Annotated in this window: 47 protein-coding genes and 6 pseudogenes; 32 read left to right on the top strand and 21 right to left on the bottom strand. The window is 48.5% G+C overall.

Going from position 1 to position 57,671, the window contains the following annotated elements:
* Nucleotides 1-2 precede the first annotated feature (2 nt).
* From PsAD13_RS11955 to PsAD13_RS11935, 4 genes are all read left to right on the top strand, one after another.
* Nucleotides 3-992, top strand: a complete 990-nt coding sequence (locus PsAD13_RS11955) for an iron ABC transporter permease (protein ID WP_084404706.1) — start codon at nucleotides 3-5, stop codon at nucleotides 990-992.
* Nucleotides 992-2,044, top strand: coding sequence for an iron ABC transporter permease (locus PsAD13_RS11950; RefSeq protein ID WP_063318311.1), 1,053 nt, complete (start codon nucleotides 992-994; stop codon nucleotides 2,042-2,044). The genes PsAD13_RS11955 and PsAD13_RS11950 overlap by 1 nt, the downstream gene beginning before the upstream one ends.
* Nucleotides 2,041-2,805 carry an ATP-binding cassette domain-containing protein gene (locus PsAD13_RS11945; protein ID WP_063318310.1) on the top strand — a complete coding sequence of 255 codons (765 nt, stop codon included), beginning with the start codon at nucleotides 2,041-2,043 and terminating at the stop codon, nucleotides 2,803-2,805. Before PsAD13_RS11950 ends, PsAD13_RS11945 begins: the two co-directional genes overlap by 4 nt.
* Nucleotides 2,806-3,535: 730 nt before the next feature.
* Nucleotides 3,536-4,258 carry a helix-turn-helix domain-containing protein gene (locus PsAD13_RS11935; protein ID WP_193777045.1) on the top strand — a complete coding sequence of 241 codons (723 nt, stop codon included), beginning with the start codon at nucleotides 3,536-3,538 and terminating at the stop codon, nucleotides 4,256-4,258.
* Nucleotides 4,259-4,372: 114 nt separating this feature from the next.
* Here PsAD13_RS11935 and PsAD13_RS11930 read toward each other — a convergent pair whose 3' ends face one another.
* A complete protein-coding gene (locus PsAD13_RS11930; protein WP_208609264.1) occupies nucleotides 4,373-4,642 on the bottom strand; it encodes a hypothetical protein in 270 nt (89 codons plus the stop codon).
* Between the two features lie 935 nt (nucleotides 4,643-5,577).
* Here PsAD13_RS11930 and PsAD13_RS11925 point away from each other — a divergent pair.
* Entirely contained in the window at nucleotides 5,578-6,069 is a 492-nt protein-coding gene (locus PsAD13_RS11925) for a transposase (RefSeq protein WP_063318307.1), read from the top strand.
* Between the two features lie 362 nt (nucleotides 6,070-6,431).
* On the opposite strand, the gene PsAD13_RS11920 is transcribed toward PsAD13_RS11925, so the two are convergent.
* Nucleotides 6,432-6,623, bottom strand: a complete 192-nt coding sequence (locus tag PsAD13_RS11920) for a transposase (protein WP_063292182.1) — start codon at nucleotides 6,621-6,623, stop codon at nucleotides 6,432-6,434.
* A gap of 54 nt (nucleotides 6,624-6,677) precedes the next feature.
* A complete protein-coding gene (locus PsAD13_RS11915) occupies nucleotides 6,678-7,883 on the bottom strand; it encodes a multidrug effflux MFS transporter (RefSeq protein WP_063318306.1) in 1,206 nt (401 codons plus the stop codon).
* Nucleotides 7,884-7,984: 101 nt separating this feature from the next.
* On the opposite strand from PsAD13_RS11915, the gene PsAD13_RS11910 reads away from it, so the two are divergent.
* The 8 genes from PsAD13_RS11910 (at nucleotide 7,985) to PsAD13_RS11875 (ending at nucleotide 18,849) form a co-directional block, all read left to right on the top strand.
* Nucleotides 7,985-8,887 carry a LysR family transcriptional regulator gene (locus PsAD13_RS11910; RefSeq protein ID WP_063318305.1) on the top strand — a complete coding sequence of 301 codons (903 nt, stop codon included), beginning with the start codon at nucleotides 7,985-7,987 and terminating at the stop codon, nucleotides 8,885-8,887.
* 199 nt (nucleotides 8,888-9,086) lie between these two features.
* Entirely contained in the window at nucleotides 9,087-10,013 is a 927-nt protein-coding gene (locus tag PsAD13_RS11905) for an aldo/keto reductase (RefSeq protein WP_206599769.1), read from the top strand.
* Between the two features lie 63 nt (nucleotides 10,014-10,076).
* Nucleotides 10,077-10,553, top strand: coding sequence for a (2Fe-2S)-binding protein (locus tag PsAD13_RS11900; RefSeq protein ID WP_063318304.1), 477 nt, complete (start codon nucleotides 10,077-10,079; stop codon nucleotides 10,551-10,553).
* A gap of 2 nt (nucleotides 10,554-10,555) precedes the next feature.
* A complete protein-coding gene (locus tag PsAD13_RS11895; RefSeq protein WP_063318303.1) occupies nucleotides 10,556-12,784 on the top strand; it encodes a molybdopterin cofactor-binding domain-containing protein in 2,229 nt (742 codons plus the stop codon).
* 1,176 nt (nucleotides 12,785-13,960) lie between these two features.
* Nucleotides 13,961-15,016, top strand: a complete 1,056-nt coding sequence (locus tag PsAD13_RS11890; RefSeq protein WP_063287392.1) for an MBL fold metallo-hydrolase — start codon at nucleotides 13,961-13,963, stop codon at nucleotides 15,014-15,016.
* Between the two features lie 256 nt (nucleotides 15,017-15,272).
* Nucleotides 15,273-15,728 (top strand): (2Fe-2S)-binding protein, encoded by a 456-nt coding sequence (locus PsAD13_RS11885; protein WP_063318302.1) that lies wholly within the window; start codon nucleotides 15,273-15,275, stop codon nucleotides 15,726-15,728.
* 12 nt (nucleotides 15,729-15,740) lie between these two features.
* Nucleotides 15,741-17,960, top strand: coding sequence for a molybdopterin cofactor-binding domain-containing protein (locus PsAD13_RS11880; RefSeq protein WP_063318301.1), 2,220 nt, complete (start codon nucleotides 15,741-15,743; stop codon nucleotides 17,958-17,960).
* A 304-nt stretch (nucleotides 17,961-18,264) separates the two neighbouring features.
* Nucleotides 18,265-18,849, top strand: coding sequence for an RICIN domain-containing protein (locus tag PsAD13_RS11875; RefSeq protein WP_153040884.1), 585 nt, complete (start codon nucleotides 18,265-18,267; stop codon nucleotides 18,847-18,849).
* 700 nt (nucleotides 18,850-19,549) lie between these two features.
* Here the strand turns inward: PsAD13_RS11875 and PsAD13_RS28335 are convergent.
* The 3 genes and pseudogenes from PsAD13_RS28335 to PsAD13_RS28585 all read right to left on the bottom strand — a co-directional run.
* A pseudogene (locus PsAD13_RS28335) lies at nucleotides 19,550-19,843 on the bottom strand (transposase); the annotation flags it as partial.
* A gap of 47 nt (nucleotides 19,844-19,890) precedes the next feature.
* Entirely contained in the window at nucleotides 19,891-20,055 is a 165-nt protein-coding gene (locus tag PsAD13_RS11865) for a transposase domain-containing protein (protein ID WP_343228957.1), read from the bottom strand.
* A pseudogene (locus PsAD13_RS28585) lies at nucleotides 20,044-20,130 on the bottom strand (transposase); the annotation flags it as partial. The gene PsAD13_RS11865 and the pseudogene PsAD13_RS28585, both read right to left, overlap by 12 nt.
* 277 nt (nucleotides 20,131-20,407) lie before the next feature.
* On the opposite strand from PsAD13_RS28585, the gene PsAD13_RS27295 reads away from it, so the two are divergent.
* The 4 genes and pseudogenes from PsAD13_RS27295 (at nucleotide 20,408) to PsAD13_RS27290 (ending at nucleotide 23,250) form a co-directional block, all read left to right on the top strand.
* A complete protein-coding gene (locus tag PsAD13_RS27295; RefSeq protein WP_208981706.1) occupies nucleotides 20,408-20,713 on the top strand; it encodes a hypothetical protein in 306 nt (101 codons plus the stop codon).
* Between the two features lie 192 nt (nucleotides 20,714-20,905).
* Nucleotides 20,906-21,076, top strand: a complete 171-nt coding sequence (locus PsAD13_RS27800; RefSeq protein ID WP_161831179.1) for a hypothetical protein — start codon at nucleotides 20,906-20,908, stop codon at nucleotides 21,074-21,076.
* A 173-nt stretch (nucleotides 21,077-21,249) separates the two neighbouring features.
* Nucleotides 21,250-21,879 carry a hypothetical protein gene (locus PsAD13_RS11850; protein ID WP_208986564.1) on the top strand — a complete coding sequence of 210 codons (630 nt, stop codon included), beginning with the start codon at nucleotides 21,250-21,252 and terminating at the stop codon, nucleotides 21,877-21,879.
* 603 nt (nucleotides 21,880-22,482) lie between these two features.
* Nucleotides 22,483-23,250 (top strand): annotated as a pseudogene (locus tag PsAD13_RS27290) (IS6 family transposase).
* An 82-nt stretch (nucleotides 23,251-23,332) separates the two neighbouring features.
* Here the strand turns inward: PsAD13_RS27290 and PsAD13_RS11840 are convergent.
* The 5 genes from PsAD13_RS11840 to PsAD13_RS11820 all read right to left on the bottom strand — a co-directional run bounded on the left by PsAD13_RS11840 (nucleotide 23,333) and on the right by PsAD13_RS11820 (nucleotide 27,378).
* Nucleotides 23,333-24,064, bottom strand: a complete 732-nt coding sequence (locus PsAD13_RS11840; RefSeq protein ID WP_084404705.1) for a TetR family transcriptional regulator — start codon at nucleotides 24,062-24,064, stop codon at nucleotides 23,333-23,335.
* A 197-nt stretch (nucleotides 24,065-24,261) separates the two neighbouring features.
* The gene (locus tag PsAD13_RS11835) at nucleotides 24,262-25,035 is read right to left on the bottom strand and encodes an ABC transporter permease subunit (protein ID WP_063318298.1); all 774 of its coding nucleotides are present in this window, start codon (nucleotides 25,033-25,035) and stop codon (nucleotides 24,262-24,264) included.
* Nucleotides 25,028-25,756: an ABC transporter permease gene (locus PsAD13_RS11830; protein ID WP_063318297.1), complete on the bottom strand. Its 729-nt coding sequence runs from the start codon at nucleotides 25,754-25,756 to the stop codon at nucleotides 25,028-25,030. Before PsAD13_RS11830 ends, PsAD13_RS11835 begins: the two co-directional genes overlap by 8 nt.
* Before the next feature lie 51 nt (nucleotides 25,757-25,807).
* Entirely contained in the window at nucleotides 25,808-26,587 is a 780-nt protein-coding gene (locus tag PsAD13_RS11825) for a transporter substrate-binding domain-containing protein (RefSeq protein ID WP_193777048.1), read from the bottom strand.
* Between the two features lie 2 nt (nucleotides 26,588-26,589).
* Entirely contained in the window at nucleotides 26,590-27,378 is a 789-nt protein-coding gene (locus PsAD13_RS11820) for an ATP-binding cassette domain-containing protein (protein ID WP_063318295.1), read from the bottom strand.
* Nucleotides 27,379-27,487: 109 nt separating this feature from the next.
* Here PsAD13_RS11820 and PsAD13_RS11815 point away from each other — a divergent pair, with 109 nt between their 5' ends.
* Complete coding sequence (locus PsAD13_RS11815) at nucleotides 27,488-28,285, top strand: dimethylarginine dimethylaminohydrolase (protein ID WP_063318294.1); 798 nt, start codon at nucleotides 27,488-27,490, stop codon at nucleotides 28,283-28,285.
* Nucleotides 28,286-28,872: 587 nt separating this feature from the next.
* Here the strand turns inward: PsAD13_RS11815 and PsAD13_RS11810 are convergent.
* The 3 genes from PsAD13_RS11810 to PsAD13_RS11795 all read right to left on the bottom strand — a co-directional run bounded on the left by PsAD13_RS11810 (nucleotide 28,873) and on the right by PsAD13_RS11795 (nucleotide 31,519).
* Nucleotides 28,873-29,463 carry a hypothetical protein gene (locus PsAD13_RS11810; protein ID WP_063318293.1) on the bottom strand — a complete coding sequence of 197 codons (591 nt, stop codon included), beginning with the start codon at nucleotides 29,461-29,463 and terminating at the stop codon, nucleotides 28,873-28,875.
* Nucleotides 29,460-29,972 carry a J domain-containing protein gene (locus PsAD13_RS28500; RefSeq protein ID WP_063318292.1) on the bottom strand — a complete coding sequence of 171 codons (513 nt, stop codon included), beginning with the start codon at nucleotides 29,970-29,972 and terminating at the stop codon, nucleotides 29,460-29,462. The genes PsAD13_RS11810 and PsAD13_RS28500 overlap by 4 nt, the downstream gene beginning before the upstream one ends.
* A 269-nt stretch (nucleotides 29,973-30,241) precedes the next feature.
* Nucleotides 30,242-31,519: an IS4 family transposase gene (locus PsAD13_RS11795; RefSeq protein ID WP_208986562.1), complete on the bottom strand. Its 1,278-nt coding sequence runs from the start codon at nucleotides 31,517-31,519 to the stop codon at nucleotides 30,242-30,244.
* Nucleotides 31,520-31,771: 252 nt separating this feature from the next.
* On the opposite strand from PsAD13_RS11795, the gene PsAD13_RS11790 reads away from it, so the two are divergent.
* The 4 genes from PsAD13_RS11790 to PsAD13_RS11775 all read left to right on the top strand — a co-directional run bounded on the left by PsAD13_RS11790 (nucleotide 31,772) and on the right by PsAD13_RS11775 (nucleotide 40,566).
* Nucleotides 31,772-32,143: a toxin-activating lysine-acyltransferase gene (locus PsAD13_RS11790; RefSeq protein ID WP_063318289.1), complete on the top strand. Its 372-nt coding sequence runs from the start codon at nucleotides 31,772-31,774 to the stop codon at nucleotides 32,141-32,143.
* 98 nt (nucleotides 32,144-32,241) lie between these two features.
* The gene (locus tag PsAD13_RS11785) at nucleotides 32,242-32,835 is read left to right on the top strand and encodes a hypothetical protein (RefSeq protein ID WP_153040883.1); all 594 of its coding nucleotides are present in this window, start codon (nucleotides 32,242-32,244) and stop codon (nucleotides 32,833-32,835) included.
* A gap of 336 nt (nucleotides 32,836-33,171) precedes the next feature.
* Nucleotides 33,172-39,183, top strand: coding sequence for a calcium-binding protein (locus PsAD13_RS11780; RefSeq protein ID WP_244275158.1), 6,012 nt, complete (start codon nucleotides 33,172-33,174; stop codon nucleotides 39,181-39,183).
* A gap of 282 nt (nucleotides 39,184-39,465) precedes the next feature.
* A complete protein-coding gene (locus PsAD13_RS11775; RefSeq protein WP_153040882.1) occupies nucleotides 39,466-40,566 on the top strand; it encodes a hypothetical protein in 1,101 nt (366 codons plus the stop codon).
* A 198-nt stretch (nucleotides 40,567-40,764) separates the two neighbouring features.
* Here PsAD13_RS11775 and ltrA read toward each other — a convergent pair whose 3' ends face one another.
* From ltrA to PsAD13_RS28580, 6 genes are all read right to left on the bottom strand, one after another.
* The gene (ltrA, locus tag PsAD13_RS11770; RefSeq protein ID WP_206599768.1) at nucleotides 40,765-42,003 is read right to left on the bottom strand and encodes a group II intron reverse transcriptase/maturase; all 1,239 of its coding nucleotides are present in this window, start codon (nucleotides 42,001-42,003) and stop codon (nucleotides 40,765-40,767) included.
* A gap of 1,075 nt (nucleotides 42,004-43,078) precedes the next feature.
* Entirely contained in the window at nucleotides 43,079-44,200 is a 1,122-nt protein-coding gene (locus PsAD13_RS11765) for a hypothetical protein (RefSeq protein WP_063287384.1), read from the bottom strand.
* A gap of 82 nt (nucleotides 44,201-44,282) precedes the next feature.
* Nucleotides 44,283-45,143 carry a formate/nitrite transporter family protein gene (locus tag PsAD13_RS11760; protein WP_063318284.1) on the bottom strand — a complete coding sequence of 287 codons (861 nt, stop codon included), beginning with the start codon at nucleotides 45,141-45,143 and terminating at the stop codon, nucleotides 44,283-44,285.
* Nucleotides 45,144-45,245: 102 nt separating this feature from the next.
* The gene (locus PsAD13_RS11755; protein WP_063287382.1) at nucleotides 45,246-46,190 is read right to left on the bottom strand and encodes a DMT family transporter; all 945 of its coding nucleotides are present in this window, start codon (nucleotides 46,188-46,190) and stop codon (nucleotides 45,246-45,248) included.
* Between the two features lie 40 nt (nucleotides 46,191-46,230).
* Entirely contained in the window at nucleotides 46,231-46,719 is a 489-nt protein-coding gene (locus PsAD13_RS11750; RefSeq protein ID WP_063303262.1) for a thioesterase family protein, read from the bottom strand.
* Between the two features lie 12 nt (nucleotides 46,720-46,731).
* A complete protein-coding gene (locus PsAD13_RS28580) occupies nucleotides 46,732-49,932 on the bottom strand; it encodes an AMP-binding protein (protein ID WP_153042353.1) in 3,201 nt (1,066 codons plus the stop codon).
* Between the two features lie 226 nt (nucleotides 49,933-50,158).
* Between PsAD13_RS28580 and PsAD13_RS11740 the strand changes: the two genes are divergently transcribed.
* The 6 genes from PsAD13_RS11740 to PsAD13_RS11715 all read left to right on the top strand — a co-directional run bounded on the left by PsAD13_RS11740 (nucleotide 50,159) and on the right by PsAD13_RS11715 (nucleotide 53,834).
* Nucleotides 50,159-50,815: a short chain dehydrogenase gene (locus tag PsAD13_RS11740; RefSeq protein WP_208980642.1), complete on the top strand. Its 657-nt coding sequence runs from the start codon at nucleotides 50,159-50,161 to the stop codon at nucleotides 50,813-50,815.
* Nucleotides 50,816-50,854: 39 nt separating this feature from the next.
* Nucleotides 50,855-51,556 carry a glutathione S-transferase family protein gene (locus tag PsAD13_RS11735; protein WP_193757767.1) on the top strand — a complete coding sequence of 234 codons (702 nt, stop codon included), beginning with the start codon at nucleotides 50,855-50,857 and terminating at the stop codon, nucleotides 51,554-51,556.
* A gap of 100 nt (nucleotides 51,557-51,656) precedes the next feature.
* Nucleotides 51,657-52,370, top strand: coding sequence for a pyridoxamine 5'-phosphate oxidase family protein (locus PsAD13_RS11730; RefSeq protein WP_082830612.1), 714 nt, complete (start codon nucleotides 51,657-51,659; stop codon nucleotides 52,368-52,370).
* Nucleotides 52,371-52,410: 40 nt separating this feature from the next.
* Nucleotides 52,411-53,010: a short chain dehydrogenase gene (locus tag PsAD13_RS11725; RefSeq protein ID WP_063287378.1), complete on the top strand. Its 600-nt coding sequence runs from the start codon at nucleotides 52,411-52,413 to the stop codon at nucleotides 53,008-53,010.
* A gap of 83 nt (nucleotides 53,011-53,093) precedes the next feature.
* On the top strand, nucleotides 53,094-53,330 hold the full coding sequence (locus tag PsAD13_RS11720) for an Lrp/AsnC ligand binding domain-containing protein (RefSeq protein WP_057462486.1): 237 nt from the start codon (nucleotides 53,094-53,096) through the stop codon (nucleotides 53,328-53,330).
* A gap of 39 nt (nucleotides 53,331-53,369) precedes the next feature.
* A complete protein-coding gene (locus PsAD13_RS11715) occupies nucleotides 53,370-53,834 on the top strand; it encodes a carboxymuconolactone decarboxylase family protein (RefSeq protein WP_208986560.1) in 465 nt (154 codons plus the stop codon).
* A 269-nt stretch (nucleotides 53,835-54,103) separates the two neighbouring features.
* Here the strand turns inward: PsAD13_RS11715 and PsAD13_RS11710 are convergent.
* A pseudogene (locus PsAD13_RS11710) lies at nucleotides 54,104-54,453 on the bottom strand (DDE-type integrase/transposase/recombinase); the annotation flags it as partial.
* Between the two features lie 69 nt (nucleotides 54,454-54,522).
* Between PsAD13_RS11710 and PsAD13_RS28315 the strand changes: the two are divergent.
* The 4 genes and pseudogenes from PsAD13_RS28315 to PsAD13_RS11690 form a co-directional block, all read left to right on the top strand.
* Nucleotides 54,523-54,669: pseudogene (locus tag PsAD13_RS28315) on the top strand (transposase); the annotation flags it as partial.
* A gap of 46 nt (nucleotides 54,670-54,715) precedes the next feature.
* Nucleotides 54,716-55,462, top strand: a pseudogene (locus PsAD13_RS11700) (IS30 family transposase); the annotation flags it as partial.
* Nucleotides 55,463-55,825: 363 nt separating this feature from the next.
* Nucleotides 55,826-56,722 carry an alpha/beta hydrolase-fold protein gene (locus PsAD13_RS11695; RefSeq protein ID WP_193777044.1) on the top strand — a complete coding sequence of 299 codons (897 nt, stop codon included), beginning with the start codon at nucleotides 55,826-55,828 and terminating at the stop codon, nucleotides 56,720-56,722.
* A gap of 519 nt (nucleotides 56,723-57,241) precedes the next feature.
* On the top strand, nucleotides 57,242-57,671 hold a 430-nt coding region (locus tag PsAD13_RS11690), incomplete at its 3' end, for a MerR family transcriptional regulator (protein ID WP_063318281.1).

Raw genomic sequence — 57,671 nt, 5'->3', positions numbered from 1 at the left:
ACATGCCACTCACTGCCATGTACTGGAGCCTTATGGGGATGGCGCTGCTCGGTGGAGCGGCGCTGTCCCTTGCCACAGGTGGCCGACAAGATATCGGGTTTCTCCAAATCCTGAACTCGGTCTTTGCTCAACTTGATGAGCAGAGCCTTTCCATTGTGCGCGATATCCGCGCTCCGCGCACTCTCATTGCCGCATTGATTGGCGCAAACCTCGGCCTTGCCGGGCTTTTGCTGCAAGCGACAACGCGCAATCCGCTCTCCTCTCCATCTATTCTTGGCATCAATCAAGGGGCTGCTCTGGGCATTGCCATCGGGTTGGTGTTCCCGTCGCTCGTCCTTTTCAACATCGACACCATGGCCGTGCTGGGTGCTGCCTTTGCCGGTGGCCTGACCCTGACGCTTGCGGGTGGCCTGAAAGGCACATTGAGCGCACTTCGGTTGATCCTTTCTGGTGTGGCAGTCAGCGCTTTTGCGTTTGCATTGGTGCGGTTCACTTTTACGCTGGATGACGAGCTGGCCCTCTCCGTGATCCAGTGGACCACTGGCGACATTGCAGATGTGCGCTGGAGGCAGGCAACGCCGCTGCTTATCTGGTGTCTGACAGGTGGCCTCCTGACGTTCTTCATGTCGCATAAGCTTAACTTGATGGCGCTTGGTGAAGCAGCCTCAAAAGGGCTTGGCTCTGATCCACGGTTTACGTTGCTTTTCGGCATTTTGCTCGCGGCAATCCTGACCGGTGTTTCCGTTTCCGTTGCCGGGCCTGTGATGTTTGTTGGCCTGATCATTCCGCATGTGTGCCGCGCTGCCTTTGGCACAGACCATCGTGTACTGGTGCCTGCGGTTATGCTGTGTGGTGCCACCTTGATGCTTGTTGCTGATGGCGCTTCAAAACTGATCAACTTCCCGGAGGAAACTGCGGTGGGTGTGGTTTCAGCCCTGATTGGCGCGCCCTACTTTTTGTACCTGACCATCACGGCCAAGGAGATTGACTGATGAGCGTGCTCTCTGAGGCCTCCGGCGCACAGTGGCGTACAGATTTTAAAAGCCACCGAAGCACCAAAGCCTTTCGCGTCCAAATGCTGCTGTTGTTTGCCTGCGTCTTTGTCAGCATGCTCAGTCTGGGTGTGGGCGCGGTTAACATCCCGCTGGATGTGATCCTGAACAGCCTGTTTGATCTGGATGGCCAAAAGCAGACCTATATTATCTGGAAGTCACGGCTTCCCCGTGTGTTGATTGCCTTGCTGGCCGGGGCAAGCCTTGCTGTTTCCGGTGTTATTGTCCAGGCTATCATTCGCAATCCGCTGGCCAGCCCCAAGATCATGGGCATCAACTCAGGCGCTGCACTGGCTGCTTTGGGCACAATTATGTTCCTGCCCAATGTGCCCGTCACTTATCTTCCTTTTGCTGCGGCCCTTGGCGGCATTGTTGCTGCGGTGGTGGTGTTGTTTGCAGCTCATCTGCGCCAAGTCTCCCCTGCCCGTCTGGCTCTGGTTGGCATTGCCGTTGGCATGGTGTGCGATGCAGGTGTTGATTATCTGCTGGTGACAGCCGCAACGCTGGAAATCTCAAACCCACTTGTCTGGCTCACCGGCTCCCTATGGGCTCGTACATGGGTGCATGTGCAATCGATATGGATGCCACTTGTGAGCCTTTTGGGTCTGACTATGGTGCTCTCCTATCAACTGGACCTGCAACAACTGGGAGACCAGACCGCCCGCGGACTAGGCCAAAGCACGACTAAGATGCGCCTTTTATTGCTGGGCGTTGCAACCCTGCTTGCCAGTATCTCCGTTGGTGTGGTTGGTGTGATTGGCTTTATTGGCTTGATGTCACCGCATATCAGTCGCTCTCTTGTGGGGGGACGACATCGCCTGTTGCTGCCAACTGCTGCACTGGTGGGGGCACTTCTGGTTGTTCTGGCAGACGCGGTTGGACGGGCTATTGCGCCGCCGCTTGAAGTCTCCGCAGGCATTTTGAGTGCGATGCTGGGCGCTCCTTACTTCATCTGGATCATGAGCCGCTCACAAAAAGGACAAAGCACATGAGCATCGTTCTTTCAAACGTCACCTCCGGTTACGAAGAGTTCATGCTCAAGGGCATCAATCTCACCATTCAAAAGGGCAGCTATGCCGCTTTGATCGGCCCCAACGGCTGCGGTAAGTCAACACTGCTGAAAACCATCGGCCAGATCAACAAGTTAAAGAGCGGCACTATCACCGTTGATGGTGAAGCAATCCATCGCCTGCCTGCCAAAACGGTTGCACGGCAAATTGCATTTTTGCCGCAAAGCCCTGTGGTTCCAACTGGCATCAGTGTTGAGCAACTTGTCGGGTATGGCCGTGCGCCTCATCAATCACTCCTTGGTATTCGCAGCCGGCAGGATGTTGAGATTGTTGAGGAGGCCTTGCACACCTCAGGTCTCTACACGTTCAAGGACCGGGCGTTAAAAGACCTTTCCGGCGGTCAGCGCCAACGTGCCTTCATCGCCATGTGTCTGGCTCAGGATACGCCCTACATCATGCTGGATGAGCCAACCAGCTATCTGGATATCCGCTATCAGTATGAGACACTGGATCTCCTCCAACACCTCAACAGCCAGGGCCGCACCGTTGTCGTCGTCCTCCACGACATCGCCCAGGCCTCCCGCTACGCAGACCACCTCATCGTCATGCGCGATGGATCGATCTTCGCAGAGGGAACACCACACGAGGTGGTCAGCCCGTCTCTGGTAAGCTCAGTCTACGAAATTGACACAAGTGTTTACGCAGATCCGGTGTCTCAGACACCGGTGGTAACGCCTGTTTGAGATGAAGGCCAGCGTGCGTTCTGGTGAGAGCTACACATTAAGTGTTAGGGACAAAACTTGTTTGGACAGACCTAATGTTATTCGGATTTTGATGCCTGTAACGATGACTTTCTGGAAAATCCTCAGTGTGAATATTCATCTCATGGACAATGGCTGAGACATCGAACCACTTCTATTGGAGACAATCCCTCTTTAATTTGGCGGAGAGGGCCAAGACTTAGAGCTAGTAAAACTCACTTTAAGTCGCAAAGCTGGCCAGAAGCTCGACCGCAGATAATTTAGCTCCAAAGAGCGTGTCTTAAACCGTCGATAAACTGAGCGTTAAAAACGTACGCTTTGAGACTTCTCTAACGTTCAAAGCTTGTAGGGAAAGAGAAAAGGCCGCTGTGCACGTCATATCACCCACCTATGCAAAACCTCACGCCGCGCCACACCTACGAGGGGAAGAATTCTGCAAGCAGTTAGAGCAAAAGTGTCAAACCATGCCGAAAAAAGTGTCAAACCTTGAGAAAACTGAGCGAATGCTCAGTTTATTATCTAGTAATTTCAAGAAGATAAGTGGTTTCCGGAGGCGAATTCGAACCATTGACACGCGGATTTTCAATCCTGAACTCTTGGCTAAATTTCAATGGTTTAGAAGCGTAAAAAACGTCAAACTGCTATTTAAACGTCAAATAACTGGGCGAATTTTGTCAAAGGTTTCTCGCCTGCTGAAGTGGGGGAGGAAATGATGGGTGACTCAACTGGTAAGATACAGCTTTGTAACAGTCTAGCCATCCAATACAGCGACAAAGCTGTTTGGATTAGCAAGCTGTGCCGGGATCATGACTTCTCTGCATCAGAAAAGGTCGTGGGGATCGCTCTGTGTGACTACTTCAACACTAAGACCGGAGATGCGTGGCCAAGCATCTCTCGCCTTGAAGAAGACGCAGGCACCAGCAGAAGAACGGTGATCCGAGCTTTGAAGAAGCTAGAGCAAGCTGGATATTTTAAAGCTCAACGCGCACGTGGTCGTGGGCAAAGCAATCATTATGCCTTTTGCCATGTAGGGGACGAAAAGCGTGACAGCAGAGCACCTATGGTCGCACCAAACTCGCTGTCCAAACACAGTTGCAGTGACAAAAAAGACCAACAAGCGTGCCAAAATGAGCAGCTAAAGGGTGACGTGAGAGCACCACGAAATAAATATAAATATACAAATAATAATACAGGTGAACTTCAATCAGCGTCATCTAGCGCAAAAGCAGCAGCAATACAGATACTCAATCAAACATCCAAGTTTATCTCAGTATCAGACCCACTCTTTGAGGTTCTTTGTAAGACCTCAAAGAGAAAGGTCTTGTCTCAGAAACTCTCAAAGCATGACGGCGAGACAGGCCATTGGTTCTTGAAAGAGGAAATTGCAAAAGAAAGGCAACGATTAGGGCGTAGCCAAGCAGCGCTCCATCATTGAATGCCCTTCTCAGTGCTTTGGTTACCTCTGCAGACACATACCAAAAAGGCCTGAGAAGCTCACGCTTCCCAAGCCAGAATATTCCATAAGAGGCAAGCCTCTCATCATTCCAACTTACTTGCTTTTAGAGATTTCCAGTGCACAGGGATCAAGCAGCTCTGAGATCTTCTCACCGCTTTCCTGCACATCATTGATGTGAGTGCGCACAGTATCAAACAGCGTCAGCAACGCTTCATATTCCTGAGTGTGTTCCATACGTTCACTCATCACCACGCTCATGGAATAAACTAGATTTTTGAGGTGATTGCTTGATAAGCGAAGCTGATCCACTTCATTGCGAAGGGACGTATGGGCACATTTCTCTTTACCAGTATCAGTCATCATTAAGCCCTCTCTGTTGGCTTGTTGAACAAACCACTCAGCAGAAGGCTTTCGACAACCCACTGGCGAGCGGGAGGTTCGAAACCTGACAGAGACAGGCGGGTTTATTCCCCCGCAAAGGGTATTGTATTCACCGCCCTCCCGCCCATAAGCGAGAGTTTGCGTTTGAAGACCTAACTCCAGACACAAAAAGACCGCCTGTAAACGGCAGCGGTAACCGCTCTGTGAGAGGTTTCGACGCCTCGCGCAAACCATGCGATGTATTGTTTAAACTGTCAATGAGATGAAAGTGAAAAATCCTATAAACCCATAGGATTAGCGGGCTAAGAACATGACAACAACATGAACATAAACACCAAGCCTCCGCAAACCCCACACAAGCGCAAGCCCTGCCCTGCAGAACTCCTCGCAGGACGAAAAAGGCTGGGAAGGACCCACAGTTGTTCAGATCGGTTTTGAAGGAAAAGTAGGTTCGCTCACGAGAGCACACAGAGAACCATCAGCAAGCAAGCCGACGTTAATGCTTTATCCTTAACCACAACTCCCTCCCAACCTCTAGTGGCTCCCGCCTAACAGAATTGTGAGGGCTTCAGGAACCGCTTCTTAGAAGAGTAAGAAGCCTCTGTGCAGACCAAAGCCGCCATTCGCTGCAGCGCGAAAAATTGATAACTAGAATGACTACTTTAGGATGCCTAACTCAAGGCACATCTGCGAAGGATCGGCGCCCGCTCGTTCACCGATGTCTTCACCGCCATTGGTCAAGTCTGTGACCTCTACGATCCTAAAGAGTGCTGGAACTACTTCAAACATGCTGGATACGTATCAAACTAAAATCGAAAAGCTTTAGGGCCATTAGCATGCTTAATCGGGTTCGTCCTTCATGAGAGGTCAGCTCCTGTTAAGATTGCAGCATATTGCTGCGAGGATGGGAGAGCACCATGGAATACTATGCTGGTTTGGATGTGCCTTTACGGTCTGTTTCGATCTGTGTGATTGACTTCGAAGGCAAGATTATATTTGAACGCTCGGTTGCCTGCGAAGTTGATGTTATCGCCAATACCTTAGCTCAGACGTCGTTGCTTATCACCCGCATTGGCTTTGAAGCTGGAACAATGAGCCAGCCTCTGTTTTACGGCTTGAAGGAACAACACGGCTTTGACGTTGTCTGCATGGAGGCAAGGCAAGTGAATGCGGCTCTGTCTGCTATGCGTAACAAGACCGATAAGAATGATGCACGCGGCATAGCGCAGGTTCTGCGCTCCGGCTGGTATAGCCCAGTGCATATGAAAAGCCGCCGTTCGCATGCAATGCGTACGCTCCTGAGCAGTCGCAAGGCCTGCTTGCGTACCAGAAAGCTGGCAGTTGTCATGCACCGCATGTGGGTCAATGACACATCATTCTGTCGTGATGGCTTGGAGGTTGTTGCATGATATAGCCTGACCTAAGTATCACGGCAGGATCGTCCTCTCTGGACGAGGTTTGTAGATGAAGCCGAAAATGTCTGCTGCGCCATGAAAGCGCGTCCAATAGCGGGGCTCTCTACAACCATTCCGGCACATGCATGCAGCCGCTCACAATGAAGAGCGATCCAGACTGCGAAGAGAAGCGTGACCCGGAGATGGATATGATCCGAATGAAAAGGAAAAAGAGCTTGACCTCAACGCCCGATTAGAGAAGCGGTCATTCGCGTGTTTTCATCATGGGTTGAACTTATTCAACCAGTTGCGATTGGTCTCATACGATAGGATAATACCGCGCTCCAGCTCACTCTCTCTGCTTCGCTCCTGGCGTTCTAGCAGACGTTTCTTGGGGTTTTGCCCCGGATCGTCTTTTCGATCTGATGTAGCTCACCAATCTGGCGCAGGTCTTTTGGGGCTACAGGCGGTGTTTTGTTGCGTGCGACTTCATAGAGTTTGCGCCTTGCGTGGCTCCAGAGCAATAAGCGAGCATCACCGGGTTCTTTTGTCGTTTCAGCAGCCGACATCTTTACATGCGGAGCACCAATCCACTGACTGTTAGAGATCGATCAGGATGCGGGCTATGCGCCCGTTACCATTTGTTGGCGATCCGCCAACATTAAGATAAGCTGAGACAACAGGCTGGTTGCAAATATCCCGAAGAACAGGGGGGCTACCGTCATATTGAAAGTGCCAGCAATGACTGACCCAATCGCCATGGCAATGCATCCGGACAGAAAACTGATGGCCGAGTTGGCCAACCCGGCAATATGTCCAAGCGGTTGCAGGGCGATTGCGTTCATATTGCCCATCGTAAGTCCGAAGCAAAAGAAAACGATCGAGATTAAGACAAGAAATCCGTATAAAGATAATGGGGCAATGTGGTTGATGACATATGCCAAACCGCTAACCAGGATCACGCCAAACAGGGCGGCCCGACAGATCAATTCTGGGCTATAGCTTTCAACCAGACGGGCGTTGGCTAAACTGGCAATACCGATAAAGCCTGCACCTACCCCAAAGTAGAGCGCGAACAGATCACCTGATTCAAAGATATCGCGGTAGATCTGCTCGGCCGACATGACATAGGCCATAAAAGTCCCCATCATCAGCCCGCTGGCGATTGTATAGGCACGTGTTTTCCGGTTCAACAGGGTCGCGACAAGTCCGTCGCGGACCGAGACAAGACTGCCCGCGCTGCGCCGCTCAACTGGAAGAGTTTCCAGCTGGCGCGTCCAAACCCAAAACCCCGAGGCGCATGTCAGCACCAGCATGAACCAGAAGATCGACTGCCATCCCGCCAGCATCAGAATCCCCTGTCCAAGCATTGGAGCGATGCAAGGTACAATGATGAACACCGCCATCGTCAGGGACATGATGCGAGCCATGGCGGCTCCATCATATCGGTCACGAATAACGGACATAGGCACTATCCTGAGCGCAGCAGCTCCCACGCCTTGAAAGAACCGGCCTACAAACATCACTACGAGGCTGTCCGCCAGAATGCAAACCAGGCTGCTCAATACGAAAACCGCCATGCCGAGGAATAGGATTGGCCTGCGTCCAAAGCGATCGGACAACGGCCCATAGGCGAGTTGTCCGATGGTCAGTCCCAAAAACAGAACGCCGACGATCTGCTGCAATGCATTTCCATCGGCCATTCCAAAGCTCTCGCCGATGTCAGGCAGTGCGGGCAGTACAGCATCAATCGACAATGCTCCTAGCGATGTAGTCAGCGCGACGAGCGCAACAAATTCAACTTCACTCTGTTTGTTCGTTGCGGACATATCCGAGCATCCTCATTGCATGACCTCCAATCGGGCCGATGTTGCGAGGAGTATCTTTTTCGTTCATAATATAAACAAGACGCATCTCATTGAGGTCATATATGAAAAAAACTGATCTAATGAAGGTCGATGTCAAGCTGCTGACGATTTTCTGCGCAGTTGCGAAAGAAGGGTCTATCTCGCGTGCGGCTGCACGGATGGACGTCAGTCAACCTCTGATCAGTCATGCTTTGGATCGGCTGCGTTTAGTGTTTGGAGATCCTCTGTTCGTGCGAGCTGGACGTGGCATTGCCCCAACCGAGCGTGCCCTTGTCCTCGCACCTGAGGTTTCGGAAATACTAGATCGACTTGAGGCACTCGTTTCGCCAGAACCGCTGGAATTGGAGAAAATGACGACCCGATTTTGCCTTGAAGCGCAAGACTACGAGCGTCAGTTGATTTCTCCCAGACTGCTGGACAGATTTTTAATCGAAGCGCCGCAAGCCAAACTTCGCTTGATCCCGTCTGGCCGGAATTACGTGGATCGGCTGCGTATGCGAGAGAGCGATGTTGTCGTCACACCTCTCCCGCCGTCAGATCAGCTTGATATCTACAGCACTACGCTGTTTGAGGATTGCTCAAAGTGCTTCTTTGATCCCAAGGTCGTTTCGGAAGATGAAGTGCGTGAGAATTTCGGTACACTGCCTCACGCGACAGTCCGTTTCTCTCTGTCTGGAACGCCCTTCGAAGAACGCATCTTTGAACAACATGGTATAGAGCGTCAGTTGAGGGTCGAAGTTCCTAGTTTCGAAGCCCTTCCCCCATTGATGCGTGGGTCACAGCTCATAGCGATCTTACCGTCGCGCATGGCGCATGGGCTGTTCAGGGAATTCGCGCACATTGAGCCGCCTTGCCCGTTTCCAACTGTTCAATTCAAAATGATCTGGCACAAGGCCACGCACCATTCCCCAGCGCAAAGATGGTTTCGTGGTGCAGTTCGGCAGGCGGTAGAGCAGATTGTGTAAACGGTAGGTTCCAATCTCCTACCGATCTGGTCATTTTTAACTATTGCTTGGAAAAACGCCAAACTCGACGAGAATTATCGCCATATATCAATTTTCGACATATATCACCTCAATGAAATGCGCCTTGTTGATGTAATTGCTGATGAGTACTTTCCGGGTAGCCAGCGAAAGTAGCTGGAAATCTGAGAAAGCGTTTCAAATGGATATGAAAACCTACCGGAATGACAGTGTTGCAGTCTCCAGACTTGGCTTGGGATGCATGCGCATGTCGATGATGCCGAACCAGCAGCGTTCCGAAAGCATTGCCACCATTCACGCCGCGCTGGAGGCAGGCATCAACCTCCTGAACACAGGGGATTTTTACGGCCAGGATGGTCATAATGAATTTCTTATCGGTGAGGCACTGAAAAGCGTTGACCGGGACAAGGTATTCATTTCCCTGAAGTATGGAACTTTTCAGAATGCTTTTACGGGCAGCAACAAGGTCGATGTTGGCCCAAAGAATGTGAAAACTTACATCACCTCCTCTCTGAAACGCTTGGGTCTGGATTATGTGGACCTGTATCAACCCGCTCGTGTGGATATCGGTATCCCTGTTGAAGATACCATCGGTGCGATCGCTGACCTGGTCGAAGCCGGATATGTGCGCAATATCGGCCTGTCGGAAACCGATGCAGAGACCATTCGCAAAGCGCATGCCACCCACCCGCTGAGCTTGGTGGAGTTCGCTTACTCCGTAACCGATACCTCCATCGAAAAAAGCATCCTGCCCACGGCACGTGAATTGGGTATCGGTATTGTGGCCTTTGGCGCCATGGGTTTTGGTAAATTACCCGATGCAGAAGGCGATCCTTTGATGGTTACGCTACGCCATATGGCCGCCGACAAAGGCATTTCGATTGCCCAACTGTTGCACGGCTGGCTGTTGGCCAAGGGCGAAGACATTATCCCACTGGCTGGCTCTCGCACCACAGCCCAACTAGAGGATACGCTGCAAAGCTTGGATCTAAGTCTAAGCGACGAAGATCTAAACAGAATTGAAGCCGCTCGAAGTGCAAGTGAGCTGGTTGGCCGTTCAATGCCAAACATGGTCATCAAGAATGGTGTTCTTCTGGAGCAAGACTAGCCGGACACCGCGCGTTCCTACGAAACTCTCAGAATTATGTCTGCCAATTGGAGGAATTGATCCATGCGTCTAATCGTCAACGGCTCTAAATTTGATGTACCAGACTCATGGCAAGATGAAACGCTGCTTATGGTGCTGCGTGAACAGTTGGGTTTTGTTGGTCCAAAACTTGGCTGCGGCCAAGGGGAGTGTGGTGCATGCACAGTTCACATCAACGGTGAGGCTGCCCGCAGCTGTTCCATTTATGCGATTGATGTCCAGTCTGACAGCATTGCCACAATTGAAGGTCTTGCCAGCGCCGATGGTGTTTTACATCCTGTTCAACAGGCTTGGTTGGACGAGCGCGTCGCCCAATGTGGTTACTGTCAGGCAGGGCAGATCATGCAAGCCGCGGCATTGCTGAATGAAGAACCGGACCCTGACGACCAAACAATCATAGATCGTATGAGCAACAATCTTTGTCGTTGCGGAACTTATAAAAGGATCAACCTCGCAATCAAGAACGCTTCCCAAGTGATGCAAACAAGAAAGGGAGGCTAGAAATGAAACCAACTACACAAAAAAAGCGGCACTTCACACGACGTGGTTTCTTGAAAGCTGCTGGTTGGACAGCAGCGGGTCTAACCGTCACCTATTTTGTGGGCAGAGAGTTCGCGCCAGTAATGGCGTCGATGCGCGCACCAGACTTTGAGGAGGGCACAGCGTGGATCAAAGTTGACCTGGATGGCACTGTAAGAATGCTAAGCCCCGTGCACGAAATGGGACAAGGGTCATCCCTCGGCCTAGCCCAGATCGTAGCTGAAGAGCTAAATGTTGATGTTGAGGATATCCAAGTCTCGCTTCCCTCAACAAACGACGTAGCGAGACTTCAGGTCACCGTAGGAAGCTCGGGAACCAGTAACAACGCCCGTCCTCTGGCTGAAGCTGCTGCTGGTCTTCGTGAAGAGCTGAGACAACGTGCGGCCAAGCAAGTTGGCCTTGATGCCCATGCTCTTGGCGATGCTAAAGGCGGCTTTACTACCCCGGAAGATCAAATCGTGACCTTCGCTGATATTGTCACAGGAACAAACGAAGTGATCGATCTTGGGGACCTCCCGGATGCGACCTCTTACACGTTTGATCCAGGCAGGGAGAAGGTGCAGGTTGGCAAAACTGCTTTGCAGGTTCAAGGGCGCGATATTGTAACCGGCAAAGAGGTGTATGCACTCGACGTTCGTTTGCCGAACATGACATATGGGCGCGGCGTTCCAGCCCCCATGGCAGGTGCCCAGATCGTTGATGTTGATGATGGTGGCGTCAGTAGTATGCCCGGTGTCATCAAGGTCGTGGTCGATAAAGAGCGTAATTTTGCCGGCATTGTCGCGGAAACGCCAAGCGTTCTTGACGCTGCACTCGAGCAGATGACTGTACAGTGGGACAGCCCATCAAGTTATACTCAAGAAGATATCGACGCGATGATTGATGTTGATATCGCTCTTTCAGCTGGGGAACTTGAGAGCATCCTCGAAAACGATGATGTCGCTCAGGATCAGGTTTGGACAGTTGACCGACGTCAGGATTTGCCAATTGTCGAACATGCGACGATTGAACGGCGTTCTGCGGTTATTCAATTTAGTGAGCGGGACGGGCGAGAAGTAGTCGAGATCTGGGCGGGCACACAGGACATGTTCGTCAATCAAAAGAAGGCAGCAGCGGAACTTGGGTGGTCAACAGACCGCGTAACGGTTCACCTCATGCGTGTGGGGGGCGGCTTTGGTGGGCGCGCAACATATGATGTTGTCCGCGATGCCGTGCTCCTTGGACGAGAGGTTGATCGACCGGTCAAGGTGGTGTGGTCGCTGCGTGACGAGTTCCTCGCAGACCGTACGCGTCCGCCATCGTCTCATCGGGTTCGGATCAAAGCAGACGACGATGGGAAAATCACCGAATGGTGGCACGCTTTCGTCAGCGGACACGTCATGTTCAACGATTTTTTATTACCTGAAGGGGGCTTGTCGCTCGTTCGGAAACTGTTTCACGACATAGGCGCCACTATAGGTTCAAATCCATTCTATACCGTTGATCGCCGCCGCATCGAATTCACTGACGTCAAACTTCCTTTCCATGTTGGCCAGTGGCGCTCACTTGGCGCGACGCCCAATTCGCTTGCAGTCGAGGCGGCGATTGAGGAACTCGCGCGAACACTCAATCTGGATCCAATTTTGCTACGGATACAAAATCTTGGCCCGGAACAAGACCGTCTCAAGACGTGTTTGACAAAGCTGAAAACCATGTGCGCCGCTCGCCCGCTTCCTGAAGACGCAGAGGTTGGCCGCGGTTACGCCGCTGCAATCTTTGCCGAGGAAACCCATGTCGCAATGGCTTTTGACGTATCTTATGAGAAAGAGAGCGAACAAGTCCGCATCGATCGTTGTTACTGTGTGCTTGATCCCGGATTTGTTTTCAGCCCTGATCAAGTCAAGGCGCAGATCGAAGGGTGTACCATGATGGCCATCGGGCAAGTCTTGGTCGAAGGGGCGCCTATCGATGATGGTTCGATTTCTGCTTATGGTTTCTTCGACTATCCGATTGCGACGATTGACCACGCGCCAGAATTTGAAATTGAACTCATCAGTGACCCTTCTGTGGCGCCATCTGGTGTAGGTGAAGCCGCGTTGATTGCTGCACTTCCCGCTCTCGTAAATGCCATCCGCGCAGCAACAGGATATCGCGCGAGTAAACTGCCAATAGATGAGGATGATCTTGTTGCCACAATAAACACGAAGGGTTGATCAGAGTGAATAATAGAGTGAAGCTAGGCCCAGGACCCGTTGATTTACAATATCTTGCCTGACTTACTTCGTGAGCGTTCGGTGAAGTCGACCTGACGCGATAGGATTTGATCTTCTATTCTTCCTCCAGTTTTGTCAGCAGGCGCTGGAAGGAAGTTTGCCCGTCGCTCAGGTTGCCAGGCGCCATGGCACAAGAAAAACACGGCTATATTATTGGCTGAATGATCACCGTTACAATCCCATGCTTGAAGGGAGATCAATGCATACAACAGAAACAGGGTTTGTTTCTAGCAGTGTCGACGAGGAGAGCCTTTCGTGTTCATGCTGCGAGGAAGTTGTTCAGGCACCGCTGCCCTCCGGGCCAATCGAGCGCGGGTGCCCGGGATCAGGGCTGCTGGCTCAAATTGCTGATCATAAAATCAATCGCATCAACGATCTCATACCATGGTGTTACGCTGCTAAATCAGCGTAACTGAAGCCTTAATTGATAAAAAGGCTGGGGTCATCGGACGCACACAGTCATGACAGCTTCCGTGATGTTGATAAGCACCACTTGCTTACCGTTGCTTGAGCGTTGTCGTGTAACAAGGCCGCGCTTTCTAAACGACCAATGACCTTGATCGCGCCTCCTTCGGTGAGCAGCAAGGCGTGTGAAACTTCACTCATCGTCACAGGTGCTCCAGACTGGCAAACACGCCCAAGCATTTCTTTTCTGAAAGTGTCAGTTTACATTCTTCCATAACAGCAGCCTGCAACATTTGCCGAAGGCGTTCTGCTTTAAGCGGTAACAGATAGGCCATCCTTATGTTTAGACGCTCTTTCTCGGGTGGTAGATCTAGTTTTGCCTTCGCAATCCCTATCTTTGAATAGATTACTTGACAAGAAAAGTATTCCAGACAAGTATATCCAAACTTATGCGGTAATAAGTTAGACAACCTGTAGCAGCCGTATGACCATGTAAAAAAGGATACGCGGATGTCCGTACCTCTGCTGCTCACCCTTTCGTTGTTCTGTGAAGTTTTGCAGGTGCATCCAATGGCAGCAACGTTGCAGGATCAAATGGAATATTTTCTAGAGAACTTGCCATCATGAATCGCGCACGCTCACAGCGCTAAATAGGCCGGACCAGATGTCGCCTATGTTTGGCTGGGTATCTTTTGAACGGGGAACTTATGGATGCGACCCATTGAATTTACGGCAGTAATTTTCGTATTGGTAGGTGTTTTCATGACAGCTTGTGCGGCTACTCAAAAAGATCACAAGCAAGGGTCTTTGAATTTCAAAGATGGAGCATTTAGGAATAACAGTCTGGTCGAAACTCACTCCTTCTGGGAAGTAGCCTGGGCAGGGCTGACCTCTGACACGGAAAGAGCTAAATGGCCGAAATGGGTGGAAACGATTACAGATCCGTCCCCGCAAGACAGAGTCAATAGCAAGGACGCACGCGTCACCTTCATCAACCATTCAACTTTTCTTATCCAGATAAATGGGTTCAATATTCTCACTGACCCAGTGTTTTCAGAACGAACCAGCCCGATCTCCTTTGCTGGCCCAAAGAGGGTTCATAAACCGGGCATAGCTCTGGAGGATCTACCAGAAATCGACGTAATTATCGTAAGTCATGATCACTATGATCATCTGGACTTGAAATCCATAAATCAGTTGATTAAGCGCGACAACCCCAAAATATATACCGGACTTGGGGTGGGAAGTCGCTTGGCATCCTCTGACAACATCAATGAACTAGATTGGCTGGATAGCGCGCAAGTGTCAGATGATTTTAAGCTTTGGTTTCTTGAAGTGCAGCATTTCTCAGGTCGTACATTGACTGATAGAAACTCCACTCTCTGGGGCGGGTTTCTTATGCAGATTGGTGGCAAGAATATCTACTTTGGCGGTGATAGTGGTTACGCCAATCACTACAAGAGAACATATGAACAATTTGGACCTGTTGACTTGGCCTTTCTGCCAATAGGTGCCTATGCACCTAGGCATTTATTCAAGCCAGTGCACCTTGATCCATTTGAGGCTGTTAAAGCACACATGGATTTAAGAGCAAAACAGTCAATCGGAATGCATTATGGAACCTTCCAACTGAGTGCAGAAGCGCGCGTTGAGCCGGTTGAACTTCTGGAACAAGCCAAGCGTGAGGCTCAACTGTCCCCTTCTAGCTTTATCACGCTCAATGTAGGCCAGCCGCTGGACATGATCGGTGTTGGCTCCTCTGATTAGTACCGGTCATCCTCTCTGACAAAGCACGTAGAAATATAGAGAAACATGATCAACTACGTTAGGTCGTCTTCACCGAGCACCTACGCTTTACCGTTGATGGGAGCGATTTTACAACCTCTATCAATCGCATCATAGCTATCAAGGAAGACTGCCTTATGGGCCCTCCGGTTAGTGCTGAAATTGTTAGATAGGCTGTTTTGGAATCTCATCGAAATTGTAGGAGCCAGCCTTTGGCGTTTCAGACAGGAGAAACACAATGATAAGATTCCAGCTCAACGGAAATTCAGTTACTACTGGCGTGAATGAGGATGCCCCTCTTCTTTACGTTTTACGAAATGATTTTTCTCTGAACGGCCCTAAATTTGGCTGTGGTGCCAGCGCATGTGGTGCATGTACTGTGCTTGTTAATAGTCAGGCCGTACGGTCCTGTATCGCACCGGTCTCGCTTGTTGCCGACACCGAGGTGGTGTCGCTCGAAGATCAGACGCCCGACAGCGTTCTTTCAGTGCTTCAACAAGCATTCCTGGTTGAGCAGGCTGTACAATGTGGCTACTGCAGTAATGGGATGATCCTGACGGCTACCGAACTGCTATCGAACAATCCTGCCGCAAGTGATGCAGAAATCCGTGAGGGCATGGATGGTATTTTGTGTCGCTGCGGGGCACAGGCGCGTGTGCTAAAAGCAATCAAGCGTGCTCAAGTGCAGATTTGAGGAGGGCTAATCATGATTAAGCCTGACACAGCATCACTTTCTCGACGTTCCATTCTACACGGCATTGGGGGGCTCACCGCCTATTTCGCATTGCCGGTTTCCATCCGTACTGCTCAGGGAGAAATGCGACGCCCAAATGAATCGACAGTTGATGCCTGGATTCGTATAGATCCCAAAGGCAGCGTTTATGTGTCCTCTGGCAAGGCTGAACTTGGCCAGGGAATTCAGACTGCATTTGGGCAAATCGTTGCAGAGGAACTGGATGTCGATCTTGCGCGCATAAAGGTGATCAATCCAGACACTGACCGGTCACCAGATGAATCGTATACGGCAGGCAGCGCATCGATACAGTCGAGTGGTATGACATTACGCTACGCAAGTGCCGAAATCCGCCGTCATCTTGTCAAGATGGCAGCGGGCAGGCTCCACGCCGATTTGGTGGACATCCGTGTCGAAGATGGAGAGGTGATCGCTCCGGACGGCGGTCACATAACCTATTGGGCTTTGGTCGGTGGTTTGGAAATAAATATCCCGATCTCTGGCAATGCTCAACCAAAGCGTCCAGCAGACCATAAGTTTGTGGGTACGCCCCAGCAACGGGCTGATCTACCGGCCAAACTATACGGTGAAGCCTCTTACATCGTCGATATTCGCCTAGAGGGCATGGTTCATGGCCGCATCGTACGCCCCCCAGCACCGAAGTTCACACTCGTGGATGTATCCATCGACACCGTCAGTGCAATGGACGGTGTGATCTCAGTTGTACGGGATGGTAGTTTTCTCGGCGTGATTGCGGAACGTGAAGAACAAGCTGTGGCTGCAGCTGAAGTATTGGCCGAAGGTGCAAGCTGGGACATCCCGCCCATTGAACCACCGCTGGAGGAGTTGCCTGAACGGATTAAAACGCTGCCGTCATTCGACAGTGTTTTTCTGGAGGTTGGCGATGTTAACTCTGCCGGTGGCGAGCGTTTCGAAGCATCTTACTATCGTCCTTTTCATGCCCATGGTTCGATCGGACCATCTTGTGCGATTGCTCAGCTTGATGGCGACATCCTAACGGTGTGGTCGCATACGCAAGGTGTCTACCCAGCCCGGCGTGACATGGCAAACGTACTAGGGATGGCTGAGAGTAACCTGCGTTTCATTCATGCCCATGGAGCCGGATGTTATGGCCATAATGGTGCAGATGATGTAGCGATGGATGCAGCGCTCTTAGCCCGCGCAACCGATTTACCAGTACGTGTGATGTGGTCGCGTCAAGATGAGCTGGCTCATTCACCATTTGGCACGGCAATGCGTATTGAAATTGCTGCCGAACTTGATTCCAACAACAGGTTGCGCTCCTATGAGCACACGCTCTGGTCAGGTGCTCATATTGCGCGTCCAGGTTTGCAATCCCAAATGAGCAGCGGTAATCGTAGTGGCCTCATGCCCGCTTGGTCTACTAACAGCGATCTGCAACCCTATGCATTTCAAAGCGCAGCGTCTATGTTCGGGGCGGATCGTAACAGTGATCCGATCTATGATATCGCGAACAAGAGGCTGACAAAGCACCTTCTGCCCGAGATGCCTTTACGTGTCTCAGCGATGCGCAGTCTGGGAGCTTATTCCAATCACTACGCTATGGAAAGCTTTATGGACGAAGTTGCCTTTAATGCTGATGTGGACCCGATTGAGTTCCGGTTGCAGCACCTCAGCAATCCGCGCTATCGGGCGATTGTCGAAAAAGTTGCAGAAGAAGCTAATTGGTCTGGTCGTTCGAACAAAAAGGGCACTGGACGTGGTTTCGCATTTGGACGCTATCGGAATACATCGGGCATTTTCGCAATTGTCGTCGACGTACACGTAGATTTAGAGAATGGCGAGGTAGCCATATCGAAGGTCGTTGGAGCCATAGATGTCGGTCAGGTAATCAATCCGGACGGCGTGCTTAATCAGATCGAAGGCGGAATCATCCAATCCCTGAGCTGGACCTTGATGGAAGAGGTGACTTACGATCACACCGGCGTCACCAGCACCGAATGGTGGGATTACCCAATCATGAGTGTCGCGCAGTCCCCGGTCATTGAGCTTCATTTGATTGACCGCCCAGACTTGCCCTCTGTTGGAGCAGGTGAGGCTTCACAGGGGCCTACTGCTGCAGCACTTGCCAATGCCATCTTTGACGCAACTGGCGCTCGCGTTCGTGATTTGCCACTGCGGCCTGAAAAGATCCTGAAGCAAATGACTTAACTGAGTTCTTTTGACGGAGTTAAGCCAATAGGTTTTAGAGATTGTCGAACTGTGGCTCGAAGTAAAATGCAACGCGCATTTAATTTTGGGTATTTTCACATACCCAGACCAACCTATGCCTTCATTAGTTGAATAGCGGAGAGCTTTGGCCAGAACACGTCCAAACTGTAATCCGTACTGATGAGGAAAACTCGACAGATCGCAACATTTATTGGTGAAACTTGAAGGGCACGTGTGATGCACATCCATTTGAGCATTGCATAACAGATGCCCGAAATAAAGTTTCGCCTATAGGAGACACCTGATGAGAACACTTGCAGTGATGCCTTGGACACTAGCCTTTATTTTACTTTTGCCAATAACGGTGCACGCTCAGGATTGGCGTGATGAAGCAGGTTATCTTTATTTAGCTGATCGTCTTGATCGACCGCAGGACGGTTATTGTATTGACGTGGCCGGGTCGGGCAACTGGGTAGACTTTACCATGCCGTTAAATGTGCATAATTGCAAACGGCCGGGCTTCTATGCAGACGAGGCCGTTACCTTTTCCTCTCCTGGTGCCATTCGTTTTCCTGCTTATCGGGGGTGCGTGACAGCGGTTGGTTTGAATGGGAGAACATTGCCTGGTGCCCCGCTGATGATCAAACATTGTGCTGATGAAGTTGATATCGCGCAATATCCTTTTGTGCGGGCATCTTTACAAGATTTCACACATCGTACAGATGGGCGTATTGAATTAACTGGCACGGGGCTTTGCTTCGAGGTTGGCGCAGATTCTGACAGCACCTTTTCAGAAGATCATCGCTGGCGTACCCTAAATCTGAATACCTGCGAAGATATTCCCGAAAGTCGATCAGTCTGGTTAGAATTTGAGCAAGAAACAGAATAATACCTATGTCGCAGCCAATACTTCGAAGGGTACTGTCGCAAACATCGCTGGAATGCCCTTTTGGCTCAGTTGGCCCTTCCTGATCTTGTAGTCAGCAATTTGGCGCTATCAACTTAATCCGAAGTTTGCCGCAATAGTTTTCTCCAGACGCATTTTAATGCTTCAAGCTCAGCAGCTTGTTTCCATTGTGAAAAAGCGTTGATACGGTAGAGGTGAGTGTCGATTGCAGATCGTTGGTGGTGAGGTGGAACGAAGAGATTGCGCAGGCCGGAGAATGTTTCCAGAAATCTTTGAAGCTGGCCTGGCGACTTGAACTTTTGCATGGCTCGTTTTCGCGAGGGCAAACGCAAGTTCTCGGAGCGGTTGTTTAAGTCCTTATGGCTGAGGTGCTCAACAGCTGGCATCACTTTGTGTTTTGCCGCACCATAAGAGCCGAGTTTGTTGGTAACAATTCGTTTTGGAGCAAATCCCTACCTTGGTAACAGACATGTCATTAAACGTTTAGCAGCCATGGTATTGCGTCGTTTTTGAAGGGTCTCATCCAGTATGTAACCATCTAGAGCAAGGGCCCGCCACAGATAGCATCGCTGGCCCTTGAACTTGATCACAACATCATTAAGATATCTGAGCTTTGTGCTCTTTTGCGTCGCAACCGATGACTGTAAGCTGGGCCAAACTTGATGCCCCACTGGCAGATGGTTCATATGATAAGGTTATGTCGTGCTCCGACAACATTTCTGCGACTGAGCAGCCCCATTGGAGTGATCCGAGTTGAAAGTGAGTGCATTGTTGGCCTTTGATCCATCTGAATGGTGGCTTCCGGGACTGGCGGGTGATAGCTCAGAGCACTGTGGGGTCGTTTGGTGTTGTAGTGTTTTCTCCAGCATTCGATGATGATTTGAGATTCAAGGAGGGAATAGAAGATTTCACCGTTCAGTAGCTCGTCGCGCATACGCCCGTTGAAGCTCTCGCATTACCCGTTTTCCCAAAGTGTGCGTCCGGTGACCCCGGCCTTTTTATTGATTAGGACTTCAGTTATGCTTATTTAGCAGCGTAACACCATGGTATGAGATCGTTAATGCAATTGATTTTATGATCAGCAATATAGGCCAGCACCCATGTGAGCCAGGCTTGCAGGTCGACATCATTGAGTTTCAATGAGGTTGAGGCGATGGCAGCAGCTTTTCCTCCGCCCTCTAATCCCATGAAGAGATAAATTTTCCTTCTCAGAGCCAAAGGCTTCAATGCGCGCTCAGCAGAATTATTGTCCAGTTCCAGCTGGCCATTATCAAGCTAGGGCCATGAGCAAAGTAGCCTTTTGTGATCCGTTGGGCACTACAGGCACTATACTCATGTGACCGCAAAGATCCATCAACGCCTCCTAACCAAGACATTAAAAACAATTATTTTGACAGCAGCAACCCTTGAGGGAAACACCCGAATGTCCAGTGTTCGCCCTCATCTCTGGCAACAGGCTCTCGCTTACCTCAGTTCTCGCGGTGCTGCGAACGGTAGCAAAGTTCGCATCTTACTAGTTCAAAATCACCAAAGCGGGTGAATGCGATTCAATGTTCCCTTGTTGTTCTTCGTAACGCCCAAAATACACGCTGGGTCCAGTTGGGACTATCTGGTCGATGAAGCTCAAGAAGTTGGCAGCACCTATAATGCAGTTTGTACGCCAGATTTCTTCGGTTTCAACGACAAGGGTGAGCTGCAATACTGTGGCAGCTTGGATGATGCTGGCTTCACCGACCCAACCAACCGCACACCAGAACTTCTCAATGCCATGCGTCAGGTTGCCAAAACCGGCTGCGGACTGAAGCATCAGATCCCGAGCATGGGTTGTTCAATAAAGTGGAAGTAGATCTGTTTGCGCGAAGGCTAGTCAAATTGAAGGCAATGATAAAGCAGGACGCAGTAGCCGCTAGCAGAGGGCCAGCAGCTGCCATTCGACAGATTCCATCAAGGGTTGTTGCTGTCTACATAACGGGCCTTCTGAGTACCTTAACGGGTAGTCCTTCATGGGTCTGTATGATCACTAGATTAGGAGTGAACAATGGAGCAAAAGTTGAAATCGTCAGGCCAGCTTCAAAGATTTCTGGTAGTCTTCTCCGGCCTGCGCAATCTCATCGTTCCACCTCATCATCAACGTTCCGAAATCGACACTCAACTCCACCGTATCAACGCTTTACCACAATGGAAACAAGCCGCGATGCTTCACACTTAAAGTGCGGCTGGAGAAAACTAGCGCGGACAAATTCAGGCTGGCCTTTGATAGCGCCATCAAAGGCCAGCCTGCTGGGAGCAAATTGAACCGCTTTGTATTAATTGCTTTTGCTGAAAGTTCGCGTTTTAAGGCTAGATACCAGTATCTTGAGGCAACCGACAATCAGCAGGACAATGACACAACGAAGCTCCTTACAGGGTAAGATAACACCCGAAGTTCTGGAAAAAGTCTTTACCGCCTCCTTTGAGTTGATCTTTGAAAACGGCCGCTCCAATCTCACTTTAGAAGCTATTAGCGAGCGGTCCGGCGTATGCCTTGAAGCGCTTCAAATGCAGTTTAAGGGTGATCAAGACCCTGTCGCTCCTGCAATGCGATGGTATATTATGCGGTTTAGCCAAGAAGTTCGTTCCAGTTCCGCATTGTTCTCAGACCTGTTTTCACGCATGCATTCCATGTTGATGGATTTTGCCGAACTGTGTGCTGCTCAATACAAAATGGAGGGCAATCTGTTCTGGTCTACCGTTGGAGATATCGCCCGATATGATCCAGAATTGCGTGAAGAATATCTTGAGCTGCGATCCATGTGGGCAGAAGACATTCGAAGCAGATTAAAAAACCATCGCCGGGAATTGAATGACGATGTTGACATCGAAGCTCTCACTCAGTTTTTTATGATGGTGTTTGAGGGCATTATCGAAATGGTCAAGTTTGACACGCCGTTGGAAGACGTACGCAAAGCAATCGACACAGCCATGATAATCCTCAGTAAGCACATGAAAAAAAATGATCTCGAACGAGATTAGGCCTTTGAGTGCCCGCCTCCATCAAAAGGTTTGCTCGTAAGGTCCCGTTAAGACGGATTTGAATTTCGCCTGCCTTTCATCAGCTACTATGGAACAGGCTTGCAGATTTGAATAAAGGAGTGTTTTGCCTCATCGTTGACTCTTAATCTAGTGATCAGGGCCAATACCTATGATTATCGATCAGCTGCTACGGGCCAACACCGGACATTGGAGCGTTTCCATCAACGGTTGAGATCTCTCGCAACGGGAGATTACGAGCACCGTTGAGAGATACTAGAGATTGGTTTTGAGAAGCCACCAGCACCTTGGGACTATTCTCGGAGAGCGAATAAGTCTCACACCGATAAGCTACTCGATTCTCGTGCGGCAACGATTAACGATGTTAGCTGTTTAAACTCGCGTCGCGAGATAAAGCGATGCTCGATGCAATACTCGGTTTCACGGGTAGCTGCTTCGCGACATGAAAGAATAGGCTGCTCGATAGCCTCTTCACCAGTCATTTTTTCACTGTGGATCAATGATATGAACCGCTTTAAGAGGCTCTGTTGCAAAAATTGTCGGTGGCTGCGATGAGACATCATTCAATGTTGGTTTGGTGATATTATGAGTGCTTTCAAAGGCCGTCATTTCAGTGGTGAAGTGGTATTATGGGCGGTTCGCTGATATTGCAGATACGGCATCAGTTATCGTGACCTTGAACAGATGATGGTTGAGCGCGGCGTTCGCGTTGATCATGCTACAATTTACAGATGGGTCCAGAGATATTCCCCGGAGATGGAAAAGCGACTGCGTTGGTAATGGCGGCGTCTATCCTCCTGCAGTTGGCGGGTCGACGAAACCTACATAAAGGTTCGTGGGAAATGGGCCTATCTCTACCGAGCCGTAGACAAGTTCGGCAATACTATCGACTTTTATCTCTCTCCCACTCGCAATGCCAAAGCTGCCAAGAGGTTTCTAGGTAAAGCTTTGAGTGGCTTTAAAGACTGGGAAAAGCCCAATATTATCAACACCGACAAAGCCCCAACATATGGCCTTGCTATATCCGAGTTGAAAGCAGAAGGAAAATGCCCCACGGACACTGAACATCGCCAAGTGAAGTATCTGAACAATATCATCGAAGCTGATCACGGCAAGCTGAAACAGCTCATCAAACCTGTACGCGGGTTCAAAACCATGAAGACCGCCTATGCGACGATCAAAGGCTTTGAAGTAATGCGGGCTCTGCGCAAAGGTCAGGCTGGTGCCTTCAATTTCTCAAATGATGCTCTGGGTGAAGCCCGCCTCGTTGAGCGGGCCTTCGGAATTGGCTCAAGTGCTCTATCTGAAGCCATGATCATGCTCGAAAACCATCTTCAGAGCGATAAAATCTAATAAGATAGCCCTGAAGTCACACAAATTGCGCTCTAAGACATGTTTGCAACAGAACCCTTGTTTCGTTTTTAGGAGCCTAATCTCAGGACACCAGAAGGTCGGTCCGCAATAATGAGCTGAAGCACTCCAAGCCGACTTGCACCAGCTCACCCTCTTCAAAAACGTGAGGTAAAGCGCCGCCTTCCAGCCACAGACCGTCCAGGATCGCATTTCCAGCTATGCTAAGGCGTCTGAGTTCTTGTTCACTCACTATCCTGCCTGCTTCAAACAAAACATCAGAAATCAATTTTTTCAGGTGCAAGCGAAGCAGGTTGTAGCTTCGTTCGTGGCTCTCTGTCATATCCTTGTTGTGAAGTAAGGTTTCGAAGAAGCCAGCCCATATAGCAATGGAGTCATGGCTTGTAACTGGCTCTTCCAGAGAGACCTTAATAAAGTTGGACATTCGCTCGGCGGCAGTCTCTTCACCGCGAGATGCTTCATCTGCAATGTGGACCAGATTGCCCATGTACGCTTCATAGGCAGCTGCAATGAGCTCATCTTTCTTTGCAAAGTAGTACCTGATAAGCCCTTGAGTGACGTTTGCTTCTCTAGCTATTTCTCGCACGGTGGCCGACTGGACACCTCCACGGGCAATAACACGCAAAGTCGCGGCGATAAGATCAGCTCGCCTCGTATCTGTGTTTTCCTGACGGATTTTTCCAGATTTATCCTGCATTTCTGTAAGCATACCCAAGAGTAAAAACCAGCAACTTGTACTCATGGGAAAGAGACAAGTGGCCGTGAAGTTAATTTTATTACCAGGCCGTGCACCCATCAGACGTATCTATCATGACTGACTAAGCCTTGATGAAAACTTGGCTCATATGAAACCGCAATAAGTTCAAAGATATCAAAATGATCTTTTGCTTTCAACTTATCCTAGTAAAGAGGCGTGGCACCAAATCCTTAGATTTCAACTTTTCTTTGGTGAATTTAGTTGTGGTCATCCATGTTTGAGCACATTTTCCATTATCACCCTCTTGCAGGAAGCTTGTTTTCCAAAAGTCGGAATGCAAATGCAATGCCGCCGGCAAGTATGAGGTAGATCAGCGCGAGCATCAGCAGCGGTTCATAGATGATGAACGTCTCTTGGCGAATACGCCCAAAGATCGCATAAACGTCCACAACAGCAATGGTTGCAACCAACGGCGTCGCTTTGAGTTGCAATATAAGTTCCCCACCCAAGGTTGGTAGTACACGTTGAACTGCCCTTGGCAACCAGATGCGACGTAAAATTGTAAATGGATGCATTCCGATGGCATGCGCTGCTTCTAGCTCTCCGCGAGGGACGCCTTTAAAAGCACCTCGCATTACTTCACCTTCGTAGCCTGCAAACGACAATGTAAGAGCGACAAACGCATAAGGCCACGCCTCAATCAGGTAAGGCCAGAGCCAGCTTTGTCGTAATCCGGGCATGTAGGGGAATAAAGATCCCAAACCGTAATAGAGAACCCACATCTGCAACAAGATTGGCGTTCCGCGGATCAGTGTACAAAAGCTCATCGCGACCCAAGCCAGCGGGCGAGGTCCAGTGACTTGCACAAGCCCAATCGGCACCGCAAGCAAAAAGCCAGCAACGATCGAGCTCACCAGCAACGCAATGGTGATCCAAAGCGCATCCAAGATCTCAGAACTATATTTAGGCAGCCAAGCCCAATCCATCATAAATGCGAAGGTCAACACAAGCACTCCAGCGACGAGAACCATAATCAAGCGATGAGGCTTCATAAGAGTTTGCTCAGGCATAACGCGTTCCCCGGCTCACGCGATTTTCCAACCATTTAAAAAGCTGTGCGGAGACCAATGTCACCATAAGGTACAATCCACCAGCTGCGAGCAGGAACAGGAAATAATGCTTTGTTGCACCAGATGCCTGACGCGCCGCCAAGGTCAATTCTGTAAAGCCAACAACCGCTAGCAATGCAGTGTCTTTGGTTGCGATCAGCCATAAATTTGAGAGGCCCGGAGTTGCAGCAGGAAGCATTTCAGGAATTGTAATTCGGTGGAATATGCGTAGCGGATGCATACCAAAGCTGTGCGCAGCTTCGATGTGCCCAACCGGTACAGAGGCTATGGCACCACGAAAAACCTCGGTTGCATAAGCGCCTTGAACAAACCCTATAACAAGCACACCTGCAGCAAAACCGTTGATTTCGATCCTGCCAAATCCAACGACTGAGAGCACATTGTTGAGCAATTCAGGTAGTGCGAAGTAGGCCAACAAGATTAAGACCAGCTCAGGGATGGCACGAACAAAGGTAGTGTAAACGGACATGAGATCCCGAGCGACTGGACCTCCAGACCGCTTCAGTGTTGCACCCCCAAGACCGATCACGATACCAATCGCATACCCAAGCAAGGCAACTTGCAAAGATACGACAAGTCCATCCAACAAAACTCCCCCCCAACCCGGAGGTTCCAAAGAGAGCAGTTCGGCAGCACTCATTTCCCGATAGTTAGTTGCCATACAGTTCTCCCAAGCCAGCAGAGGGAGGCCCCTCTACTGGCAATCCGATACTTATTCACCGAAGATATTGAAGTTGAAGTAGTTGGCAGTGATTTTATCGTAGGTGCCATTTGCGCGGATTGCATCAATGGCATCATTGAGATGAGATCTCAGCTCGTCATTGCCTTTGCGAAGACCAAAACCAACTCCCTGGCCATGAATGGAAACGTCTGCTGCAACCAAGCCAGCGTCACCGCAGCAGATCTCACCTTCAGACGATTTCAGGAACTCGTCGAGAACTAAAACATCGGCTAACGTGCCATCAATCCGACCTGCAAAAAGGTCTTGATTAGCTTCGTCCTGAGTTTGATATTCACGGATCTTGGCATCTGGGAAATGTTTTAAAGCGTATGCTTGGTGGACAGACCCAGACTGTACACCGATGATTTTGCCTGAAACCCCCTCGGGATTTGGAGTAACACCACTGCCTTTACCAATCGCGATAGATGCGCCGGTCTGATAATACTTATTGGAGAAATCAATGACCTTAAGGCGTTCTTCATTAATGCTCAAAGATGCGCCAATAATGTCAATAGTTTCAGCAGTTAAAGATGGAATGATACTATCCCACGCGGATGCAACGATTTTACAATCCAGTTTGGCCTCTTCACAAACTGCATTGATGATATCAATCTCCCAACCGGTGTAGTTCCCGGTTGCATCCGGCGTGGAGAATGGCGGGTAAGCCTCTGTTGCGATGCCAACGCGAACAGGCTCTGCATCTGCCGCTGTTGCATACCCAGCAACAGCAAGCGCGAATAGAGTAGATTTGATCTTCATTTTCCCTCCCAGTATTAATTGATAGATTGAATAAACTGCTTTAAACGCTCGGACTTTGGGGCCTGAAAGATCTCTTCAGGTGTTCCCTGTTCTTCAATTTGCCCCTGATTGAGGAAAATCACTTTATCGGCAACTTCTGCAGCAAACTTCATTTCGTGCGTGACGATGATCATGGTTCGGCCTTCCTCAGCGAGGCCTTGCATTACTGTTAAAACTTCACCCACCAGCTCAGGATCAAGGGCGGATGTTGGTTCATCAAAGAGCATGACCTCCGGATCGACGGCCAACGCACGTGCAATAGCGCCGCGTTGTTGCTGACCACCTGACAGATACGCGGGATACATCTCACGGCGTTCAGTGAGGCCAACACGCTCAAGTAAGTGATGTGCAATTTCGCGTGCTTCATTTTTGGGCCGTCCCAGCACCTGCACCTGAGCTTCCATTACATTTTGCTCAAGTGTCATATGCGGCCACAGATTAAAGCTCTGAAACACCATCCCTAAGCGACTGCGTAACCGGCGCAGCTGGCGTCTATCGGAAACTTCTGGGTTTCCTTGCTTGTCAAATTTTAAGTGGACTTCTTCGCCAAGCAATTTGAGTAGTTCAGCACTGCTTGGTGTCTCAAGCAGGTTGAGGCAACGTAGAGTAGTCGATTTACCTGAGCCACTCCCCCCAATCAGCGAAATCACTTCACCAGGTCGGGCGACGAGATCAATTCCCCGCAGGACTTCGAGCTGCCCGAAGGATTTATGCAGATCATTCACTTCAATGACTGGTGATGGTTGTTTATCGCGGCCCGGCAAAGCGCCTCTCCCAATTTATACGATTGAATAAATTTATGCATGCGCATAAACTAGGTGTCAATACTAATATTGATTCAGTCTGAAATTGGCGCAAAACAGGGAGAAAATCTTGACTAAGCGTTCTTACACATTCACCCACGCGATCACTCGCACACCGGGTCAGTCCATCACACAGGGCCTTCGTGCGGTGGATGTTGGCGCACCCGATCACGAAGTTTTCCTCAAGCATCACGATGACTATGTGGCCGCATTAGAATCCACCGGAGCGACAATCATCACGCTTGATGCAATGGAAGAATTTCCTGATTCTGTCTTTGTTGAAGATGCTGCGCTTTGCCTGCCAGAGGTTGCTATCGCAATGCGCCCCGGTGCTTCAAGCCGTCTAGGAGAAGCTGCAGCTATGATCCCAAACCTTGAAAAACTGTATGGTACAGTGCTCACCATTCAAGGCGAAGGGTTTATTGATGGCGGGGACATCCTCATTACCGAACGTGAAATTCTCATCGGCACATCGGCACGAACCGACACGGCAGGGATCGAAGAACTGCGCAAAATGGTTGCCCCGTGGAACTACCAGGTTCGTGAGTTACAAACTCCAGAAGGTGTTCTCCACTTCAAAACCGATTGTTCTTTGCTAGATGAGGAAACCATCCTTTCCACGAAGCGTCTGGATGCATCTGGATGTTTTGAAGGTTATCGTGTCCTGCATACCGCAGATGGTGAAGAAGCCTGCGCTAACTCCATCAGATTTAACGATCTTGTGCTGATGCCGGATGGCTTCCCTAAAACCGTAGAACTTCTGGTAAAAGAAGGCTACAACATCCGCAAGATTGGCAATACCGAAGCTGCAAAACTAGACGGCGGCATGTCATGCCTATCACTACGTTTCTCACCACCAATGATGTAAACTAAAGTATTGCTTCGCTGTGTCGCCTATGATGGAGACACAGTGTTTCTTCAACTTCTACGCCTTAGGCAAATCTAATCTATGTTTCCGTTAACCGGCCAACGGATTCCATTCAACACATTATCTTCGAAGTCTTTGAATTATGCTGAGGCACGCTCATTTGAAAGTTGCAACAGTATTGGGACACGCTCCCTCCAATGACGGCGCTAATGTCTGTCTTGATCACTCAGCAACAAGTTGACTAAAATCGACCTGTGGTTGAAGTCATGTACTGGCAGTAAGCAGCTATATTTAGTTCAAATGTCAGCTTATGGTCACAAGCGATTTGCTGCACCCGCGAAGGCAAATCGTGTGGCGTATAATTGCAATGGGGCTCTTCGGTATGAATCTTTATTACTAAAAAAACAGTTGCCGGGAGAGCCTGCACTGCGGCCAGTATGTAACTCTATTTTTTGAAAGGTAATTTGTATCGGCAGTTTTCTGCTGCTTGGAGTACTCGTCAGTATGATAGTTTATTACTCTCCCACAACTAGCTCAAGTCGTTTCACGGGTTACAAGAAGGCGAGGGCTCCCCTCGCCTTCTCTTTTCAATCCTCATTGAGAAACGCTACGAGCTTTTCCATTTTATGAAGTGACAAGCTCCGGATTTCGACTTCGCAATATTCGCTGTCTGCCCTGACTTCAATCGACCCACTAGCTTGAGGATCAAACTTGCGAATGGCTTTTGTCAGCTTGTATCTGCCAAACATGTTGATTTCAGCTTCATTGGGCGCAGCTCGGTTTATTGTCTCTGCATTCTTCCGTTTTTTTCGCTCGTGCTCTGCGACTTCGGCCAACGCTTTATAAGCTCGGGGAAGTGCGGGTGTGACGATATCGCGGTTGATTTGAGAAAGGACTTGCTGAGTTTGTGTCGTAAATCGTCCTGGCGCAAAGGTTCGCCGCAACTCAACATTCTCATCAGGCGTGGCATGCGGTTTCAAGTCTCGCCAATAATGGCTCTCTCCCAAATCCTGACGCAAGTGGGCCGTCACAACTATCCGTCTTTTGCTTGAAAAAAACCTGATAACCAAAGCTCCCACCTGAGATTCAACGGTGACGAGGTGATCTTGGGAGAGGATCTTACCCTCTCCCTCGAAAAGCAGCTTTGCAACTGGCATGACTGTATCAGAAAGGGTCACGCTGCAGCCTCAAGAGACGCATAACCAAAATGCGCTTTGGATGGGCGAACGCTGCCGTGACGTTCGCGGATCTGGTCCATTGAATACCGGCCACGGCTGCTAGAACGCCAAGCTGCAGGGCGGTAGTTCCACTTTTTCTTTTTGGATGCATATTTGAAACCGGCTGCTTTCAGGGCGTCTTTGTGTTGCTTGGTGTTACCGCTCACCCAGATCCACGAACCGCAAATTTCAATCTCCAATCCATCCAGATTGATGATCGCGTTCAGTGCCGCGTTGAGTTCTTCCCCATAGTTGCTGTTTGTGGCCTCTTCAGTTTCGGTGCAGGTGGCATTCTTTAGAGCATCATAAGCAGCGTTTACGAGTTTCATCATCTCGTCACCAGCAGCACTGGCGTCTGGGTTCAGATCTGGATGGTATTTTTTGGCCGCTGCTTTGTAGGCCGCTTTGATTTCGTCCTGGCTGGCACCTGAAGACAAGCCGAGGATTGAAAGGGCGTCTGAGATTATCATGTGTTTTGCTCCCGCTTGAGGTCCGTTTCTTTCTTCTTGTCGAAGACAGCGGGGGGAGCGGTGCAAGGATCGGAAGGCCGGAGGGGTATCACCCACTTGAGCGTATGAGCGCGAAAGCCGACCTGCAGTTGCAGGTCGAGTCCTGCACGCAGGTTTGCGGTGCCGGTCAGCCGGCACTAGCAAAACTAAGGAAGGATGGGGAGACCGGTCTGGAGACCGCGAAGCGGCTTTAGTCCTTGCTCCAGCGATGGGGCGAAGCCCCATAGGCGCTAACTTAAGGATGGAAGTCTTGGAACTTGTTGGCGTTTTCGTCTCCTTGGAGGCTCCCGTATGGTTCTCCAGAACGTGTAGCCATGAAGTGTAATGCTGCTCAAGTCCCAAACAACCTGAATAGCTGAGATCAATGATTGGCGCAGCAGTTTGTATATGCGCCAGGTGGAAGGGTTGCGGCTCTGTTTACTCTCTTCATCGGGCGCGTTTGCCAGCAGGTCCTCGCTTTTACGCTCGATCAGGAGGGCGAGGATGAGGTGGGCCAGAAGCCAGGACTTTGCTAGCGCCGGGTCTTTTGCAGGCAAGCAGTCGATGTGGAGGATGCTTTTCAGGCGCTTGAATGCAAGTTCAATCTGCCATCGCAACCGATAGAGGTCCGCAATACTTGCCGTGTTGAAGTCTTCTTTCGGGAGGGACGTGACCAGCAACATGTTCTCGGCGGCAATCAGAGATTTTGATGTTAGCTTTGATCCTTTTTTGCTGGAGATACGGCGCAGGCGCTTTTTCTCTTGTTCTAACGCTGCTGGTGGTTTGCGGATCGCAATCAGACGAGCGGGTACGTCATAGGCTTTTGGGCGACCTTGAATGATAACCTGACGATCAATGGGTACAGCATTTGTGGCCTCTGACAAAACTGAGAACAGATCTAACCGCGAGCCATCCGGATGAAATAAGCGGAACTTTCGCCAACCGGCACGGACTATGAAATCACCACCATTACTGATGATGGGATGCAAGCCTTTCGCAAAGGCATACCCTCGGTCTGCAATGTGGATTTCACCCGGATTAACCGGGTTTCGGGTCAGGCATTCTGCTCCACGACCATCTGAGATTTCAAGATGAGCAAAGCGTGCAGTGGCGGGATCATAGCTGGCATGGATTTTAAAGTCTGTCCCTTTGCTCCCCGGCGCAGACACGGTGGTTCCATCAATCAGGCGCAGACGATACCCGCTCGGGAAATCTGCGTGGCTGGTATCTGCCAGCAGCTGAGCTGCGATGTACTCCAGCCATTGTGTTGCTCCCTTGAGGCGATTGAGCACCGCGACATCAGAGAGTTTACCCAGTCCAGACATGCAAGCCCAGGCAGCAGTACTGCGAAGGGACATGCCGCAAGGCCCGTAAGCAAAAGCGAGGCGCAGCAGATCTTTACCGCTTGAGATTTCTCGTCGCCGCTTGAGTGCGCCACACTTGATGGCAGTTTGGTCCAAGTCGAGGCTAACGGGAAGAGAAGTCAGGGCCACTTCCCATTCAGATGACAAAAGAGGAGCAGAGGTCATCACCTCGTGAATCACACAATGATTCCAAAGGTCCACAATGACTTTTTTGATTCCACAAGAAGATGGAGCTTTCTGTCTGCCGCCTTTAGTTGCGTCTTGGTACAGCCATTCTCAAAACTGGTTTGCGCAAGGTAAGCTTTGTAAACACGATCATTGGATTTCTGGTTTTGGTCGCAGCAAGTGTAGGTTGCAGTTGTGCTTTTTATTGACTAATCAAAGGCTGGAAATGTTTACTCAACTCAAGGCAGTTCGATGTCTGAAAAAAAAGCTGACTTAAGCGCAGTGGATGCGCAAACCTTTGCCTCAACCATGGGGCAGGCTGTGTGGTTGATGACCATGTCAGAAGCACACAAAGATCTGCCTATTCGCATTGTCGAAGAACGGATTGCGCCTGCGCTCTTGCTGCGCCAGTTCAAGCTTTACTCCAAAGGCAATCAGCCAGTTGCTTTTCTGGTTTGGGCGTCGGTGAGTGACGAAGTTAAAGAACGCATTGAAAACGGTGAAAAGAAACTGGACGTCAAAGAATGGCGTTCAGGTAACAACATTGTCATCCTCGACTGCGTGTCTCCTTTTAATCCTGCCACCGTCTTTGAGCAGAAGTTCCTCAGTGAGTTGAAGAAGTAGGTGCTGTGATGAAGTGTTTTATTCTAGAACCCAACTATGGGTGTGACACTCACTCTGGTTTTGCCTGGTCGCTTGCGAAAGATCGTGATCCGTCTTGCATGCGCGATGCCCTCTGGGATCCTCGAGAAGAAACCCAATACAAAGTTGGAGGCAATACTTGGTCGGCAGCTGGACCAATTACTGCTGATAGCAAAGCTAAGATAGCCTCTCTTTGGATCCATGCCAGTGGGAGTCGTAAACCTTTGAGCAAATCACACGTAATTGGTGATTTTATTAGCACTCCAATGCCTCATGTAGTTGTTGATACGACCTTTGTCGAAGCCATCAGTAAGGTAGATGATAACCTCTTCGATTTCACACCCCATAAGCAAGTCATAGATTCTAAACGTCAGGTGAAACCTTGGGATGGCGAGCACTTTATTGCAACGTTGCTGCCTATGAAGCCGAGCTATGACTTGGAGCTTTCAGATTTAAAATTAGCTTCGGCGGTACGCGAGAAGTACCTAGGTAAACATGCATCAATAGGTGCCCGGCGTGTGGTTGCTACTTCAAAAATGATCGATGGCTTTATGTGGCGTGATTCATACACCAGAGATGTTTTATGTACTCAGTACGCTCTAGATTTTTTGAAAGCCTTAGGAGTGCAGGAATGGAAGGGGCGGGAGGTAGAGGTCATTGATGATCGAAACTAATTTATAATCATATTATTATCAATACATTGAATTACTTGAAGTGTACTCGCTATGTCTGACAAAAAGCCATCTCCATTAGAAAATCATCACATCATTCCTCAGGAATTATTTGATAAGAATTTCTCATTTCTACCACAAATATCAGATCTGTTCCCCAGGGATGATAAAAAATACAATATTATGGGGCTGCCTAATCAGTTAAATGAAGTATTTACTCGACATAAAGGGTCGCACCCAGAGTACACGGACTGGATACGTAAGCAAATTAGTGACATTGATGAGTTTGGTGGCACTATAGAGCAAAAAAAATCTATGCTTATAGGTTTGACAAATGTCTTGAAAGTCAAGTTTGCAGAGCCAGGGTTTCTTAATCAACTCAACAAACAAGCCGATGGTAAGATTTTTGGGGAGCTTTCGGACGCACTTAGTTTTGAGGACTACAAAGAAACATCTTTCTTCAAGTTTGGTGAACTTGTTGATGGTGCTCTGGCGGTCGGCGCCAATGGTGATTGGAAGTACGTTCACGGCCATTCCGCTCTGAATGCATGGCAGTTTGATAAAGTCAGTGTTGCAGAGCAAAAGCAGCGTCTTGAGAACCTTAAGTCAGCATATGACAGTGTTTATACAGAGCTCAAGGATCAACTAGCGGACGCAAGTTCGAGTGAAAATGCAAAAATTTCGGCGAAGCAGGCTCTCGATAGCGCTGCAAATGGAGTTCCTTTAGACGACGTATTAGAAACACTTCGCGGTGACAAGAACTTTAGCCTTTATAAAAATGCAGAAGGCAAAGCCTCGATTCTGTTTAGCCCTACTCTGGCAACTGGCTTGAGCGCCAGATTACTGGACCTGGGAGACGGTTCAGCAGTCATTGATGCGGTCTCACTTGCGCTGATTGGGCATGGTCTTGTGGAGATGGGTGTCTTTTCGTCCTCCACCAGTCTCACATCCATGGCGCGCGCTCTAGCGAACTCAAATATTCTGCCAAAAGCTCTTCATTTGGTAGACGACATCGCAATTGAGATTGGAAAAGAAGCAGTCATCACTGGTGTTGCCACCATGTTGGGTGTGGGACTGCTTTGGAAGGGCTATGAAATCTATGAGAGCCTTGATGGCCTCAAAGGGACTTTGGAGTGGGTCGGCCAGCATTCTGACAACGAAACAATCGCATACCTAAATGAGACCGTAAAGAAGATTGAAAGCTGGTTTGGTTTAGACGGCCATGCCAAACCTGAGTTCGTGCCTGAGTATCAGGAGCTTGCAAACCTGCTCACAGTTGCCTTTGAAGATTTCCCACAGACACTTGCGACAATCGGCTTTGCTGTCCAAGAGCACTTGCGGGCACAAGGTGATAAATCCTGGCTGCTGTTTGCAGACAATGATGTCGAAGGCGCCTTGTTCCATCTTCAGGAGTATGTCGACAAAAACGGCGGTTCGCTACAATCTGAGCTGCAAACAGCGCTGTTCAACAGTGATGATCTGAGCGTTCTTGAAAAGGTCAATCTGTTCCCTGATCGCTGCTTCCCGAAAGGCACGCTGATCTCGATGTGGGACGGATCACAAAAGCCGATTGAAGAGATCACGGTCTCTGATCAGGTGCTGGCTTTTGATGCAGAGGGTAACAGACAGCCCGGTGCTGTCACCCATCTGTTCCGCAATACAACGCAGGAATGGCTACAGCTCAGCTTTGAAGATGAACGTGCACCGCTGATGGTGACACCTGGCCATCGTTTCCTGACGGAGACCGGCGATTATCTTGAGATCGGCCAGATGGCGCGTCTGGGTGGCGGATCTGCCCGAATTGTTCAGGAAGATGGCAGCATCGTCAGTGCTCAGGCTGAAAGCGTTGTTTATAGCTCGGCAACAGCCCATCTGCTTGAACAGGTAGAGTATCAAGCCGCAGCCGGTTCTTCCGTGAGCCATGCTGCCAGTGGTTGGCAGACCTATAACTTCGAAGTGTCCACCCACCACAACTATGTTGCTGACGGCATCCGGGTACACAACGATTCCATCTTTGCTTACCTGAGGCCGGAAGAGCGTCCTTATGTGAAGGATTATAAAGACCTGAACGGCGACGACTTCCCTGATTTTGTGGTTGTTCAGGTTCCGGGTACGACCATTGAGAAAGAAAAGTATCTGGTTGCAGGCCGCGTGGTTGAGGAGCTCACCACCACCGACAAAGACGGCAATCTGATCTATGTGCGCCGAGAGCTGGATAAAGACGGCAACGTCGTCAAGGGTACCGAAGTCATCAAGCAACTGACCGGTGCGCAGGCAGGTGAGAGCATTGGCAAATCGCTGACACCGTTCTTGGCGCGAGCTATTGTGGGTGATGATGCCAGCCTGTTTGAACGGGTGGCGACAGATACCGTCCTGAACACCCTTCTGGGCAATCTGGGAGAATTCCTCGGAGGCACTGTTCACCGCGGTGTCCTTGATGTTGGTGAGCTTGACCTTGTCGAAAACGCAGAGACGATTGCCGGAAGTGCTTTTGATGATCTAGGCGGGGATTTTGTTGTTGCCGGGGCCAATGCTGCGATTTCCGTCGTCAACCAGTTAATCATGGCAGAGATCTTCTCTGATGTTGCTGGTGATGGTGTTGGCGGTGAAGTCTTTGAGGCAGTTGTTGGCTCTGGGCTTGACATCCTGCTGACGGAAGGGGTTGATCTTCTCTTTGAGACTGATGTGTTTCTTAACCTCTTTCAAGACATCGGCTTATCTGCAGACTCAATCAAAACAATCCAAAGTATCGGTGATATCAATCCTGTAAGCATGGTGATGACGGCAGTGATCAATGCCGTTTTGCCGGATCTGGAGACTATTGAAGGGCAGATTGCTTCAACGGTAACCTCCATTGCTATTACTGCATTTGCCATACTCACTCAAACATTCAGTGCGTTTACGGGCCCAATTGCAGCTGTTCTCAGCTTTATCGTTGGGTCGTTCTTTGACAGCTTGTTTGAAAAACATCCCCGGGCCTTCACGCATGTAGGTTTTGATGCTGAGACTGGTCAATATGTTATTCTCGATACCTGGTCAAAGGATGGCGGTAACAAGGGGCTTTCAAAAGATCTTGCCCAAGCCTATGTCGATAGCATGAACAACTTTGTTGATCTGGTAAAGGCTGAGTCTCATAATTTTGATGAGCTGGGTCGCTGGTCCTTTGGGCACTACGAAAGCGCACTCAAAAATGCAGGCTCAAGCGGCAAAAACTTCACAGATTTCCAGTCCACCTATCTGGATGCTCTTGTTCAGGACATGGCTGAAGCACAAATTAATGATGGGCAACGAGCTGCTGTCAGAGCGTTGGAAAGCGTTGGTATCGAAGAGTACTTGAAAATCAGAACTGAGCCGGGATTTAAAGACCTTTATATTCTCACCACAGGGCAACCTTTCGGCATTTACGGCAATCAATACTATAATAAGAACAAGAGTTTTCAGCAAAATACCCAGATTATGATTGACGAGTTTCATGAGCTCATTAGCGGAATTATGATGGGATTATATGGCGAAGGAAACCCAAACGCTGCAATCCCATTTATGAAAGCTGTCGTAGATATCTTAACAATAACTGAAAACAATACGATCGCTACATTTGAAGAAGTATTAGAACTTCATGGATTTCCTTCACCAGCACTCTCCGATTCAGAATTAACCCAAATGGTTCTGAGCCGAATGCAGATAGCAGATGACTATCACAAGTATCTGGAGAACCGTGAGACCATCAATACGCTGATTGCAGCTGAACCAGAAAGTGCGTTTGCTGCTGGCTGGATGGCAACGTTCATTGCAGCCAAAGATCTGGGGCTGGATGATCCTTATATCCTTGATGGGGATGAGATCGACAACGTCTTTTACACCGCAGATGGCGATGACGTGATTGACGGCAAGTCTGGTGATGACCTGATCAAAACCTATGGCGGAGACGATGTGCTCAAGGGTGGCACGGGTGATGACACGCTGATCGGCGGCATCGGAGATGATCGACTTGAGGGCGGGGCTGATAATGACACCTATGTCTTTGCTGGTAGCTTCGGCAAGGATGTGGTCATCGACAGTTCCGGCAGTCTTGATACCATTCGATTTGAAGGCACCATCACACTCTCCGACTTAAAGTTCATCAAAGATGGTGTTGATCTGCTGGTCTATAAGCTGGATCATGACAATCCGGAAACTGCTCTGGATGAGCTCTCAAACGTGCTGCGCATTAAAGACTGGCAGAGCTCCATCGAGCGCTTCGAGTTTACCGATGGTTCAATCAAGGGCCGCCTTGCCCTTCTCAGCGAAGGCAATGACACCTTTACAGGAACGTCATCTGATGACCTGATCATGGGCCTTGGTGGTAACGACACGCTAAACGCTGGCTCAGGAAACGACACGCTGGTTGGCGGGGCCGGCAATGATCAGCTCAAAGGTGGTTCCGGCAACGACACCTATGTGTTCAGCCGAGGTTTTGGCAAAGACACCCTAACCGAGACCTCCGGCACAGACACCCTCCGCTTCGAAGACGGCATCACCCTTGCCGACCTGAAGATTGTTGCAGATGCTGGGGATCTGAAATTCTATCTGCTTGACCCGGCCAAGCCAAATCAAGCCCTGGGTGACATCACCGATGTTCTGACCATCAAGAACTGGAGCGCTAATAAACCGCACATCGAACGCTTTGAGTTTGCTGACGGGACTGTGCTCAGTGAGATACTTCTACAAGTGAGTGATTATAAACACCTTAAGCTCACCGGTGATATCAATGGAAGCCATATCACAGGAGGCAACCTGTCAGAATTCATTCATGGTAGTGATCAAAAGGATACTCTGAATGCTGGCGGGTATCATGACCAATGGTGGCAGGAACTTCATGGATACAATGGAGATGATACTTACCTTTATAATCAAGGTAACGGTAACGTATGGATCTGGTCTGAAACAAGCGGTGGCGGAGAAGACACTTTACGCTTTGATGATCTGAGTTTGTCCGATCTCCAGCTCGCTTCTTATGAACACTCATCACATGGGCAAACTCTAAAATTCGCTTGGTCGATAGGCGCGAATAACGGAGTTGTACAGATCCAAGAGACTATTTTAGAACACATCGAACGTTTTGTGTTTGCTGACGGGACCATTTTGAGCAGTATCGAGCTTCTTGAAAGCGGACAACTGAAACTGCACGGCTTTGCTGGTGTAGATAATGTGATCCTGGGCTCTGTTTACGATGATGTTGTCAATGGCAGCGATGGCAATGATACCCTAAGCGCAGGTCAAGGTGCTGGTGGTTGGCAATACATTGCCGGATACGGCGGCAATGACACTTATCTTTATGGTAAAGGGCACGGAGCTGTTCTGATCAACGCTCATGAGGGCGAAGGAGATGGGACAGACACGGTTCGCTTTACAGATCTTTCTCTTAGTGATCTGCGGATAGGGACCCATGAATACAGCGCGACAAGTGCTCAAGGTACTGCACTGAAGTTTGGTTGGTCTGATGGGGGCGACAGCGGGCAGCTGCGTATCGCCAATATGGGTCAGCACATTGAGCGTTTTGAGTTTGCTGACGGGACGGTGCTCGAAAATATTGAAGTTCGTGATGATGGACGACTAAAGTTATTTGGAGCAGACAAAGCTGGCGGAGCTTACATTATTGGTTCAGATAAAGATGACTTCATTTATGGAACCATTGGTGCAGATGTTTTGAGCGCCGGCCGAGGAGCTGATGATTGGCAGCATTTATACGGGTATAGCGGTGATGATACCTACCTGTATGGTTTCGGTGGTGGCAATACAATGATTAGTGCTAGTGAAGGAGCAAATGATGGCACTGATATCGTTAGGTTTACTGATCTCAGCCTGTCTGATTTCACTATTGGAACGCAACAATATAGCGATAGTAATGGCTTAGTTCTTAAGTTCCAATGGAACAAGAATGGAGAACAAGGCCAGTTACGCGTTGCCCAAATGGGTGAGTATATCGAGCGTTTTGAGTTTGCTGACGGGACCGTGTTGAGCAGTATTGAGTTGCTCGAAGATGGTCACTTTGAACTTATCGGCTCATCTAGCGACAACGTTATTATTGGCAGTGCTTTTGATGAGACTGTTACGGGCAATGAAGGAACCGATACTTTTGTCTTTACCGGTACATCGTTTGGCATAGATAAAGTCACAGACTTTGCTGCCGGGGCCGGGTCAGAAGATATTATACGCTTTGACGCAAATGTATTTGCCGATTTTGACGCGGTGATCACAGCAGCTAGCGATGATGGAAGTGATACTGAAATACGCCTGGATGGCAATAATTCGGTAACGCTGAAAGGCGTTCTTGTCTCTGATCTTCATGTAGATGATTTTCAGTTTGCATAATATCCTGCCTTAAGTCACCAGCTCTGTGATCTTCTTATCGCTTTGCTGGTGTCTATTCTTTTTAGTTAATTCATAGCCATAAATTCAATAATATCAGATAGTTACTCCTTAAGTTAGCGCCTATGGGGCGAAGCCCCTTGACGCACAATGCCAATTCTCTAAAAAATCTTACAGTACCGCCTGTTCAAGCATTAGAATACTAAATGTGGTTACACATCCTTTTGAGTCGTAGGCACTGCAATTTATGACAATGATTTTTTCGCTCAGCCCTTCGGCGTACCTGTGCTTGTCAGCGACATGTTGATCAGCGGCTTAGAAACTGAGAACTCATCTGATCTTAAGTTGCCTGATCACATCAGTGGAGTAGACAAAACCTTTCCCAAAGGATCTGGCTTCGTTCCGCTCCGTTTAAAACGTAAACTCTTTATAATAAACGACAACCTAGCGGTCGGTTTATCCGGTTCATTTCTTCACATGCGTTCGTTTTTAGATGACCTGAGGGAGAGAAATCGAGTTCATCGCCTCGTTACATCAGAAGACATGCATCAATTTATAGACGAGTACGTTCGATCTCCTCACGGAGCTATCACCCTTAAGGAGATCACCGCTCTTGCATTGTTGCAAGAGCGACATGGCTGCAATTACTTTGTCTTGGGTGATAAAGCTCGTGAAAGCTGCTCTACTACAGATACAAAGGGCTTTGGAAACGTCCTGTCGATTGGTTCGGGGCAGCAATCTGTCTTGGATGAAGTTGCTCGCATAGACAAGTATAACTTCATACAACCAAATACTCATGGGATGAAAGTGGATCGTTTTCATGCCGCACTTGCTAAAGTTTTAGCTCTTCTATCTCAGTTAAATAAGCTCGACTCTCTAACATCAAAGTACTTGCTGGAATACTGGGGTGGTGGCTATGAAGTAATCTATTACAATGGGAAAAAATTCCAGTTCTTAGACGATTATTCATCAGTAAACTGGCTATTCGATATATCTCAAAACAAACCCCAATTTGTTCCCTTAAGTTTGATCAAATACAAACGAGAAGAAAACTACTCAGTATTCTTTTGTAATCAGAACGGTGAGTTTCACATATTTGCTGGATCAGACATCAGCGAGAGCTGCAAGCGAACTCTATCTTTTGATGTACGCAATGTAAGTTTTAATAGCCCTATTATGAACAATCTAATTTTGGTGACAGACGGTTGCAAAATACAGAACATCTACAATTTCTACGGCATGCGTTCAGTTGATCAACCTGGCATAGTTTTCACAGAAGTAGATGATAAAGCTAATCTAACCATTCTGATTCAAAGCGGTGTTCAAAGTGAGCTAGAGCGCTACATCTTAAAGCATCAAGATCACTTGAGCCGAGCACTAAACTAATCTCGCGCTCAATCCTCGATAATCCCAATCCGTTACAACTGCGACCAAAATTCATTGCTCATACCACTCGTCAATAGCTTCCTTCTGTGATTTCATTCGAGCCGCGGTCACTACCTGGTCGAGTAGCCCGAGGGAGTTTCACCCTCAGGCTCTCACAGAACCGTACGTGAACCTCTCAGCTCATCCGGCTCTTCCTGTTCAGCCAAAACGATACAGCTTCCAGTGCGCAAACATCTCAGGAGACTGCTCGTGCAATCGCCCAATATATGCTTTGCTCTTCCGGTAACTGCGCCGCAGCTTCTTGTATTTCTTCCGAGCCCACCTGATCAACGCAAACTCAAGCAAGTTGTAAATGCGAGAGAGTTCTCTCCTGCCGAACTGCCCATAGTACCCTATCCACCCCGCCACGACCGGGTTCAGCACACGAGCAATATCTTCTATAGAATGCCCGCTCCATTTCTGAAATTTCCATTTCCTGATGGCCGTACTGATCCGTCCGAAAGCCTTTCGGCTAAGCGCAGGTGTGTATCCTGAGAATACATCTCCATGCTTTGACATGGCCCGCCTTGGCCGGAAGGTGAAGCCCAGAAAATCAAAACTGATCTCAGGATAGCTTCCTTTGCGGTTGCTATCCTTGCAATAAACAATCTTGGTTTTCTGAGGATGAAGGGATAAGTGACACTCCTTCAGGCGTTGCTCTAACGCTTCCAATAGTCGTTCCGCTTCTGCTCGTGTGGCGCAGTGGTAGACACCATCATCCGCATACCGTTCAAAACGGACTTGCGGAAAGTGGCGGCTTACCCAGACGTCCAGCGCATAGTGCAGAAACAGGTTTGCCAGCAAGGGGCTTATGACGCCGCCTTGTGGCGTACCGACAGTTCTGCTCTCTATTGTGCCATCGGGATGGACAACAGGCGCTTTCAGCCATCTCTCGATGTAAAGCAGCACCCACTTATTCTGGGTGTGTTTCGTAACTGCCTTCATCAGGAGATCATGATGAATGGTGTCGAAAAACCCCTGAATGTCCAGATCTACCACCCAGTTATACTTCCAGCAGTGTTGCCGGGTCTGGCGGACAGCATCAAGTGCTGACTTTCTAGGCCGGTAAGCATAGGAATTGGGATGGAAGATCGGATCAATCTGCGGTTCCAGCACCAGTTTGACAACTGTTTGAGCCACCCGGTCTCCCACTGTGGGAATACCAAGGGGCCGTGTGCCTCCATCATCTTTGGGTATATTCACCCTGCGAACAGCAGGCGGAAAATAGGAGCCTGACGACATACGATTCCATATCTTGTACAAGTTCTTCGGCAGTTCAGCTTCAAACTCTTCCAAGGATACAAGATCGATCCCATAGGTTCCTCTATTGGCTTTAACTCGCTTCCACGCTTCCCAGACAAGCTGTTTGGAAACATCGAAGGGCTTTGTGTTTGTCATTAAATCATCCCGTTCCCGGTTGTTTAATAATTTCCACTGAACAGGGCAGCCCCTTCGCTCCGGGTCCATTACAGACCTTTCCTCACTACTACGGACTGCTCCGCCCCTGTGCCCGGTCTTGGTACTCTGGCTCTTACAGGTCCTCTGCTTGAGCGTCTCCCTCATCACCCGGGCGACAGGTTCTCACGTTCCGTGCATGAGCCTGTATCAAGGTCGCGCCGTCTCTGTGCCGGATGCCGCTCAGCCAGTAATCAGGTGGCCGCTGAGCTCATCCCAACTGGTCACAAGCAGTTGGTTTTGACATCATCTAAATTGCTTTCGACACCTCATCAACGGTTCACTTGCGTTCGCCTCCTCTGATACGCACCTGACATTTCTAAAATGCCTTTTCCTTAACGCTCACCACCATGGCTCTTAACCACAGCAGCTTAAGGTGGTTTGGAACCTCCTCCTGAAAGACGGTTCCGAGGGGCCTACCCTCATCTTACGCACAGTTCGTCTCCGTGGAGACTTCGTGACACACTCACGACCTGCAATCATAAGCTCGAACCCACATTAAATGCGAACAGCAGAAGAGCGTACTTTTTGCTGACGTTCGCTGCACCGCGAAATCTCAGGTAATTGAGAGGCGGTAGCTACGTCGAGGGCCATGAGCGGACCTTCGGACGTTTCCATCAAGGGTTGAGTACAGCTTAGGTAAAGTGTTACGCAATCTCTGAAACAAGATTTCTTTAAAGTGAGTCCTCAATATGAGGCAACAACATCTCTACTTTTAACCTCGATCAGTTAGCGGGGGATTGCCACCTGCCTGCCTCACCCAGCAGCATCCTAGAGTGTCATACCTTGAACTACTCAGAAGTTCCTGAGCTATATTGGTATTTATCGGAATCTGAGGTGCCCCCAAGTGCGTTGTACCCCGGCTTCGACGGTTGTGCCACTGAAGCAAGAAGATTTGAAGAAAGCAACGCTGTTAGTTCTTGCAACATTTGTGTCTTGCATAGTGTCAAGTTCGGTTATTGGGCAAAATGCTGCGCAGTATGATTATCTATCTGCGCTAGACTTTGCAACAGAGCGGTTATTTACGTGTCAGAAGCATTGCTACAGAGATATTCCGGAATGAATAATCTTCCGGAGTGGTCTTCAAAAGGGTTTCTGCTGTCTTGTAGATCTGGTCTAACAGATTTGCTTTTGATGGTGTATCGGGGAGATTTCCACGCAACACTGCTTGAGTGAATGCCCGGAAGAAGTTGACATAATTGGTAGCATAGCGATCCAGATCTTTGTCTTGCTTGTAAGCTTCAACAAAGGGGACTGGCACTTCATAGCTTTCTGTTCGATCCAGCGTGTAAAGACCGGCCAGATTATACGCTGAGTTCGTTAAAGGGGATGTCAGCTCTTCCAGACTGCGGAAATAGACTGGCTGATAGTATCTCTCATATACTTGCGAGGAAATATTGCCGAGTTTGACATGCGCTAGAAGAGCGTCGTTGAGAAGGTCGAACAGGCCGTCGCAGGTGCGGAGTTCATTTGTACAGCCGAAGACCTGAACCATAAGCTTGCCGCCTGATACAAGTTCGTTCGCCCGGGCGGTTAAAAAGGCTGCCATGTCATCTTCGGCTTGCTTAGCAAATATCTTACTCTCTTTTTCTGTGACGTGACCGTTTGCCCGCCTTTTGCTGGGGCCGTTTGGCAATACGTATCCGGGCAACTTATCAAGCGGGCGTTCGGACAAGTAGCCGATTGAGTTGAAGGTAGTGGCGACATGAACGCTGTCTGCTGGCAGTAATTGATCATACATCGATCCGCCAACGGCTGCTGATGAGACCCGCTGTGAGCCGAATGTCGATTGTCCGTCAGGTCTTAAACCAAGAAATAACTTAGAATAATCATTTGTCGGCAAATCAGAATGGATCGTCAGAAACGGGCGGTCTGTCTGCTGCATTGTCTTGCCGATGAGGTGACGCATGACAGAAATAGAATTGCGTCCTTCAGAACACCCAAAGTCTGCAAAGGTAACTGGTCCTGAGCTTTTTTCTAAGGGCAGACTTGAGAGAGTGTCTTCTAACCAGGGTAGGACGGCTGCGATTTGCTCCCACTGTGGGGCGGAGTTGGCATCATAAAAACCGCCGCCAGCCATGCCGGTCATGCCTGTTGGGCGACGCTGTGTACCCACTGTCTCTTGATCAAGATTTGTCATAAATTTCTCCTGAAAATCGCTAATATTGCGTCGGATCTATAATTTCGTTTCTAAATGTATCAAGCGTTTAAATGGCATATGCTTAGAGCATGTCGCGTTCATAAGCTGATGTGTTCACCAAGTGCGCGCGCGAGTACGTTTCCTTTATGTCAGCGGAACGCATGTGAGCTGCGAACAGCGGCAGCCCGGTGAGAGCGAGTCCTCCGACCAGATTACCGATCACGACCGGGATCTCATTCCAGATCAGATAATCGAGAATGGAAAAGTCTCCACCCAGTATCAGCGCCGTTGGAAACAGGTACATGTTGACCACCGAATGCTCGAAGGTCATTGCAAAGAACAGCATGATCGGCATCCACATTGCGATGACTTTTCCGCTGACCGAGGTGGAGACCATTGCGCCAACCACACCAAGGGATACCATCCAATTACACAGGACGCCGCGGATGAAGATAGTCATCATGCCGCCCATGCCATGTTCCTTGTAGCCCACCGTGCGGTTCTTACCGATGTTCGCGATGACCTCGCCAACATGATTGACTGGTGCTGAGAAACCGTAGGTGAAGATGACAGAAGTTAGAAAAGCGACCAGCAGGGCGCCTAAAAAATTGCCGATGAAAGTAATCGTGATCGCCTTTACCACACCGCTAAGAGTGACGTGGGGCCGCCTGTCAATCCAGGCCAACGGGGCAAGAACGAATATTCCGGTAACAAGATCGAACCCCATGAGATATAGCATGCAAAAACCAACAGGAAACAGGACAGCCCCTACGATGGGGAAGCCGGTTTGCACGCCGACGGTGATTGCAAAGACCGCAGCAATTGCCAGAATTGCGCCAGCCATGAAGGCCCGGATCATCAGAATTCTTGGGTTTATGAAGATTTTTTCCTCACCCACGTCAATGATCTTTTCGACAAAGATGCGCGGTTCGTTATAAGACATTCCAAATCTCCATGTTCTATAAACCAACTGCTCCCAAACAATGGTGCGGGCAGCACTCTTCCACCTGCTAGATGTTTGGGTGATACGGACGTTGAGCGGACTTCATCTGCTTCGTGCCATGCTTTCCTCCGGGGTTTGGGTTTCAATCACCTTTGGTGCTTTATGTCTGGTGACAATCAATATGCCCACCACGATCAGGCTGAGATTGAACATGAAATAAGATCCGAAACCTTCATCGAAGAATATCCATGCCAGCAATACAGTTATGGGTGGGCCTAAGAAAAAATAGCTCTGCGAACGTGAAATATCGCCGCTTCGTATGAGAATATAAAAAAGCACCCAGCTTCCTAGAGAAAGAACAACGCTTAGCCAAAGTAATGATCCAAGCAGAGGGACGGACCAGTTGATGACCATTGGCTCGAAGGCAAGCATTAGTCCAAACACGGGGATGAGCGCACTTAAATGCTGGATCAGTGACCCTGTCATCAGGTTCATGTGCGCTATAAATCGCTTTTGGTAGAGCACGCCTGCGACCATGCTGAAAAGACACAGGACTGTAAGCAACACCCCGCTATAGGTGTTATTATCTAAATTGGCTTTTTGATTGACGACGAGCAGGACACCTATTGTCCCGAGCAACAAGCCCAGTATCAGTTTGAAGCTGAATCTTTCGCCCAGAAAAGCGATTGCCCCCACAGAGGCGAGTGCTGGATGCAGTGCCATAATCAGGCCAACTGTGCCTACATCCATCCCCCATTCATATGCGATCAGCATACCTGTGAAGCAAAATCCGTGTATGAGAATTCCGGTCACGCAGACATGGAATACTTCTATCGGTTTATTGTGCCACTCAGCCTTGATTAAAAAAATGATGCTTAAGAAAAGCGGAACTGGAGCGGCTAATCGCAGGGTTTGAAACGTAAACGGATCTGTATATGCGATGCCGATTTTCGATGCCACATACCCCGAACTGTAAAGAATGACGAACAACAGCGGTAAAACCTGATTAGCAATTACCGCCGGGTTCGGTCTTTGGCGTGGAGGCATATATTCGTTTCCAGTTCGCTTTCCGTGATTGAATAAGAGGTTAACCAGCTGTTATTTCATCACAATCTGCCGCTGCCAGATATTCACGGAGGTAGCTTTTGAAATCAGGTGGAATTTCGGCAGTTGCAATTTTGCCGTGTTCGCCCGACGCTTTGGCGTGAATGACTGTCAGCTGGCCTCTGGAAACATCTTCTTCGCGGCCATCGCTCAGCTTTTTACAGATGAAAAAATTAAGCACCAGTGACTTTGTGCCAATCCGGCCAACATTTATGGCGATGAGTATCTCATCGCCAAAGGTCATTGGTCGCAGAAAATCGCAGTTCACTGAGAGGATCGGCCACTTTTGATCTTTGGCCGGATCGCAGATACTCATTCCGCCTTGCTGGAAAAACCTCGTCTCCGCATATTCTACATATCGAAAGATATTTGAAAAATGGGCGATGCCTGCCATGTCTGTTTCGCAAAACTCTACATTTTTGGAAACAGAAAACAGCTTCGCATTTGATGACACTTCAATGTCTTTAAGCATTATGCAATCCAATCAAGCTGTTTCGCGGATGACACGCTTTAGTTTTTTCCCTGTGACCCCTTCGTTAGACCCGGGAGAAACCTGCTTGATTTCAGTGATATCCGGAAGGTTATTCTGGTTGGAATATACGAATATTCTCTGCGCGATATCTGCGAAAGGCAGGCCTTCTTTGATTTCTGCTTCAACCTTTAAAGTTCCTTCAAGTTCGCCTTGGACCACTGTACAATCGAAGATCTCAGGAATATTTTTCAAAAAGGCCTCTTCGAGCTGGCAGCTATAGTAGGTTTTGCCGCCCAGCAGCATCGAATCGCTTGTTCTATCAACGTGGTAGTAAAGGTCATTCTCGCCTTTGTAGATTAGGTCTCCAGTAAGCCAGTAGCCGTCAAGAATGGCGTCTGCGGTCGCCTCTTGATTCTCCCAATACCCTGAAGTCACACTCGGTGATTTAACTCCAAGCCTGCCGACTACGTCATAATCGGTGATTTTTTTGTCCTGTTCATCAAAGAGCGCGACTTCGATCCAGGAAAATGGTTTACCCACACAGCGGTTGTAGTTGTTGGTCTTAAGCGTGTGGATGTTTCGAAAGATCCCAAAAGCGAATTCCGAAGAGCCCAAGTTATCAATAAACAGAGCACCATTTACGCGTTTTCCATCCTCATAACGATGACCGTATTGAAGCATTTTTCTGACATGAGGCTCATGACATGCATCCGCAGTACTCATCCATATATTGATGGAGGCGAGGCGGTCTGGATCAATGTCAATCCGACACAAATCAACATAAACACTAGGGAATGCGAACATTATTGACGGCTCAAAAGTCTCAATTGCCGCCGCTATCCCTTCAGGAGATTTATCTGAAGTGACAATCAGATGGTTCATACGCATTATGTTGCTCATCAGCATTGTGATGGCAGCCGCATGTGAGATCGGTGCAGCCGATAACATAGCATTGCCGAGCTTCTTACCAAGCTGCTTCTTGACCCCGTAAATTATCGACTTTTGACTAAAAGAAACCGCCTTGGGAAGACCCGTCGTACCGGAAGTATGACTAATGAGAACAGTATCATCATCCAAGTGATCATAGGTTTCACAGGGAAGCGAGAAAGGTTGTTTTTCGACCTCAATGATATCTGTTGTTGGACATTCGAAATTGGCGTTGTAGGTGAGGATCTCACCCAGCCTTTCCCCTTCAGAAACAAGCAACTCAGGCTTGATCTTTGATAGATACTTACTCGCAATTTCCGGCAAAACTCCGCCATTTAAAAATGCAGGGATAGCTCCGATCTTCGTTAAAGCGAGGTAGTGAAGATAATAGGAAATGCTATCATCTAAATATAATGCGACAATGGATTTCGCCCGTATACCCAAATGCCAGTAGCAAGATGCTATATGGTTTGCTTTCGCTACCAGGTCATTTAAGGAAAATGCCCAAGCTTGTCCCTCAATATCAATGTGAGTGACTGCTGTACGTTCATTATCTACTGCTAACTCGTGGACGCGAAAAAGAAAATTTCCAGCCCCTATCGTTGGGTCATTGGCTATTTCACTTATCAGAGAATCCTTATCCTCAGCGCTGTCGCCGTTTGTATTTTCCGCCTTGCGCAACATGTGCCGTTTTAATTTGCCCGTTTCGGTTTTGGGCAAACTGTCAACAAAGATAATCGATCTTGGATATTTGTATGGTGATATAGTGTTCTTCACATGCTCTTGTAACGCCTCAACTAAGCTCGGTGCTTTGCTATTCTTATCGGCCAGAACGACATGCGCGCGGACGATACTTCCTCTATCTGGATCTGGTATACCTACAACTGCACATTCTCGAACGGATGGATGTGAAAGCAGTGCTTCTTCAACTTCAGCAGCAGCTATATTGTAGCCAGACGAAATAATCATATCGTCTGCTCTAGAAACGAAGTGTAGCTTTCCATCCTGATCTTTGCGGAAGAAGTCGCCGGTGATGTTCCAACCATCTTTGACATATTCGGCCTGTCGGTCATCATCCATATAGCGACAACCTGTTGGTCCACGGAAACCCAACCAGCCCGGCTTCCCAATCCCGACAGGTTTCATACCATCATCAAATACTTCAACCTCGTACCCCTCAATTGGCCAGAGGCCAGCAGAGCCTGACTGAAAATCTTCCAGGCGGGTTGAGATGAATGTGTGTAGTGCCTCGGTTGACCCCATCGCATTTATGATTGGAACGCCTATACGATCTTGCCAGTGTTCTAACACTGGTTGCGGTAAGTTCTCACCAGCGGATACAGCGCAACGTAAAGTCTTGAGAAGTTTGCAGTTAACTTCTTCAGAAAGCATAACTTTGTATGCTGTTGGTGCGGAGAAGCAGACAGTTGCATCATACTGGCCGATAAATTCTGCCAGATTGAATGGTGACGTCTGCTCCAACAAAACGGCAGCTGCGCCAAAGCGTAACGGGAACACCGCCAAACCGCCCAAACCGAAAGTGAATGCCAACGGAGGTGTACCTATACAGACATCACCTGGCACAATTTTTAGGACTTGCCTTGCAAATCCATCAGCAATTGCAAGGATATCGCGATGGCGATGCATGGTGATTTTAGGCTTCCCGGTCGTGCCGGATGTACTAGCTAGCAGTGCAATGTCGTTCTGAGAGGTTTTAGCTGCCTCATACTTAGTCGATTTGAAGATTGCCTTAGCATTCACAGTCGCTTTGTCGTCAATGATTGCCGAAAATTCCGCAATTTTAAGATCAGGGCGTGTGTTTCTATCCAACAGGCTTAGCTCTTCATCTAAACCTTTTTGGCAAAGAACCAAATCTACCTTAGCCCTATCGATCAAGATGCTCAGTTCGCCCGCACGCATGAGCGCAATGGTATTGAAAGCAACTGCACCAACCTTCAAGATTGCCAAAAAGCACGCCACCATCATTGGGCAGTTTCTCGACCTAATCATGACCCGGTTCCCAGGCATGACGCCGAAATCTTCACTGAGAACTCTAGCAATCTGATTTGAAAGATCTCTAAGCTGCTGATACGTCAATGTACCATTTGAGCCGATTAAAGCCGGATGTTCGCCGAACCCCCGCTCCACTAAGGCATCAACTAGTTCAACTCCTACGTTTAACTTCTTTTGATATGGGTAAAGATCAATTTTAAATTCTGGCTGTAGTTCAGTTACTGGAAGATTATTGTTGACAAATTCGTCAACATGCCCGGTTTCAAGCAACATTTTCATCAGCCTCCTAAATAATAATATTTATAATATTACTCTTATGTAAAATATATATTTTAGATTTGATAAGATCAATTCAATACTATCGTTATCGATATAATACTTGTTTTTTTATGATAAAATTTCAAGAACCAAATAAATGAAATGTTTTCATTTTTAAATTCGAATATTCTAATTTAGAAGCTCTACGGTAATATGTGGATATAAACCCCGAGGGTGACTGATGAGCCATGCACGAAAAACGACCAATCTAGCGGAAATGAACACCTCAAGTCGGGCTCAACGAATTGTTGTAATTGGTGCAGAAGGACATGTTGGAACGACGATATGTGCTGCGTTACCGGACCATCACGATGTGATTAAAGTTGGACGTAACAGTGGTGACGTAAATGCAGATATCTCAGAGAGATCCTCTATTGATGCCATGTACAAAGAGATCGGAAAAGTAGACGCTGTTGTTCTGGCTGCTGGTGCGGTTCATTTCTGCCCTCTCGAGCAATTTCCTGAAGATAAATTTTTATTTAACCTCACGCACAAGGCAATGGGCCAGATCAACTGCGTACTCGCAGGCCTAAACTATCTCAATGACGGCGGGTCGTTTACCCTATCAAGCGGTATTCTGGATAGAGACCCGATCCGAATGGCAAGCGGTGCAGCTGCTGCCAATGGTGCTATCGGCGGATTTGTGAAGAGTGCGGCGATTGAAATGCCACGTGACACTCGGATTAACGTTGTTAGCACGGGGCTCCAGGACATTTCCGTCGAACGATATGGAAGCGTTTTTCCTGGTCATACTCCAGTCTCATCAGAAAGGGTCGCAAATGCCTATCTTAAGTGCGTTGAGGGAGGCATTAACGGACAACTGGTGACCGTAGACTAAGGTGTTTGAAAGCAATGCTGCATGGGGGGGGGGCAAAGTTTGAAATTTAAACTCGTAAGCTATAATTTATGTCCTTTTGTGCAGCAGGTATTTATAGCCCTGTCGTTGAAAGGCCTCGATTTTGACATCGAATATATCGACTTGTCGAACCCTCCAACGTGGTTCACAAAAGTTTCCCCGCTAAAAAAAGTGCCAGTTCTTTTCGCTGGTACAAATCAGGTGCTGTTTGAATCTATAGCAATAATCGAGTTCATTGAGGATTACGCTGAGCAAAAGACATATCCGTCGGACTTGTTTGAACGATCCCGTGACCGTGCGTGGATTCAGTTCATTAACCAGCTGATGTGGAGTCTGTATGATCTTTCCGTAATGGGGAGTGAGGAAGAATACGGTTCAACTGTAGGAACGCTTCATAAAAAGCTCGATGAACTGGAAGCTGCCTCGCACGGTGGGAAGTACCTTTTTGGCGATTCATTCTCGCTCGTAGAAGCCGCAGTAGCGCCATTACTTCTTCGCTTGAGTTATATTGACGAAATAGCCCCCGGTCTTCTTGACGAAGTACGTCATAGCAATATTTGCAGAGTCAACAAACAGTTAATGGCTGACGCAAACGTTCAACGCTCAGCTCACAGTGACCTAAAACAGGCTTATTACAAATTGCTCGGGAAGCGGCAGGCGTACTTGTCCACTTTCCTGCCTGAGAAATTCAAATCAGCTGAAAGCACGCCTTTAAGATATTGATCGGCACCAAATTACAATTTGCCAGGACAACACATTTTCATCTCAAAACCGCAGTTTTTTTTCTGAGTCATGCGAGCCATAGAAAATTGGAAAAAGTAATATGACGTCCACTAAAGTATTTGAAAAAACCAAAAGGTCTACAATTAAACGAGCCCCTGAATACGCAGATTACAGCGAGCAAGCAGTCTACGATATATTGGATAGCGGGTATATGTGTACGATTGCGTTTGTACTCGACGGCAAGCCCTTCTTAAATCCCACACTTTACTGGCGCAAAGGTAATTACGTCTATTGGCATGGTCTAGCTGGCAGCAAGATGTTGCTTGAACAGGCCAAAAAAATTGATGTTTGCTTCAATGTAAGTCACCTGGACGGGCTGCTTTTAGGACGCTCAGCTTTTCACCATTCTGTAAATTATCGCTCGGTCACGATCCATGGCAAATCAGAGCTGGTTGAAGACAGTAATGAGAAGATGGATGTCGCATTTGAATTCGTCGAAACATTATTTCCTGGTCGCCGCTCAGAGTTGCGTGAACATAAAGAAGAAGAAATCCAAAAGGTTAAGTTCATGCGTTTGCCAATTGAGGAAGTATCCGTAAAGCATCGCTACGACAACTCTGTCATGGATATTTTGAGAAGGCAGCAGAGCAACGCACTTAAGGAGTATGGTCCTGAAGGTGTAAACCCCCACTGTTGGACAGGAACAATTCCAATTCGCACAATACTTGAAACACCGATTCCAGATACCGCTACTGATCCAAACATTCATTCGCCTGATTATTTGTCCCAATCTAAATTCAAACGCGAGTTCTGAGGCAAGTTGAAGTCTAGATCACTACCAAGGAGGGAATGAGGTGAAAATAGTTGTTATTGGTGCAAGTGGAGATATTGGTCGAACGGTTTGTAAAGAGCTCAGCAAGAGACACGAAGTTATTAGAGTTTGCCGCAGTTCTGGTGACTATCAGACTGATATGACTGACATGACATCTCTTGAAAAGCTATTTAATGCGATTGGAGAAGTGGACGCTATCGTAGTGACAGCAGGCTCTGTTAAATTTGCAAAATTGCAGGAAATTTCTCAAGCTGAATTTATGTATGCACTCTCCGATAAAGTCATGGGCCAAGTGAACGTTGTTCTCGCAGGTATGAGTTATGTCAGAGATGGTGGATCCTTCACCCTAACAAACGGGCTATTGGATCAACATCCTGTTCCAAATGGTGTTGGCGCTGCGACAGCAAATGCTGCACTCTCTGGTTTTGCAACAGCTGCAGCGATTGAAATGCCTCGCAACATTAGACTGAACGTCGTGAGTCCAGGCCTCATGGACATTTCCTATGAGCGCTATGGAAAAACCCTCAAGGGGCACGAACCAGTTTCTTCAAAAATTGTCGCCGCAGCTTATGCGAAAAGTGTTGAGGGATCCGCTTCTGGGCAACGTATTATAGGAGAATAAAATCAAGGAAAGAGATCTCTACTTGCCTCACATTCTTACTTGCAAACCCAATTCTAAAATGTCCTTTTGGAGGCCTTACAACGATGCGGTGTTTATTTGTCCAGATAAAATGCAAACCAGGATCGTGGCGTAGTATCGCAAATGAGATTGCCATCAAAGAACTACATTCCGAGATTTATTCGATCAACGGTGAATATGACATCATGACAAAAACATATTTGGAAGATTTCAACGAAGCACCAAACCTTGTTTCCAAAATGGTGAGCGATATCGAAGGCATTGAAAAGACTTCAACTATGTTCGCATTCGATCCATTCTGAGCGTTAGTTTTATCGCCAGTTGGCAGTCCAGATATAGAGATGATCAACACTGGAGAAATGGAATTGGGATTAAATTATTTTGAGATAAACGCAGATGCCGTAAATTCACTCCTCTCCATCAAAAAGCAGGTCCCTGCAATTGAGGAAACCCTGAAAGCTTTGGTGGAGTTGCGTGTTTCACAAATCAATGGCTGCGCATACTGTGTAGATTTGCATTCAAACGAAGCTAGAAAAGCTCATGTTCATCAACAGAAACTGGATTGCTTACCGGTGTGGAAGGAGAGCAACCTTTTCTCACAAAGAGAGTGCGCTGCCCTCAGTTGGGCAGAAAGCGTCACGAGAATCTCTGAGGAACGTGAATCTGAGGGCAATTTGAACCTTCTATTGGAGACCTTCACGGAAAAAGAAGCCGTAGATTTGACATTCATCGTATGCGCAATGAATGGTTTGAACCGCCTTGCTATAAGTTTTGGCGACAAACCCAAAAGTTCAGTTTCTAAATAGATTTCTCATAGGAGCATGATCGTGCTGTCGGTGTCTCGTAAATCAAATTTCAGTTTGCCCAACGTATTGAACTCGGGCGCTATGTCGCCTTAGAACGCAGGATATGCGAGGGGCATTCTACTTAAGATATGTAACGTCAACATTTGCCCATCACTTCTGAATTGCAAACTTGCGGGATCTGAGCATTGCCGCGATTACGTGTGTAAAGCATCCGGCTCTGTTGCAAACGTGTCTTAGAGCGCAATTTGTGTGACTTCAGGGCTATCTTATTAGATTTTATCGCTCTGAAGATGGTTTTCGAGCATGGTCATAGCTTCAGATAGAGCACTTGGGCCAATTCCGAAGGCCCGCTCAACGAGGCGGGCTTCACCCAGAACATCCTTCGAGAAGTTGAAGGCACCAGCCTGACCTTTGCGCAGTGCCCGCATTACTTCAAAGCCTTTGATCGTCGCATAGGCGGTCTTCATGGTTTTGAACCCGCGTACAGGTTTGATGAGCTGTTTCAGCTGCCGTGATCAGCTTCGATGATATTGTTCAGATACTCCACTTGGCGATGTTCAGTGTCCGTGGGGCATTTTCCTTCTGCTTTCAACTCGGATATAGCAAGGCCATATGTTGGGGTAATCCCCCCGTTATTTGATCAAGTTAAAAGTAGAGATATTGTTGCCTCATATTGAGGACTGATTTTATGAAGAAATCTCGTTTCAGCGACAGGCAGATCATTGCAATCTTGAAGCAGGGCGACAGCGGCATTCCGGTTGCTCAGCTGTGCCGGGAACACGGTTTGAGCGCGGTGAGTTACTATAAATGGTGCGCCAAATATGGCGGCCTTGATGCGCCAATGATCTCAACGATGAAGTCTACCGAAGAAGAGCCACGCAGTATCTGTGAAGCTGCGCAGCAAGTGGTCTCCAGAACAGGTTTCTGGCTGGCTCAAACGTAGCTTTCCAGGAGACGTAAACAAGCAGGTGTCCCACGAGACGATATATCGAAGCCTTTACATACAGGCCCGCGGCGTATTGAAGAAAGAACTGCTGGACCATCTGCGTGCTAAACGCACGATACGCCGGTCCAGACACGCAAGCCTCAAACGAAATAGTCTAGGCCAAATTAAGGATGCCGTTTCGATCAGCAAAAGGCCCGCTTGCGTCGAAGACCGTGCAATACCGGGGCATTGGGAAGGTGATCTGATCGGAGGATCCAAGAATAGCTATATCGCCACTCTTGTTGAGCGGCAAACACGCTATGTCATGTTGATTAAGGTTGCCAACAAAGACACGAGCAGTGTTATCTCCGGGTTGATCAAACACACCCACAAATTGCCGAAAGAGCTTTACAAATCATTGACTTGGGATCGAGGCAAGGAGATGGCAGATCATCTAAGCCTGACATTAGTAACGGATGTTGCTGTATACTTCTGCGACCCACATTCACCGTGGCAACGCGGATCAAACGAAAACACGAACCGCTTGCTGCGGCAGTATTTGCCCCGAGGTACTGACTTATCTGTACACACGCAGCCTGAACTTGATGCAATCGCAAGACAACTCAACGAACGACCACGCAAGACCTTGCAATATCAAACTCCAGCTGAGAAGTTTTCACAGTGTGTTGCCGCGACCAGTTGAATCCACCTCACTCAGCAACCAGCTGACCAAAATCGACCTATGGTTGAAGTCACGCACTGGCCGGGTGCGTTTAGATTAAGGCCGAACGGCAGCAATTGGTCAAACAAGTCTTGCTGAGCGGATGACGGATTTCCATTTGGTAATTCCTGTGCATCTGCTCGAGCACTTCCAGTGGAGGTGTTACTATCTGTCGTATCTGCATAACGGAGAATGCACTGTTTACGCGCCGCTTTACCGAAGTTATTCAGGGTAAATGACGACAACTCTTTGTATCCATTAATATATAGTGCGAAACATTTGCAAATCAAGAATGGTGGGCAGGGCAAAACCTTAGTATTGCTATCTCTAGCAAGGAGATACCATATGAGCAGCTGTACTAACAATTTTACTGATCTTGGTCCGACACCAATTCTAGGGTCAAACCGTTTCAGAATTTGGTCTGAGAATGTTAGTGCATATTTTATTATTGACGTCGCGATGCCAAATCCGATGTTTTTTAATAATGGTCCTGTGCCAGTAATGTTCGTGACCGATGGCAACATATGCTTTGGTGCTGCGTCGACTTTACTGAACTCGCTGGCAATGGAGCCAGATGGGCCTCCACCACACTGCATTGTTGGCATCGGGTATGATGTTTCTGGGAGAGGTGAAAAAGCAGAACACCTAGCAATTCGCACACGTGATCTTTCCCCATGTGAAGACAAGCGATTTGAAGCCATGATGCGCCGCGCACCAGCACCGTTTACTTGGCAAGATGAAATTCAGGCAGGTGGCGCAACTTCCTTCTTAGCTTTCGTTCTAGAGGAACTATCTCCATGGCTTGCTAGTCGTTACGATTTAGACCTGACACAAACCACGCTAACGGGTATTTCCATGGGAGGGCTATTCGTACTCAATACAGCCTTTACTCAGCCAGAAGCATTTCAACGATATATGGCTATTAGCCCAGCCATCTGGTGGGCTGATTGCTTTCTCATTGCGCTAGAAGAGCAAACGAGTACGAAAAGGCAGAATGTCAAAATGGATATATTCATGGCCGTAGGTGAGCTTGAGGAAGCTGCTGACGCACATGCTAAAATGGTATCCAATCTCGTTAAACTGGTGGACCAGATGGATTCCCGCTCAATTTCTGGGCTAAGATTGAACCACAAAATCTTAAAAGGAGAATCTCATATGAGTGTTTTCAGTCCAGCTTTTAGTCGGGCCTGTCGTGCTCTATTTGCATGCCAAAATCGCAATGAAAGTTGGGCCAACCTTTGAAACTGGTATCAACGATCTAAATTTGCTCCTCCCGTAGAGAAGTCATTCGGTTATTTGAGTTCGGCTAGCTAGAGAGGAAATTCAACGGAAAAAGTTAGCTTTCCTCTCTCTATAGTAAGTTGAACTAGAATAACCTAGAGTTGAAACCTCGGTCTGCTTGGCTGCCTCCAACAGCAGGCTGAATGACCGGTGTTGGTCACAAGCGACTTGCTACACCAGCGAGGCTCTGTGCTTTGACCAACGTCAGCAATGAGCGTATTAATACCGAGTAGAGAACTTCCTATCCCACAAACCAGTCGCCTGCCCCCCTGACGTTGCCTCAATCCTTGATAGAAATACACGAACGTCTGGTTAGTGGTACATCGCAAACGAAGCATTCAATCCATTTCTTAAGCTTCTTCATAACACCCAACGCACAACACTTCATCTAAACCAATCAGTTAGAAGATTCATTTTCGTTTCACTTGACCCACTTGCATGAAATGGTACTCTCGACCCAATTCAAGAAGTGAGTCGAGCATGATTGGGAATAGTGACACCTATAGCCGTACATATACGGCTTCCGAAGTTGCCAAGATCGTTGGGATGAATATCGAGACGTTGCGGGTCTGGAGGCGGCGGAAGCAGTTGGTACTTGAGGGCGAGCGCCAAGGCTGGACCCGATATACCTTTAATGATCTGATGGCCGTTGCCACCTACCACAACATGGTGCGCTCTCACTGCACCAATACGATTGCAGAGCTGATTGCCGGGACAGTCTCACAGCAGCTGACCAACAAATGGTCTGGTATTCTTGGCACAGAAAGTGGCGTCTTCTGCCTATGCAACAATGCAATGGATGAGGAAAATATTCAGATACAGATGCATGTCGGACTGGAAGAGCTTCTGGAGGCGATCACTCAGATTATGCGAAGCTCAAAACGTCAGCCTGCCTATCATATTGTCGATT

This window comes from Pseudovibrio sp. Ad13 (assembly GCF_001623225.1).
In the GTDB taxonomy this organism is placed as follows: domain Bacteria; phylum Pseudomonadota; class Alphaproteobacteria; order Rhizobiales; family Stappiaceae; genus Pseudovibrio.
The sequence above is the reverse complement of the archived record's forward strand: the minus strand, read 5'-3'. Positions and strand labels throughout refer to the sequence as shown.

Coding starts and splice junctions, on each gene's coding strand:
- PsAD13_RS11955 (WP_084404706.1), top strand. CDS start 3: ATGCCACTCACTGCCATGTACTGGAGCCTTATGGGGATGGCGCTGCTC.
- PsAD13_RS11950 (WP_063318311.1), top strand. CDS start 992: ATGAGCGTGCTCTCTGAGGCCTCCGGCGCACAGTGGCGTACAGATTTT.
- PsAD13_RS11945 (WP_063318310.1), top strand. CDS start 2,041: ATGAGCATCGTTCTTTCAAACGTCACCTCCGGTTACGAAGAGTTCATG.
- PsAD13_RS11935 (WP_193777045.1), top strand. CDS start 3,536: ATGGGTGACTCAACTGGTAAGATACAGCTTTGTAACAGTCTAGCCATC.
- PsAD13_RS11930 (WP_208609264.1), bottom strand. CDS start 4,642: ATGATGACTGATACTGGTAAAGAGAAATGTGCCCATACGTCCCTTCGC.
- PsAD13_RS11925 (WP_063318307.1), top strand. CDS start 5,578: ATGGAATACTATGCTGGTTTGGATGTGCCTTTACGGTCTGTTTCGATC.
- PsAD13_RS11920 (WP_063292182.1), bottom strand. CDS start 6,623: ATGTCGGCTGCTGAAACGACAAAAGAACCCGGTGATGCTCGCTTATTG.
- PsAD13_RS11915 (WP_063318306.1), bottom strand. CDS start 7,883: ATGTCCGCAACGAACAAACAGAGTGAAGTTGAATTTGTTGCGCTCGTC.
- PsAD13_RS11910 (WP_063318305.1), top strand. CDS start 7,985: ATGAAAAAAACTGATCTAATGAAGGTCGATGTCAAGCTGCTGACGATT.
- PsAD13_RS11905 (WP_206599769.1), top strand. CDS start 9,087: ATGGATATGAAAACCTACCGGAATGACAGTGTTGCAGTCTCCAGACTT.
- PsAD13_RS11900 (WP_063318304.1), top strand. CDS start 10,077: ATGCGTCTAATCGTCAACGGCTCTAAATTTGATGTACCAGACTCATGG.
- PsAD13_RS11895 (WP_063318303.1), top strand. CDS start 10,556: ATGAAACCAACTACACAAAAAAAGCGGCACTTCACACGACGTGGTTTC.
- PsAD13_RS11890 (WP_063287392.1), top strand. CDS start 13,961: ATGCGACCCATTGAATTTACGGCAGTAATTTTCGTATTGGTAGGTGTT.
- PsAD13_RS11885 (WP_063318302.1), top strand. CDS start 15,273: ATGATAAGATTCCAGCTCAACGGAAATTCAGTTACTACTGGCGTGAAT.
- PsAD13_RS11880 (WP_063318301.1), top strand. CDS start 15,741: ATGATTAAGCCTGACACAGCATCACTTTCTCGACGTTCCATTCTACAC.
- PsAD13_RS11875 (WP_153040884.1), top strand. CDS start 18,265: ATGAGAACACTTGCAGTGATGCCTTGGACACTAGCCTTTATTTTACTT.
- PsAD13_RS11865 (WP_343228957.1), bottom strand. CDS start 20,055: ATGGGATTAGAGGGCGGAGGAAAAGCTGCTGCCATCGCCTCAACCTCA.
- PsAD13_RS27295 (WP_208981706.1), top strand. CDS start 20,408: ATGCGATTCAATGTTCCCTTGTTGTTCTTCGTAACGCCCAAAATACAC.
- PsAD13_RS27800 (WP_161831179.1), top strand. CDS start 20,906: ATGGAGCAAAAGTTGAAATCGTCAGGCCAGCTTCAAAGATTTCTGGTA.
- PsAD13_RS11850 (WP_208986564.1), top strand. CDS start 21,250: ATGACACAACGAAGCTCCTTACAGGGTAAGATAACACCCGAAGTTCTG.
- PsAD13_RS11840 (WP_084404705.1), bottom strand. CDS start 24,064: ATGGGTGCACGGCCTGGTAATAAAATTAACTTCACGGCCACTTGTCTC.
- PsAD13_RS11835 (WP_063318298.1), bottom strand. CDS start 25,035: ATGCCTGAGCAAACTCTTATGAAGCCTCATCGCTTGATTATGGTTCTC.
- PsAD13_RS11830 (WP_063318297.1), bottom strand. CDS start 25,756: ATGGCAACTAACTATCGGGAAATGAGTGCTGCCGAACTGCTCTCTTTG.
- PsAD13_RS28500 (WP_063318292.1), bottom strand. CDS start 29,972: ATGATAATCTCAGACGCCCTTTCAATCCTCGGCTTGTCTTCAGGTGCC.
- PsAD13_RS11795 (WP_208986562.1), bottom strand. CDS start 31,519: ATGACCTCTGCTCCTCTTTTGTCATCTGAATGGGAAGTGGCCCTGACT.
- PsAD13_RS11790 (WP_063318289.1), top strand. CDS start 31,772: ATGTCTGAAAAAAAAGCTGACTTAAGCGCAGTGGATGCGCAAACCTTT.
- PsAD13_RS11785 (WP_153040883.1), top strand. CDS start 32,242: ATGCGCGATGCCCTCTGGGATCCTCGAGAAGAAACCCAATACAAAGTT.
- ltrA (WP_206599768.1), bottom strand. CDS start 42,003: ATGACAAACACAAAGCCCTTCGATGTTTCCAAACAGCTTGTCTGGGAA.
- PsAD13_RS11765 (WP_063287384.1), bottom strand. CDS start 44,200: ATGACAAATCTTGATCAAGAGACAGTGGGTACACAGCGTCGCCCAACA.
- PsAD13_RS11760 (WP_063318284.1), bottom strand. CDS start 45,143: ATGTCTTATAACGAACCGCGCATCTTTGTCGAAAAGATCATTGACGTG.
- PsAD13_RS11755 (WP_063287382.1), bottom strand. CDS start 46,190: ATGCCTCCACGCCAAAGACCGAACCCGGCGGTAATTGCTAATCAGGTT.
- PsAD13_RS11750 (WP_063303262.1), bottom strand. CDS start 46,719: ATGCTTAAAGACATTGAAGTGTCATCAAATGCGAAGCTGTTTTCTGTT.
- PsAD13_RS28580 (WP_153042353.1), bottom strand. CDS start 49,932: ATGTTGCTTGAAACCGGGCATGTTGACGAATTTGTCAACAATAATCTT.
- PsAD13_RS11740 (WP_208980642.1), top strand. CDS start 50,159: ATGAGCCATGCACGAAAAACGACCAATCTAGCGGAAATGAACACCTCA.
- PsAD13_RS11730 (WP_082830612.1), top strand. CDS start 51,657: ATGACGTCCACTAAAGTATTTGAAAAAACCAAAAGGTCTACAATTAAA.
- PsAD13_RS11720 (WP_057462486.1), top strand. CDS start 53,094: ATGCGGTGTTTATTTGTCCAGATAAAATGCAAACCAGGATCGTGGCGT.
- PsAD13_RS11715 (WP_208986560.1), top strand. CDS start 53,370: ATGATCAACACTGGAGAAATGGAATTGGGATTAAATTATTTTGAGATA.
- PsAD13_RS11695 (WP_193777044.1), top strand. CDS start 55,826: ATGAGCAGCTGTACTAACAATTTTACTGATCTTGGTCCGACACCAATT.